At 71.5% G+C, this 41820-nt stretch carries 33 protein-coding genes; 23 read left to right on the top strand and 10 right to left on the bottom strand.

Annotated features, from left to right (window positions below):
• Nucleotides 1–50 precede the first annotated feature (50 nt).
• The 3 genes from BEK98_RS28150 to BEK98_RS28140 form a co-directional block, all read right to left on the bottom strand.
• Complete coding sequence (locus BEK98_RS28150; protein ID WP_167444276.1) at nt 51–278, bottom strand: DUF3107 domain-containing protein; 228 nt, start codon at nt 276–278, stop codon at nt 51–53.
• A 135-nt stretch (nt 279–413) separates the two neighbouring features.
• Nucleotides 414–1055 carry a TetR/AcrR family transcriptional regulator gene (locus BEK98_RS28145; RefSeq protein WP_094219492.1) on the bottom strand — a complete coding sequence of 214 codons (642 nt, stop codon included), beginning with the start codon at nt 1053–1055 and terminating at the stop codon, nt 414–416.
• Nucleotides 1056–1221: 166 nt separating this feature from the next.
• Nucleotides 1222–1446 (bottom strand): hypothetical protein, encoded by a 225-nt coding sequence (locus tag BEK98_RS28140; RefSeq protein ID WP_094219491.1) that lies wholly within the window; start codon nt 1444–1446, stop codon nt 1222–1224.
• Between the two features lie 188 nt (nt 1447–1634).
• Between BEK98_RS28140 and BEK98_RS28135 the strand changes: the two genes are divergently transcribed.
• The 13 genes from BEK98_RS28135 to BEK98_RS50190 all read left to right on the top strand — a co-directional run bounded on the left by BEK98_RS28135 (nt 1635) and on the right by BEK98_RS50190 (nt 17193).
• Nucleotides 1635–2771, top strand: coding sequence for an alpha/beta fold hydrolase (locus BEK98_RS28135; RefSeq protein WP_094219490.1), 1137 nt, complete (start codon nt 1635–1637; stop codon nt 2769–2771).
• Between the two features lie 8 nt (nt 2772–2779).
• Nucleotides 2780–4447 (top strand): DUF3152 domain-containing protein, encoded by a 1668-nt coding sequence (locus BEK98_RS28130; protein WP_094219489.1) that lies wholly within the window; start codon nt 2780–2782, stop codon nt 4445–4447.
• A gap of 56 nt (nt 4448–4503) precedes the next feature.
• Nucleotides 4504–4599 carry an Ms4533A family Cys-rich leader peptide gene (locus BEK98_RS51150; RefSeq protein ID WP_341868990.1) on the top strand — a complete coding sequence of 32 codons (96 nt, stop codon included), beginning with the start codon at nt 4504–4506 and terminating at the stop codon, nt 4597–4599.
• Between the two features lie 184 nt (nt 4600–4783).
• Nucleotides 4784–6502 carry an ABC transporter substrate-binding protein gene (locus tag BEK98_RS28125; protein ID WP_094219488.1) on the top strand — a complete coding sequence of 573 codons (1719 nt, stop codon included), beginning with the start codon at nt 4784–4786 and terminating at the stop codon, nt 6500–6502.
• 4 nt (nt 6503–6506) lie between these two features.
• Complete coding sequence (locus tag BEK98_RS28120; RefSeq protein WP_094219487.1) at nt 6507–7535, top strand: ABC transporter permease; 1029 nt, start codon at nt 6507–6509, stop codon at nt 7533–7535.
• On the top strand, nt 7532–8530 hold the full coding sequence (locus BEK98_RS28115; RefSeq protein WP_094219486.1) for an ABC transporter permease: 999 nt from the start codon (nt 7532–7534) through the stop codon (nt 8528–8530). Before BEK98_RS28120 ends, BEK98_RS28115 begins: the two co-directional genes overlap by 4 nt.
• Nucleotides 8527–10119 (top strand): dipeptide ABC transporter ATP-binding protein, encoded by a 1593-nt coding sequence (locus tag BEK98_RS28110; RefSeq protein ID WP_094219485.1) that lies wholly within the window; start codon nt 8527–8529, stop codon nt 10117–10119. The genes BEK98_RS28115 and BEK98_RS28110 overlap by 4 nt, the downstream gene beginning before the upstream one ends.
• Nucleotides 10120–10360: 241 nt before the next feature.
• Nucleotides 10361–12025 carry a glycosyltransferase gene (locus BEK98_RS28105; RefSeq protein ID WP_244202025.1) on the top strand — a complete coding sequence of 555 codons (1665 nt, stop codon included), beginning with the start codon at nt 10361–10363 and terminating at the stop codon, nt 12023–12025.
• The gene (locus tag BEK98_RS28100) at nt 12022–13410 is read left to right on the top strand and encodes a hypothetical protein (protein ID WP_244202024.1); all 1389 of its coding nucleotides are present in this window, start codon (nt 12022–12024) and stop codon (nt 13408–13410) included. The genes BEK98_RS28105 and BEK98_RS28100 overlap by 4 nt, the downstream gene beginning before the upstream one ends.
• A gap of 217 nt (nt 13411–13627) precedes the next feature.
• Nucleotides 13628–14587, top strand: coding sequence for an NAD-dependent epimerase/dehydratase family protein (locus BEK98_RS28095; protein ID WP_094219483.1), 960 nt, complete (start codon nt 13628–13630; stop codon nt 14585–14587).
• Nucleotides 14575–15324, top strand: coding sequence for a spherulation-specific family 4 protein (locus tag BEK98_RS28090; RefSeq protein ID WP_094219482.1), 750 nt, complete (start codon nt 14575–14577; stop codon nt 15322–15324). Before BEK98_RS28095 ends, BEK98_RS28090 begins: the two co-directional genes overlap by 13 nt.
• A gap of 63 nt (nt 15325–15387) precedes the next feature.
• Entirely contained in the window at nt 15388–16566 is a 1179-nt protein-coding gene (gene moeZ, locus BEK98_RS28085) for an adenylyltransferase/sulfurtransferase MoeZ (RefSeq protein ID WP_094219481.1), read from the top strand.
• 285 nt (nt 16567–16851) lie between these two features.
• Entirely contained in the window at nt 16852–17193 is a 342-nt protein-coding gene (locus BEK98_RS50190; protein WP_244202023.1) for a hypothetical protein, read from the top strand.
• Nucleotides 17194–17466: 273 nt separating this feature from the next.
• Here the strand turns inward: BEK98_RS50190 and BEK98_RS28075 are convergent, their stop codons facing one another.
• From BEK98_RS28075 to BEK98_RS28040, 6 genes are all read right to left on the bottom strand, one after another.
• Entirely contained in the window at nt 17467–17931 is a 465-nt protein-coding gene (locus tag BEK98_RS28075; protein ID WP_094219480.1) for a hypothetical protein, read from the bottom strand.
• 670 nt (nt 17932–18601) lie between these two features.
• A complete protein-coding gene (locus BEK98_RS28065; protein ID WP_094219478.1) occupies nt 18602–18808 on the bottom strand; it encodes a hypothetical protein in 207 nt (68 codons plus the stop codon).
• Nucleotides 18809–19224: 416 nt separating this feature from the next.
• A complete protein-coding gene (locus BEK98_RS28060; protein ID WP_244202022.1) occupies nt 19225–19440 on the bottom strand; it encodes a hypothetical protein in 216 nt (71 codons plus the stop codon).
• A 794-nt stretch (nt 19441–20234) separates the two neighbouring features.
• The gene (locus BEK98_RS28050) at nt 20235–21791 is read right to left on the bottom strand and encodes an alpha/beta hydrolase (protein ID WP_094219477.1); all 1557 of its coding nucleotides are present in this window, start codon (nt 21789–21791) and stop codon (nt 20235–20237) included.
• A gap of 153 nt (nt 21792–21944) precedes the next feature.
• Nucleotides 21945–23489, bottom strand: a complete 1545-nt coding sequence (locus BEK98_RS28045) for an alpha/beta hydrolase (RefSeq protein WP_094219476.1) — start codon at nt 23487–23489, stop codon at nt 21945–21947.
• Nucleotides 23490–23589: 100 nt separating this feature from the next.
• Nucleotides 23590–26493 (bottom strand): lysylphosphatidylglycerol synthase transmembrane domain-containing protein, encoded by a 2904-nt coding sequence (locus BEK98_RS28040; protein ID WP_094219475.1) that lies wholly within the window; start codon nt 26491–26493, stop codon nt 23590–23592.
• Nucleotides 26494–26679: 186 nt separating this feature from the next.
• Here BEK98_RS28040 and BEK98_RS28035 point away from each other — a divergent pair, with 186 nt between their 5' ends.
• From BEK98_RS28035 to nudC, 5 genes are all read left to right on the top strand, one after another.
• On the top strand, nt 26680–27066 hold the full coding sequence (locus tag BEK98_RS28035) for an MGMT family protein (RefSeq protein ID WP_094219474.1): 387 nt from the start codon (nt 26680–26682) through the stop codon (nt 27064–27066).
• 266 nt (nt 27067–27332) lie between these two features.
• Nucleotides 27333–31097 carry an ATP-dependent helicase gene (locus tag BEK98_RS28025; protein ID WP_244202021.1) on the top strand — a complete coding sequence of 1255 codons (3765 nt, stop codon included), beginning with the start codon at nt 27333–27335 and terminating at the stop codon, nt 31095–31097.
• 115 nt (nt 31098–31212) lie between these two features.
• Nucleotides 31213–34773 carry an ATP-dependent helicase gene (locus BEK98_RS28020; RefSeq protein ID WP_094219473.1) on the top strand — a complete coding sequence of 1187 codons (3561 nt, stop codon included), beginning with the start codon at nt 31213–31215 and terminating at the stop codon, nt 34771–34773.
• Nucleotides 34774–34820: 47 nt separating this feature from the next.
• Nucleotides 34821–36224, top strand: a complete 1404-nt coding sequence (locus tag BEK98_RS28015) for a dipeptidase (RefSeq protein WP_094219472.1) — start codon at nt 34821–34823, stop codon at nt 36222–36224.
• A 155-nt stretch (nt 36225–36379) separates the two neighbouring features.
• Entirely contained in the window at nt 36380–37324 is a 945-nt protein-coding gene (gene nudC / locus BEK98_RS28010) for an NAD(+) diphosphatase (protein WP_094219471.1), read from the top strand.
• Nucleotides 37325–37423: 99 nt separating this feature from the next.
• Here the strand turns inward: nudC and BEK98_RS28005 are convergent, their stop codons facing one another.
• Nucleotides 37424–37666: a mycoredoxin gene (locus BEK98_RS28005; RefSeq protein ID WP_094219470.1), complete on the bottom strand. Its 243-nt coding sequence runs from the start codon at nt 37664–37666 to the stop codon at nt 37424–37426.
• 185 nt (nt 37667–37851) lie between these two features.
• Between BEK98_RS28005 and BEK98_RS28000 the strand changes: the two genes are divergently transcribed.
• The 5 genes from BEK98_RS28000 to BEK98_RS48655 all read left to right on the top strand — a co-directional run bounded on the left by BEK98_RS28000 (nt 37852) and on the right by BEK98_RS48655 (nt 41772).
• Nucleotides 37852–40074 carry an ATP-dependent DNA helicase UvrD2 gene (locus BEK98_RS28000; protein WP_425276629.1) on the top strand — a complete coding sequence of 741 codons (2223 nt, stop codon included), beginning with the start codon at nt 37852–37854 and terminating at the stop codon, nt 40072–40074.
• Between the two features lie 164 nt (nt 40075–40238).
• On the top strand, nt 40239–40559 hold the full coding sequence (locus tag BEK98_RS27995) for a hypothetical protein (RefSeq protein ID WP_094219468.1): 321 nt from the start codon (nt 40239–40241) through the stop codon (nt 40557–40559).
• A gap of 174 nt (nt 40560–40733) precedes the next feature.
• Nucleotides 40734–41102, top strand: a complete 369-nt coding sequence (locus tag BEK98_RS27990) for a WhiB family transcriptional regulator (RefSeq protein ID WP_053664703.1) — start codon at nt 40734–40736, stop codon at nt 41100–41102.
• Nucleotides 41099–41422, top strand: a complete 324-nt coding sequence (locus BEK98_RS27985) for a hypothetical protein (protein WP_094219467.1) — start codon at nt 41099–41101, stop codon at nt 41420–41422. The genes BEK98_RS27990 and BEK98_RS27985 overlap by 4 nt, the downstream gene beginning before the upstream one ends.
• A 137-nt stretch (nt 41423–41559) precedes the next feature.
• Complete coding sequence (locus BEK98_RS48655; RefSeq protein WP_143684165.1) at nt 41560–41772, top strand: hypothetical protein; 213 nt, start codon at nt 41560–41562, stop codon at nt 41770–41772.
• Nucleotides 41773–41820 lie beyond the last annotated feature (48 nt).

Genomic DNA, 41820 nt, shown 5'->3' with positions numbered 1-41820 from the left:
GCGGAAGGGCCCGGCGGCACAGTGCCGCCGGGCCCTTCCGCAACTCGGGCCTAGAGGGTGCCGAAGCCCACCTTGCGGACGGTCGGCTCGCCGATCTCCACGTACGCCAGGCGGTCCGCGGGGACCAGGATCTTGCGGCCCTTCTCGTCCTGAAGGCTCAGCAGCTGCGACTTTCCGGCCAGCGCCTCCGACACCAGGCGCTCGACGTCCTCGACGCTCTGACCGCTCTCCAGAACGATCTCGCGGGGCGCGTGCTGCACGCCGATCTTGACCTCCACGGCTATGTCCCTCCGACGGTCAGTGATGTGCGCGATCTTCCGCGCCGTACGCAGCACACATTAGCCCGGTGAAGGCCGCGTACACGCTGCGGGCCGGAACGCCAACAGCGAACACCGGGCGGGAACAAATGTGCGTCAGTGGTGCTCGGTGCCGTGCAGCGGGAAGCCGGCGATGCCTCGCCAGGCCAGCGAGGTCAGCAGCTGCACCGCTTGGTCGCGCGGCACGCTGCGGTCGCTGTGCAGCCAGGAACGCGCGACCACCTGGGCGAGACCGCCGAGGCCGGAGGCGAGCAGCATCGACTCCGCGCGAGAGAGGCCCGTGTCCTCGGCGATGACTTCGCAGATCGCCTCGGCACAGTCCTTGGTGACCTTGTCGACCCGCTCGCGTACCGCCGGCTCGTTCGTCAGGTCCGACTCGAAGACCAGGCGGAAGGCGCCGCCGTCGTCCTCGACGTACGCGAAGTAGGCGTCCATGGTCGCCCGCACGCGCTGCTTGTTGTCGGTCGTCGAGGCGAGCGCGCCGCGCACGGCCTGGATCAGCGACTCGCAGTGCTGGTCCAGCAGGGCGAGGTAGAGGTCGAGCTTGCCGGGGAAGTGCTGGTAGAGCACCGGCTTGCTGACGCCTGCCCGCTCGGCGATGTCGTCCATCGCGGCCGCGTGATAGCCCTGCGCGACGAAGACCTCCTGGGCGGCGCCCAGCAGCTGGTTCCGTCGGGCTCGGCGTGGCAGACGGGTGCCACGTGGGCGTGCTGCCTCAGTTTGCTCGATGGCTGTCACGCCGCCTCCCAGAGTCGTCCACATGCGGTGTCAGCCGCGCGGCCATCGTACTTTTCGGTAACCGTGGTGTGCGCGGTGCGAGCGCAGAATTTCACGTACCGGACGGCGACGAAAGCCACGAAGCATGGCTTACGGGGCCGGAAGGGTGCCGAGTGGTCCCGCGCGGTCAGCGGTAGTCCTCTTCGTCGAGCGTCACCACGCGCGCCTGTTCGATGAGATCGGCCTCGTTCCCGCGGTCCGGATCCACTCCCGTGAGCGGGTCGTCGCGGTCCGGCGCGATGTCGGCCTGCTGTTCGACGGCGTCGCCCTCAGTGGCCTCGACGTCGATCAACGGGGTGTCGTCGGCCTCCAGGTCCTCGATCACGTCGGGCTCGATGGGGTCATAGGCCATGGTGGGCTCCCTTCCTACGAACGTCCCTGAAGCAGCAGGGGCCACATACGGGTGCCCTCGATACGAGCCTAGGAGACACCTGATCCGGACGCCATGCCATGGACGCCCGTTCGCCGTGCGGCTCGACAGGGCCAACCTGTGACGGCGAACACATGAGCCACAGCGTGATCGTCTCGTAACATTGCCGCATGTCTTCGACCGAATCGCCGTCCGCGCCGGCCGCCAGTGTCCTTCCGAGGGTGGCGCCCGTCCGGGTCGGTGAGGGCGAGCGGCTGAGGTCGGTGGGGCTGCCGGGGGTCACCCTCTCGGTCCGTTCGCGGCCCCCCGCGCGCGAGGGACTGCCGCCCGCGCTGTACGTCCACGGGCTCGGCGGTTCCTCGCAGAACTGGTCCGCGCTGATGAGGGAGCTGGACGGCGTCGTCGACAGTGAGGCGGTCGACCTGCCCGGCTTCGGAGACTCCCCGCCACCGGACGACGGCAACTACTCCGTCACGGGGCACGCGCGCGCGATCATCCGTTATCTGGACGCCGCCGAGCGCGGCCCGGTCCACCTCTTCGGCAACTCCCTCGGCGGAGCGGTCGCCACGCGCGTGTCCGCCGTACGCCCCGACCTCGTCCGCACCCTGACGCTGGTCTCGCCCGCCCTGCCGGAGCTGCGTGTGCAGCGCACCGCTGTGCCCACGGCACTGCTCGGCGTGCCCGGGGTGGCCGCGTTCTTCACCCGGCTCACCAAGGAGTGGACGGCGGAGCAGCGCGTGCGCGGCGTGCTGGGCCTGTGCTACGGCGACCCCGGGCGCGTGTCGCCGGAGGCGTTCCAGCAGGCCGTGGAGGAGCTGGAGCGGCGGCTGCAACTGCCGTACTTCTGGGACGCGATGGCACGCTCCGCGCGCGGGGTGGTCAATGCCTACACGCTCGGCGGCCAGCACGGACTGTGGCGCCAGGCCGAGCGCGTGCTCGCCCCGACCCTCCTGATCTACGGCGGCCGCGACCAGCTGGTCGGCTTCCGCATGGCCGGCAAGGCCGCCCGCTCCTTCCCCGACTCCCGCCTCCTGTCCCTCCCGGAGGCGGGTCACGTGGCGATGATGGAGTACCCGGAGGCGGTGAGCGGAGCGTTCCGGGAACTCCTCGCGGAGATGGGGGAGTTCGGGAGCGCGGGCTCGTCCGGAGGTGTGGGTGAGTCCGGGAGCGCCGGCCCGTCCAGCGGCGTGGGTGATTCCGGGAGTGCGAGTGCCGGGCCGTCCGGGGGCGCCGATGTCGCGGCGCCCGGCGCCGGATCCGCTACGGCCGCCGGGGGCGACGTCGCCGCCACGAGCGCGGGGAGCTGAGGGCCGACGTGGGACGCCACAGCCGCCGCGGACCGGCCCCCAAGGACGACCCCTCCGACATAGCCGCACGGCGCGGGGGACGGGGCTCGGCCTCCGGTACCCCGCGCGAGGCCCGACAGCCCACCCTGCCCGGCCAGCGGCAGGCACCCGAGGGCGCTCCCGCTTCCCAGGGGTACGGCGCACCGCGCACCGCCCAGGGCACGCCCGGCTTCCCGCCGGGGACGCCGCCGGGAGGCGTACCGCGCTTCCCTGACGGCACTCCGGCTCATGGGGTACCGCGCTTTCCGGATGGCACGCCTGCGCAGGGTGTGCCTCGGCTTCCCGACGGCACTCCGGCCCATGGGGTGCCGCGCCTGCCTGATGGCACGCCCGCCCACGGTGTGCCTCGGCTCCCGGACGGTACGCCCGCTCAGGGTTTTCCTCGCTTCCCGGGTGGGCCAGGAGTGCAGGGTGGTCGGCGTGCACCTGAGGGCACTCCGGCGCACGGGACTCCGCGGCTCCCCGATGGCACCCCTGCGCATGGGGTGCCGCGATTCGGTGGTGGTGGTGCGCAGGCCCGGGCCGGGCATCCCGAGCAGCGTGAAGGCGGCGGTGGCTGGGGGGAGTTCGCGGGGGCGGCCGGTGCCGGCGCCGGGGGTGCTCCCGGGGTGCAGCAGGGCACGGGCGGGCCCGGTGTCGCCTTTCCGCGGCAGCGACAGCGGCAGCGGCAGGACGGTGGGCCCCGGCAGGACTACCTGGAGGCCTTCGAGGAGGGCGCCGACGTCTTCGCGCCCCGGTCCGGCCGTACGGAGCCCGCTGAGGCCCAGGAGTCGTACGAGACTGGTGACGAGCCGGCGGCCGCCGGGGGCGGCGCGGCACCGACCGGTGTGCCCGCGCAGCGCGGCGGCGGCAAGGGGCGGGCCTTCACGGGCATCGCTGCCGCGGCCGTGACCACCGTGCTCGCGGTCGTCGTCGCCGGGCAGGTCACCGACCACCGCGACGACGCCGACGTACGGTCGCAGTCCGCCACCGACCAGGCGCGCGGCACCCAAGTCCCCGGGCAGAGCGCCCCGTCCGCCGCGCCGAGTGTGGCGACGCTGACGTACGAGCAGAAGATGGACCGGAAGTACCCGCTCAGCGCCACGCTGAAGGGCTCCGGGAAGTTCGACGCCGTCCCGGGCTTCGACAAGGCGCCCGGCAAGGGGCAGAAGTACACCTACCGCGTCGACATCGAGCAGGGACTCGGTCTGGACGGCGAGCTGTTCGCCGCGGCCGTGCAGAAGACGCTCAACGACAAGCGCAGCTGGGCCCACGGCGGCGCCCGTACCTTCGAGCGCGTCTACTCCGGCAAGCCAGACTTCGTGATCACGCTCGCCAGCCCCGGCACCACCGCCAAGTGGTGCGCCAAGTCCGGCCTGGACACCACGGAGGACAACGTCTCCTGCGACTCGGCGTCCACCGAGCGCGTGATGATCAACGCCTACCGGTGGGCCCAGGGCAGCACGACGTACGGGGACAAGATCCACGCGTACCGGCAGATGCTCATCAATCACGAGGTCGGCCACCGGCTCGGCCACGGCCATGTGACGTGTCAGAAGGACGGCGAGCTGGCCCCGGTCATGCAGCAGCAGACGAAGTTCCTCGACCACGACGGAATCCACTGTCTGCCCAACCCCTGGCCCTATCCCGGGAGTTGACAGGCGCCGCTTATGTCACATTGACATGAGCAGCAAGGTCGTTCATATTTTTGCCCATGTGGTCTAGTCATGCCGTCTCCAACAGCGCCGCCATCGAGCTGGCGCTGATCGGCGTGACCGCGCTCTGCGTGGCCGACATCGACTGTCGCTGACGCCGCCTCCCTGGCGTTCGCGTCGCGACTTTCCTCCTTTTCCGTCCGTGACCGTGTCCGTGTCACGGACTTTTCGACGACCCGACGCCGGGGCCGACGTCTGTCCGCAGCCGTCTCACTCCTCGTCCACATGTCTCACTCTTCGAGAAATCCTCGATCAGCTCCCCGAGAGGTCGTCATTCCGATGCGTCAACCGTCCGTCGTAGCGCGCCGCGTGGCAGCGGCATCCGTCAGCCTGGTCGTGGCAGCGGGCGCCGCCGCCTGCGGCCCGAAGGACAACGATGCCAAGGGCTCCGGTGGCGACTCCGCGCCGCACAAGGGCGGCACGCTGAGCGTTCTGAACTCCGAACCGCAGCAGGACTTCGACCCGGCCCGCCTCTACACCTCCGGCGGCGGCAACGTCCCCTCGCTCGTGTTCCGCACGCTCACCACGCGCAACCGGGAGAACGGCGCGGCCGGTGCCAAGGTCGTCCCGGACCTGGCCACCGACACCGGGCGCCCCAGCAAGGACGCGACCGTGTGGACGTACACCTTGAAGAAGGGCCTCAAGTACGAGGACGGCACCCCGATCACCTCGGCCGACATCAAGTACGGCATCGAGCGCTCCTTCGCCCCCGAACTCTCCGGCGGCGCCCCCTACCTGCGCGACTGGCTGGTCGGCGCGGCCGACTACCAGGGCCCGTACAAGGACAAGACGGGCCTCTCGGCGATCGAGACGCCGGACGCGCGGACCATCGTCTTCCACCTGAACAAGCCCGAGGGCGAGTTCCCGTACCTCGCCACGCAGACGCAGTTCACCCCGGTCCCGAAGAGCAAGGACACGGGCACCAAGTACGAGGAGCACCCGATCTCGTCGGGCCCCTACAAGGTCGTCAAGAACGAGAACGACGGCGAGCACCTCGTCCTGGAGCGCAACACGTACTGGTCCACGGCCGTCGACGCCGAGCGCAAGGCCTACCCGGACACGATCGACGTCCGCTCCGGCCTCGACTCCTCCGTGATCAACCAGCGGCTGTCCGCGTCTCAGGGGGCGGACGCCGCCGCGGTCACCACGGACACCAACCTCGGCCCGGCCGAACTCGCCAAGGTGACCGGCGACAAGGAGCTGGCCGCGCGTGTGGGCACCGGCCACTTCGGCTACACGAACTACATCGCGTTCAACCCGACGGTGAAGCCGTTCGACAACGTCAAGGTGCGGCAGGCGATCTCGTACGCCATCGACCGGTCGTCCGTGATCAACGCGGCCGGTGGTTCCGCGCTCGCCGAGCCCGCGACCACCTACCTGCCCAACCAGAAGTCCTTCGGCTACGAGCCGTACGACCTCTTCCCGGCGGGCAGGACCGGCAACCCGGAGAAGGCCAAGGAGCTGCTGAAGGAGGCCGGTTACAAGAGCGGGCTCACCCTCACGCTCACGCACTCCAACGACAAGAACTTCGAGACCAGTCCGGAGATCGCCACCGCCATCCAGGACGCTCTCAAGAAGGCCGGTATCACGGTCAAGCTCCAGGGCCTGGAGGACAACGACTACCGGGACAAGATCCACAGCGTGAAGACCGAGCCCGGCTTCTTCCTCGCCCACTGGGGTGCCGACTGGCCCTCCGGCGGTCCCTTCCTCGCCCCGATCTTCGACGGCCGGCAGATCGTCAAGGATGGAGCGAACTTCAACACGGGCCTGCTCAACGACAAGTCGGTCAATGACGAGATTGACGCGATCAACAAGTTGACCGACCTTGACGCGGCCGCCAAGCGGTGGGGTGCACTGGACAAGAAGATCGGCGAGCAGGCCCTGACCGTGCCGCTGTTCCACCCCGTCTACAAGCGTCTGTACGGCAAGGACGTCAAGAACATCGTGATCAGTGACTGGACCGGTGTTCTGGACATCTCCCAGGTCGCGGTCAAGTAGCACCGTGAGCGAGGCACTTGTCGCCTCTCAGGCCCCCGGGACGGACACGCCCGTCCCGGGGGCCTCGGGGGCTCGTCAGTTCTGGCGGCGGCTGCGGGTGCAGCGCGCCGCCCTCGTCGCGGCGGTCGTCGTCGCGCTGCTCGTCCTGGTCGCGCTCGCCGCGCCGCTGCTCACCGCCCTGGAGGGCCAGGACCCGACCACGTACCACCCCTCCCTGATCGACTCCGCGCGCGGAGGCGTGCCCATCGGCTCTTTCGGCGGCATCGGCGCCGACCACTGGCTGGGCGTCGAACCGCAGACCGGGCGCGACCTGTTCGCGCGGCTGGTCTACGGGGCGCGGGTGTCGCTGGGGGTCGCGCTGGCGGCGACCGTGGTGCAGGTCGCGATCGGGGTCGCGGTCGGCGTGGCCTCCGCGCTCGGCAGTCGATGGGTTGATCAACTGTTGAGCCGTACCACGGACATCATCGTCGCCATGCCGCTGATGATCATGTCGCTGGCGCTGCTGGCGATCGTGCCGTCGAGCTTTCCGCGGCCCGTCCTCGTCACCCTTGTCATCGGCCTCATCGCCTGGGGCAACATCGCGAAGATCGTGCGCGCCCAGACCCTCACCCTCAAGGGCCTCGACTACGTCTCCGCCGCCCGGCTGAGCGGCTGGAACACCTGGCGGATCGCCCGCCGCGAGCTGCTCCCGGGACTCGCCGCGCCCGTCATCACGTACGCCGCGCTGCTCGTCCCCATGAACATCTCGGTCGAGGCCGCCCTCTCCTTCCTCGGTGTGGGCGTGAAGCCGCCCACGCCGTCCTGGGGGCAGATGCTCACCAGCGCCGACGTCTGGTACCAGGCCGCGCCGCAGTACCTGCTGCTGCCGGCCGGCGCCCTGTTCGTCACCGTCCTGGCCCTGACCGTCCTCGGCGACGGCGTGCGCACCGCACTCGATCCGCGCGCGGCCTCCCGCCTGCGCGTCGGCACCGGCCGCAAGAGCGAGAGCGAGAGCGAGAACGGGACCGGGACCGGGAAGGAGGAGACCGCATGAGCGGCTTCGGTGGATTCGTCCTGCGCCGCGCCCTCGGCATGGTGGTCACCCTGCTCGCCATCTCGGTGATCGTCTACGTCGTCTTCTACGCCACCCCCGGCAACGTCGCCCAGATCACCTGCGGCCCGCGCTGCTCGCCGGAACAGGTGCACCAGGTGGCCGAGCAGCTCAAGCTCGGTGACCCGCTCTACCTGCGCTACTGGCACTTCCTGGAGGGCCTCTTCGTCGGCCAGGACTACTCCACGGGCACCTCCGTGGCGCACTGCTCCGCACCCTGCCTGGGGCTGTCGTACCAGAGCGACCAGCAGGTCATGGACATCATCCTGACCAAGCTGCCGGTCAGCCTGTCGCTCGTCCTCGGCGCGATGGTGCTGTGGCTCCTCCTCGGCATCGGCACCGGCGTGCTCTCCGCCTGGCGGCGCGGCCGGATCTCCGAGCGCCTGCTGACCGCCCTCACCCTCGCGGGCACCGCCACGCCCGTCTTCGTCATCGGCCTCGTGCTGATGATCGTCGTCTGCGGCGAACTCCAGCTGCTGCCCTTCCCGCAGTACGTGAACTTCGGCGACGACCCCGAGCAGTGGGCGTGGAACCTGCTGCTGCCCTGGCTCTCGCTCGCCCTGATCGAGGCGGCCGCGTTCGCCCGGCTCACCCGCGCCTCGATGCTGGAGACCCTCGCCGAGGACCACATCCGCACGTTCCGGGCGTACGGAGTGGGCGAGCGCTCGATCGTTGGCCGGCACGCCCTGCGCGGCGCGCTCGCGCCCGTCATCGCGCTGAACGCCAACAACGTCGGCTCGGCCGTCGGCGGCGCCGTGCTCACCGAGACCCTGTTCGGCCTGCCCGGCATCGGCCAGGAGCTGGTCCACGCGGTGAAGGTCGTCGACCTGCCGGTGGTCGTCGGCATGGTTCTGGTCGTCGGCTTCTTCGTCGTCATCGCCAACGCCGTCGCGGACGTCCTGTACGCGGTGGCCGACCGACGGGTGGTACTCGCATGAGCCTGGTGGAAGTCACCGACCTGACGGTCGGGTTCGGCTCGCTGCGGGCCGTGGACGGGCTCTCCTTCCGACTGGAGGAGGGCACCGCTCTCGCGCTCGTCGGCGAGTCCGGCTCCGGCAAGTCCACGGTCGCCGGGGCCCTGCTGGGCCTGCACCGGGACACCGGGGCGCGGGTCGGCGGCTCGGTGCGGGTCGCCGGCACCGACGTCCAGCAGGCCTCGGACGAGGAACTGCGGCGGCTGCGCGGAGCCCGGGCCGCCATGGTCTTCCAGGACCCGCTGTCCTCGCTCGACCCGTACTACGCGATCGGCGACCAGATCGCCGAGGTGTACCGCGTACACACGCGCGGGTCGCGCCGCGCCGCACGCGCGCGTGCCGTCGAGGTGCTGGAGAGGGTTGGAATTCCGGACGCGCAGCGCCGGTCCCGGTCCCGCCCGCACGAGTTCAGCGGCGGCATGCGCCAGCGCGCCCTCATCGCCATGGCGCTCGCCTGCGAGCCGGACCTGCTGATCGCCGACGAGCCCACGACGGCCCTCGACGTCACCGTCCAGGCCCAGATCCTCGACCTGCTGCACACGCTGCGCGAGGAGACCGGCATGGGCCTGCTGCTCGTCACCCACGACGTGGGCGTCGCCGCCGAGAGCGTCGACGAGGTGCTGGTCATGCGGCACGGGCGAGCCGTCGAACACGGCCCGGTCGGCACGGTCCTCGGGGCGCCCGCGCAGGCGTACACCCGCGAACTCCTCGACGCCGTCCCGCGCGTGGACGCACCGCGCGCCGCCTCCGAGCCGTCCGACGAGGTCGTGCTGGAGGCCACCGGCCTGCGGCGCGAGTTCGGGCGCGGCAAGCGGGCGTTCGCGGCCGTGGACGACGTGTCGCTGACCGTCCGCCGGGGCGAGACCCTGGGCGTCGTGGGGGAGAGCGGCAGCGGCAAGACGACGCTGGGCCGCATGCTGGTGGGGCTGCTCGAGCCGACCGCCGGTGAGATCCACTACGCGGGGCGCCGGCACACCGGTGTGAACCCGGCCGTCCAGATGGTCTTCCAGGACCCCGTCTCCTCCCTCAACCCGCGCCGCAGCGTGGGCGAGTCCATCGCCGACCCGCTCCGCGCGCGCGGGGAACGCGATGAACAGCGCATCCGGGGACGGGTGGTCGAACTGCTGGAGCGCGTGGGACTCGAAGCGGTGCACTACGACCGCTACCCGCACGAGTTCAGCGGTGGACAGCGCCAGCGCGTGGGCATCGCCCGGGCGCTCGCCGCCGACCCGCGCGTCATCGTCTGCGACGAGCCCGTCTCGGCGCTCGACGTCACGACGCAGGCCCAGGTGGTCGACCTGCTCGGCGAGCTGCAGCGGGAACTCGGCCTGGCGCTGGTGTTCATCGCGCACGACCTCGCCGTCGTCCGCCAGGTCAGCGACCGGGTCGCGGTGATGCGCCGCGGACAGGTCGTCGAGTCCGGACCCGTCGACGAGGTGTACGACGCCCCGCGCGAGCCGTACACCAAGCAGCTCCTGGCCGCCGTACCCGCGCTCGACCCGGAGGTGGCGGCCGAGCGGCGTGCGGCCCGGCGGGAGCTGGCCGTGGCGTAACGTTTCGTAGACGAGTGATCACCGTCTGATCTCTTAGCGCGGCGGAACGCGACCCGCACGCGAAAGTTACGACCGTTCACCCCTTTTGGTGGCGCGATGGACAACCGTCCGTCGCGCCACCGTCATGTCCGCATACGTTCGTCCCGCTGCGAGCCGCCAGGACCAAGGCGGCTCCCACTCACGGGAGATCGGGGGTGCACACGTGCGCATCGGACTGCTTACGGAGGGTGGCTATCCGTATGTGAGCGGTGACGCCGGGCTCTGGTGCGACCGGCTCGTGCGCGGGCTCGCACAGCACGAGTTCGACCTCTACGCGCTCAGCCGCAGCCGACAGCAGGAGGACGCGGGCTGGGTCCCGCTCCCCGAGCAGGTCAGCCGGGTGCGTACGGCCCCGCTGTGGACGGCCGAGGACGACGGGATCACCTACGGGCGGCGCGCACGCCGGCGCTTCACCGAGTACTACGGGGAACTGGTCGGGGCGTTGTGCGCCGGATCCGACACCGCTTCCGGTGATACGTCCGCTCATCTGGCGGACCGTTTCGGCAATGCGCTGTACGGCCTCGCCGAACTCGCCCGCGACGAGGGCGGACTGGTCGGCGCGCTCCGCTCCGACACCGCCGTACGCACCCTGGAGCGCGCCTGCCGCGCCCCCGGCGCGCTGCGCACCGCGCGCGAGGCGCGCGTACCCGACCTGCTCACCGTCACCGCGTACCTCGAACGCGCCCTGCGCCCGCTCTCCCTCGACTGGTACGGCGACGACGGCCTCGGCGCGGCCGACCTCTGCCACGCCACCGCCGGCGGCCCGGCCGCCCTGCCCGGACTGCTCGCCCGGCACTTCGCCGACGTACCGCTGCTGGTCACCGAGTACGGCGTGCAACTGCGCTCGCACTACCTGGCCCTCGGCCCCGACGCCGCCGCCCCCGCCGTACGCGCCCTGCTCGCCGCCTTCCACGGCCGACTGGCCACCGAGGTCTACCGGCGGGCCGCCATCCTCACACCCGGCAACGCGCACGCCCGCCGCTGGCAGGAACGGTGCGGCGCCGACCGCACCAGGATCCGCACCGTCCACCCGGGCATGGAGGCCTCCCACTTCGCGGAGGTCGGCGAGTCCCCCGACCGCGCCGACCCGGACACGCTCGTCTGGGTCGGGCGCGTGGAACCCGCCAAGGACCTGGTCTCCCTGCTGCACGCCTTCGCCGAGGTCCGCAGGGAGGAACCGAAGGCCCGCCTGCGGATCATCGGCGCTCCCACAGGCCCCGAAGGCCCGACCTACCTGCGCCACTGCCGGGCCCTCGCCGCGCAGCTCTTCCCGGACGAGGCGGAGGGCGTGCACGCGGTCGGCGACAACCCGGTCTCCTTCGAGGAGATCGGCGGCCCCGAGGCCCCGACGCTGCCCGACGCGTACGCCGCCGGCGCCGTCGTCGTCCTCTCCAGCGTCGTCGAGGGCTTCCCGATCACCCTGGCCGAGGCCATGTTCTGTGGACGCGCCACCGTGTCCACCGACGTCGGCGCGGTGGTGGAGGTCATCGGCGGAACCGGTCTCGTCGTGCCCCCGCGCAATCCGCGCGCGCTCGCCGAGGCGTGCGTGGCGCTGCTGCACGACCCCGAGCGCCGTGAGCGACTCGGCGCCGCCGCACGCGCCCGCGCGCTCGAACTGTTCACCGTCGAGCAGAACATCGCGGCATTTCACGGCATCTACCTGGAGATCGTCTCGCGCTGCCCGGTGCGCCGCGTCGTCCTCGACGAGGCGGGCGCCCCCCTGCCCTTCGCCGCCCCGGCCGAGGCCCACGTCCCCGTCCGCTGGACCGGCCCCACGGCCCGCGTACTGGCCCGGGGTGTTCCGGGCTGGGCGGAGGGCGGCCCGGTCCGCGCGACCCCGCTGGCGGCTCCGGAGGGGGCACGGTGAACGGCTCCGGAGGGGTGGACGACACCTGGGACGACAGGGACGTCCTGCGCCGGACGGGCCACGAGGACCGTCCCGCGACGCCGAGCAGCGCCGATGCCTGGGACGAGCGGTCGGGGGAGTGGCTGGCCGGTACGGGGACGCACGGCGGGGACACTCGTCCGGCGAAGCCCTCGGCGGCGGAGACCTCGCCCGGTGCGGGCCGCCCGTCGATGACCTCGGCGCCCTGGGCCTCGGCGCGGGCCGGAGCGGATCCCGCGCCCGACAGGAGCCGGCGCCCCACCGCCCGGCGCGGTCCCGCCGACCCCGTCAAAGCCCTGCTGCACCGTCACCGGGAGCTGTGCGAGCGGGCCGTGGACCCACTGGAGATCGCCGCCGGGCTGGAGGCGCACGGGGTCACCGACCGCACCGCCGCCCGCTTCCGCCACCGCGACGTCTTCTCGCTCGCCGAGGAGCTGTACGCGCGCGTTCCCCGCGACGGCACACCACACCCCCAGCCCGAGCCCCTGTGCGTACCCCGGGTTCGTGCCGACTGGGTCCTGCTCACCCTCCTGCCCGGAGCGCTCGGCGCGGCCGTCGTGACCGGGCTGCGCCTCACCGAGGGTCGGCCCCGCCTGCTGGTGGCCCTCGGCGGCCTGCTCGCCATCGGCCTCGCCGTCCGCGCGGCCCTGCGCCGCGGCCCCCTCGCCGCCGAGCCCGGCGCACCCCCGTGGCGGACGGCATCCGGCACGCGCGCGTGCACCCTCTGGCTGCTCGGGTACGCCCTGCTCGGCGACGGACTCCTGCAAGCGGTCGTGGCAGGCGGCCCCGACGCCCTGCCCACCGGTACCGCGGACGGCCCCTGGCCGGTCGCCACCGCCCCCGCCCTGGCGCTCACCCTGGCCGCCGCCCCGGCCGCCTGGTGCGCCCACCTCCTCACCGCCGGTGCCCGCCGCAGGCTCGCCGGCAGCCGGGGCCTGGAGGACTTCACGGCCGCCGCCCGGCCCCTGCTGCTCGGCGCGTTCGCCCTGTTCCTGGGCGCTCTCACCGCCCTGCTCGCGCTGTGCGGAGCCGTCCTGCACGAAAGCGCGGCCTACCCGCAGGCCCTCACCCTGGGCGCCCTCCTCCTGCTCGCCCGCCTCCTCACCGTGCACCACCACCGGCACGCCCCCGCCCTGACCCTGGGTGCGGCGGTGGCCGTCGAGGCGGCGGCTCCCGCCCTGCTCCTGGCCGGCCGACTGCCCGGCTGCGCCTTCCTGGCGACGCCCGTCCAGAACCTGGTGGACGCCTGGGGCCCGGCCGCCGTCCCGGCGCTCGCCTGCGGCACCGCGGCCCTCACCCTGCTGGTCCACGCCCTGCGCACCCTCACCCAGGCCTCGGCCCACGCGCCCACGGGAGCACCCGAGTGAACCTTCCGCCACCGGCCCGAACCGAGCCCGCCGCCACCCGCCCCGAGCGCGTGGCAGCACCTGGCCCCGGTCGAGGCCGCGGGCGCCCGGCCCACCGCCGGAGGCAACCGCACCACCCCTTCGAAGGAGAAGACCAGATGACCACCTCCCGACACGGAGCGCCCGGAGCGTCCGGAGCCTTGGGAGCCGCCGGAGCGCACACCCCGGGAGGCGCGCGATGAGGGTCCTGCTGATCGGAGCCAACGGATACATCGGCCGCTTCGTCGCCGACCGCCTGCTCGCCGACCCCGCCGTCCAGCTCACCGCGCTCGGCCGCGGCGACGACGCCGACGTCCGCTTCGACCTCGCCACCGGCAGCCCCGGAGCGCTCACCCGCTTCCTGGACGCGGTCCACCCCGGAGTCGTCGTCAACTGCGCCGGCGCCACCCGCGGCGGCGCCCGCGAACTCACCCGGCACAACACCGTCGCCGTCGCCACCGTCTGCGAAGCCCTGCGCCGCAGTGGCTGCGGCGCCCGACTGGTGCAGGTCGGGTGCGGCTCCGAGTACGGCCCCAGCCAGCCCGGCTCCTCCACGGCCGAGGACGCCGTGCCCCGCCCCGGCGGCCCGTACGGCGTGAGCAAGCTCGCCGCCACCGAACTGGTCCTCGGCTCCGGTCTCGACGCCGTCGTCCTCCGCGTCTTCTCACCCGCCGGACCCGGCACCCCGGCCGGCTCCCCGCTCGGCCGGCTCGCCGAGGCCATGCGCCGCGCGATGCAGTCCGGCGACGGCGAACTCAAACTCGGCGGCCTGGGCGTGCAGCGCGACTTCGTCGACGTCCGTGACGTCGCCCGCGCCGTGCACGCCGCCTCGCTCTCCGCCGCGCAGGGCGTGATCAACATCGGCTCCGGCCGCGCCGTCCGGCTCCGCGACGCCGCCGCCGTCCTCGCCCGGGTCGCCGGATACGGCGGTGCCCTGCACGAACTCGACGCTCCTCCCGGGCCGTTGCGCAGCGCCATCGGCCACCCCCGCGCCGACGCCGACCACGCGTCCCCGGTCGCATACCCGTACCCGGACGGCTGCGGCAGCTGGCAGCAGGCCGATGTGCGCACCGCCCGCGACCGGCTCGGCTGGCGCCCCCGGATCAATCTCGAAGAATCCCTGGCCGACATCTGGATGGAGGCGGCATGCCGCATCTGACCAGCACCACAGCAGGCACCACCAGCACCGGCGTCCGTACCGCCCTCGGCATCCCCGGCTACGCGCATCCGCTCGTCGCCCCGGCCCAGTGGACCGAACTCGCCCGCCCCGGCACCCCCCTGGACTGGGTCGTGCTCAACGTCGCCGCGGGTCCCGGCACCCGCCCCGACCCGCACTGCCTGGAAGCGGCGGGGCGGCTGCGCAACGCGGGCGTCCGCGTCCTCGGCCACCTGGACCTCACCCACGGCACGCGCTCCCTCGCCGACCTGCTCGCGGACGCGCACCGCCACCTCGACTGGTACCGCGTCGACGGCTTCCTGCTGGACCGATGTCCCACGGAGCGCGCCGCGCTCCCCGAGGTCCGCCGCGCGGTCACCACGCTCCGGACGATCAGTGACACCGCCCACATCGTCCTCGGCCACGGCAGCCACCCGTACCCGGGGTACGCGGAGAACGCCGACCAGCTGGTGACCTTCTCCGGCCCCTGGTCCGACTACCGCTTCTCGCAGGTCGCCGAGTGGACCGCCGACTACCCGCCCGACCGCTTCTGCCACTTCGTGCACGGTGTGCCCCTCGGACATCTGGAGGAGGCGCTGCGCATCGCGCGGTGGCAGGGCGCGGCGACGATCTACTTCACGGACCGCACCGACCGCGGTGGCCGCACCGACCCGTGGGAGGCCATGCCCGGCTACTGGGACGAAATCGTCTCGCGGGTCGGAACGGGTGTCTCGGAATGAAGAAGGCCGTGGCAGTGTTACGGGGAGAACAACCGTAGTGATTGACCGACCAACGGAGTCCCCGTGTCGTTGCCACCCCTGGTCGAGCCAGCTGCTGAGCTCACCGTAGACGAGGTCCGCCGGTACTCCCGCCACCTGATCATCCCCGACGTCGGGATGGACGGGCAGAAGCGGCTGAAGAACGCCAAGGTGCTCTGTGTGGGCGCCGGCGGCCTGGGCTCGCCGGCGCTGATGTACCTGGCCGCCGCCGGCGTGGGCACCCTCGGCATCGTGGAGTTCGACGAGGTCGACGAGTCGAACCTGCAGCGCCAGATCATCCACAGCCAGGCCGACATCGGCCGCTCCAAGGCCGAGTCCGCGCGGGACAGCGTCAAGGGCATCAACCCGTACGTGAACGTGATCCTTCACGAAGAGCGGCTCGAGGCCGAGAACGTGATGGACATCTTCAGCCAGTACGACCTGATCGTCGACGGCACGGACAACTTCGCGACCCGCTACCTGGTCAACGACGCCTGCGTGCTGCTGAACAAGCCGTACGTGTGGGGCTCGATCTACCGCTTCGACGGCCAGGCCTCGGTCTTCTGGTCCGAGTACGGCCCCTGCTACCGCTGCCTCTACCCGGAGCCCCCGCCGCCGGGCATGGTCCCCTCCTGCGCCGAGGGCGGCGTGCTGGGCGTGCTGTGCGCGTCCATCGGCTCCATCCAGGTCACCGAGGCGATCAAGGTCCTCACCGGCACCGGTGAGCCGCTGGTCGGCCGCCTGATGATCTACGACGCCCTGGAGATGCAGTACCGCCAGGTCAAGGTCCGCAAGGACCCCGACTGCGCGGTCTGCGGCGAGAACCCGACCGTCACCGAGCTCATCGACTACGAGGCCTTCTGCGGCGTCGTCTCCGAGGAGGCCCAGCAGGCGGCCGCCGGTTCGACGATCACTCCCAAGCAGCTCAAGGAGTGGATCGACGACGGCGAGAACATCGAGATCATCGACGTCCGCGAGCCGAACGAGTACGAGATCGTCTCCATCCCGGGCGCCAAGCTGATCCCGAAGAACGAGTTCCTCCTGGGCACCGCCCTCGAGGGCCTCCCGCAGGACAAGAAGATCGTCCTGCACTGCAAGACGGGTGTCCGCAGTGCGGAAGTCCTCGCCGTCCTGAAGTCCGCGGGCTTCGCCGACGCTGTGCACGTCGGCGGCGGCGTGATCGGCTGGGTCAACCAGATCGAGCCGCAGAAGCCGGTCTACTGATCACCAGTCTCGCTGACCAGCGAGCCTGACGAAGCCCACGGCTCTGACCAGTTCAGACGCCGTGGGCTTCTGTCGTTGTCGGTCGGCGTCGGCTGACGTCGGACGGCCCAGAGACGGCCCGGGTTCGGTCCAGTCCCTGGGCTAGCGTGAGCTGCCCCAGGCACTCACCTGCTCACTTCGGAACCACGAATGGTGTTTTCGGAGTCGTGTCGTGTCGTGGATACAGCCAAGCCGAGATCCAACTCCTGTCTCCCCTGGGCGGGCTCCGCGTTGTTCGGAGCTGCTGTGGGCGGCGTCGCCTGGTCGCTGACCGTCTGGGCGCGCGCGTACTGCGACGCGGGTTACGACGCAGGCGGACGCCTCGAACTCAACTTCTTGCTCCCTCTGGTCGCGGGAGCCGAAGCGCTGGTTGGGCTTGGGGCGCGCGCCATCGGCCGACGCCTGGTGCTTCGCGCGCCAACGGCGGTCCGCGTGACACTGCCGACGCTGCTGGTGATTGTTGGGACGGTGTGGCTGGCATGGTGGCTCTTCGCGACCCGAGGAACACTCGACGGCTATCCAGGCGACTCCGGCCTCTGCCCCGTGAGCAACGTTCCGCCACAGTGGCCTGACTGGATTCCCGTCTGATCAGCCACAACTGATCACCGGCGGCCGGGACCTGCGGCCGCCTAACCGATCAACCCTCTGACCTGCTGCTGAGCTGTCGGCAGCTGTCGACATTGATCGCCATTGAGCGCCCTTCCACGACCCGAAGACGGCCCGGGAGGGCGCTCATGCGTGAGCATCGCCCTGGTTGCAGCGGTGCGGCATCGTTTACCGCCGTTGATGTCAGCTGGTGATGTCAGCCCGACGGTCCGTGTGTTGCGGTCGGGGGCGGGGTTCTGCTTCAGCCCGAGCGCTTCATAGGTGTTGCTTGGTCGAGCCGACGAGTCGGCTGATGTTGTCACGGGTCCGCACCCTTAGCTCGTCCAGCTCGGCCCTGCTGACCGCCTTGGGCAGTTTCGTGATGTCCGCAAGCACGTCTTCCGCGGTCTGACTCAGCCTCCCGTCATCCGTCAGCATCTGCACCCGGAAGAGGGCTTCCTGGGCGTTGGAGCGCAAGTCGTAGGCGCGGATGCGCACCGTGTCGGGATCCTCCGGTGGCGGCTGTTCGTGCTCACAGAACCAGAGGTGGACCAGGCAGCGGCGGTAGTTGACCAACGCGCCGGCATAGGCCGAATAGGCATCAAGTCGCTCCTGCCGAAGCTTCTCGCGGCGGTTGAACTGATGGCTCCTGTCGGTGGTGCGCTGCTGAAATGCCAAAGTGATCCCCGATCCAAGCAGGGTTCCAAGAACGGCTATGGCGCTGGCGATGATGGACTCCACGCTTCAAGCTGATCACGCTTCGCCGCCATCGGTGGGCTACAGGCCCGACTTCTCTGCCACGACGGCGCGCTGGGCAAATCGCTGAGACCGAGGGCATGGCCTTCTGATCCGTAGCTCTATGTGGATCGGTCGGCGAAGGGCATACCGGTCGCGCCACGGCTCTATGAGGACACTGCCGGACGGTGCCGGTTGCTGTCGTTGCTGTACTTGGCTGCTGTACAGCAGCCAGATGCGCGATGTACAACATCGCCATGACGACTCGACCGACGCGGGCGATGTGGTGGGCTGAGATAGCAGTCTGCCTTGCCGTGGCCGCAGTGACCCTCACGGCGATCGCTTTGCTGGGGTCATCGGTAGCCGCGGGCCGCCACGTGACCCTCGACGTCATGCCGTCGACTTTGTTGATCGCGCTGTCCGTCGGCGTCGGTATCTTCGTGAGCGGCCGGTTCAGGGCGTGGGGCTTGCGTCGCAGAGCCGTGTCCCACACGCAGTCTTGAAAACCGTCGTGGCGCGAGTCACCGTGGGTTCAAATCCCACACCCACCGCCAGGCGCAACGGCCCTTGACCACGTACGACGGTCAGGGGCCGTTGGGTTTGAGCACTGTCGACTCGGCACCGTCATTCACCGTGGTATCCCGTGCGATCGGTCACGCCAGGGGCACGTCACTCTCTAGGCGCGGTCGCGCTGCGAACGTATCTGCCGGTAGATCCCGTGGCATGCGAGCAGCATCATGAGTCCGGCACCGAGTGGCCAGAACAGAGATGCGCCCTCCTGGTGCATCTTCACGCCCACCGCCAAGAGGTTCGCAGAGACGATCAGGCTCAGATAGGGCATCGCCTTGTCCGCCGGTCCGCCGTCCCTGAATGGGTTCTCCATGATCGCCCTCTCCGCCTATGGGGAGCGGAACTGTACCGCGCGGGCGGTGGAACGGCTTTGGGCTGGAGTTTCAACGACCCAGTCAAGCGCCACCGCGCTCGGATCCTGGAGCACTAGTTTGGAAGATCGCGTATGTGAGTGTGTGCTGACCTGACGAGACGTTGACCTGCGCGATCTCGGGGTGGTTGCCGACGTTCCCCGCTGTTCCCCGCGGCTTGCCCTCTCATCGGGCAACGCCGGGGGCACGTGGTCACTCGTAGTGCCGTGCGGCGGTGAGGGCGCGGGCGAAGAACGTCCAGTCGCCCTCAGCCGGAAGTACCTGCCCCGCCTAATCGGTGATCTGGTAGAAGTTCGCCGTCATGCCGGTCGCCTCGCCGAGTTGCCGAGCTCTCTCCGCGACGATCGCATCCGCTGCGTCAAAGGGATGGTGCGCCGTCGAGATGCACGTACCAGGTGCCGGCAAGCTCCCATGATGCCGAGACCGTGGTGTTGCCTGCGCGGAAGGTGTGATCGCCATCACCCACGACGGGGTCACATGCGATCGATTGGGGTTGAAGGACGGCTTGGAAGGCATCGCGCGGAATGACAGGCCAGTCGTCACCACTGGCGGTGCTGATCGTGTATTCGGCCACAGCGAGATCATTTCAGGTGGCCGAGGTTGGTGTCGTCTGTCGTGGTTGGCTGCCCTCGGACGGCCCACAGACGGCCCCGGACCGGGTCCCAAGAGCCTCTAACGCTAGCGGTAGGGAGTTCGGGAAGCGCGCTATCTGTCGCAGAGCGGCGAACTCCGACACACTTCCGGAGCATGGGGGATGCCACGCTGTGGGTCGCAATCCTGACGGCTGTCACGGCGGTAGCCGCAAGCTGGGTGACCAGCAGAGGCAACGCACAAGCTGCACGGGTGCAGGCCCTGGCCGCAGCAGAGGCTCAGCGTGCTGCGACCCGGCGTGACGCCATGCGCGCAGCTCACCTTGCGTTCATCGAGGAGATCAATTGCATGGGCGATCTCTATCGAAAATTTACGGACAGCCTACGGCGAGTTTCACCGACAGATAAACGTCATCATGGTCGACGGTAGCTATTCCTCGCGGTCTACCGCCGATGCTGTACACGCTGCATCCACCCATGTCTACAAAACGTTGCTAGCCATAGCGGCAGGTTCGCAAGGGCCCGAGGGCTTCACATCAGCCGTAACTGCGTACTGGCACACGGCATCGGCTTTCCTTCACGCTGCGCGGCAGGGCGACGAACAGTGATAAGCGTTTCACGGCGGCGGGCGCTCGGTAGCCTTCCTAGAATATTTGTTTATTCGTAGCAGTGGGTAGCGCCGAGCTTTTGTAGCATCCTGCGCGCTTCGCGGTAGTACGGTCTGACGGCCCGGGAGGGCTCGGCACCACGCGTGCCGTGCCCCTTTCCGCTGCCCGCTCTACGAGCAGACCTTGCCGTCCCTCGGTACGGTCCCCTGCAGCAGGTAGGCGTTCACGGTCGAGTCGACGCAGTCGCTCCCGTTGCCGTACGCCCCGTGTCCCTCGCCCTTCCAGGTCAGCTCCACGCCGACGCCCTTGCCCAGCTCGTCGGCCATCCTGCGGGCACCCTCGTACGGCGTCGCCGGGTCCCCGGTGTTGCCCACCAGCAGGATCGGTGCCGCACCCGGCGCGCTGACCTCGGGGGTGTCGTACTGGCCCGGCACCGGCCAGTCGTGGCACCAGCCGGCCGTGTCCCAGCCCAGGAAGTCCCCGAAGACCGGCGAGATCCGCTCGAACTCGGGCAGCAGCTTCTTCGTCTGCGCGAGCGTGGGCCGCTGCCTGTCGTCCAGGCACGATATGACCCGTTGGGCGTGGCCCCGCGTGCCGTAGTGCCCCGAGGCGTCCCGCTCGTTGTAGTCGTCGGCGAGCGCCAGCAGCTTCGAACCGTCGCCCTGCTCCGCCGACTTGAGCGCGCTGGTCAGCCGGGGCCACCCGGCCTCGCTGTACAGCGGCACGATGATGCCGGTGACCGCGAGCGTCTGGGTCAGCTTCCGCCCGGACGACGTGGGCAGCGGCTTCGCGTCGATCCGCCGGAGCAGGTCCACGATCTTCCGGGAACCCTGCTTCGGGTCCTGGCCGGTGGACTTCAGGTAGTCGTCGAGGGCCCGTTGGAAGCCGCGTGCCTGGTTCTCGGCGTGGCCCACCGCGTCCGCCGCCGGGTCGACCACCGCGTCGAGGATCAGCCGGCCGACCTGCTTCGGGAACAAGTGGGCGTAGACGCCGCCCAGTTCGGTGCCGTAGGAGATGCCGAAGTAGTGCATCGTCCGGTCGCCGAGCACGTGCCGCATCAGGTCCATGTCGCGCGCGGTGTCGGTCGTCGAGACGTGCGCCATCAGCGGGCCGGCGGCTTTCTGGCAGCCCTTGCCGAAGTCGGTCGCGTCCAGCAGGTACGCCTTCTCCTCGGCCGGGGTGTCCGGGGTGACGTCCACTCCCTCGGCGGCCTCGATGTCCCGGTCGCCGCGGCAGCGGATGCCCTCGCTGGCGCCGACCCCGCGAGGGTCCCAGCTCACCAGGTCGTAGCGCTCGCGCAGCTTGGGGACGGTGGCCCCGTAGTACGGCATGGTCGAGACGCCCGAGCCGCCGGGGCCGCCGAAGTTGAACAGCAGCGAGCCGATCCGGTCGCTTCCGGTCGCCTGTGCGCGGATGAGGGCGAGGTCGATCGTCCTGCCGCTCGGCTTCGACCAGTCCAGCGGCACCTTGAGCGTGGCGCACCGCCAGTCGTCGCTCGGCGCGCCGGAGTCCCCGGTGGCCTTGCAGCGCTGCCAGTCGAGGCGCTGCGAGGTGAGCGAGGCAGGGAGGTCCGCCGTGGACGATGACGCCGGTGCGGGAGCCCGGCCGGTCTCCTCGGCCGAACTGGTCCCCTTGCCCTCGTCATGGCCCCCGTCCGACGAGCCACCGCATCCGGCCACCAGCAGCGCGGCGGCCGCGGCGGCCGTCCACCGCAGGAATCGCGACATGTGTACCCCCCTCGCAAGCCCTCCGCGTCGTGCCGCGGTGGGCGTTCAGGCCATGGTAGGCGGATCGGGATCAGCCTGCGGAAGCCTGTGGATAACCCTCTGACCTGCGACTTTCCAGCGATTCTCGGATGTTTGTCCAGGGATTCCCGGATGCTAGGAGCAGACCGTGCCGGCCTTCGGCACCTTCCCGTCCAGCAGGTAGTCGTTCACCGCGCTCTGCACACACTTGTTCTTGCTGTCGTACGCCCCGTGCCCCTGGCCCTTGTACGTCAGCTCCACGGCGACGCCCTTGCCGAGCGCGTCCACCATCCTCTTCGCGCCCGCGTAGGGGGTGGCGGGGTCGCCGGTGTTGCCGACGACGAGGATGGGCGCCGATCCGGGCGCGCTGACGTCGGGGTGGTCGGCGGCACCGGGCACGGCCCAGTCGGTGCAGCTGACCATGCCCCAGGCCAGGTAGTCGCCGAACACCGGGGAGGCGGCACGGAACTCGGGCAGCTTCTGCTGCACGTAGTCCGCGGTGTACCGCGGCTTCTCGTCGGAGCAGTTGATGGCGATGTTGGCCGCGGTGATGTTGCTGTACTCGCCGTTCTCGCTGCGCCCGTTCATCGAGTCGGACAGCAGCATCAGGATCTTGCCGTCGCCCTCGTACGCCTGCTGGAGCCCCTCGGTGAGGTACTCCCAGAAGTCCTTGGAGTACAGGGACTGCGCGATGCCGTTGGTCGCGGCGGTCTGGGTCAGCTGTCGCGGGAAGATGCCGGGGATCGGCTTCTTCTCCAGGTCCGCCAGCAGTTTGGCGATGCGGTCCTTGACGTCCTGCGGGGTGTCCCCGATCGGGCACTCCTCTTTCTTGGAGGTGCAGTCCTCGGCGAAGTTGTCGAGCGCGAGCTGGAAGCCCTTGGCCTGTCCGAGCGCGCTCTGTTCGGGGTCCTGGGTGGGGTCGACGACCGCGTCGAAGACCGCCCGGCCGACGTTCTTCGGGAACAGGTGGGCGTAGACGCCGCCGAGTTCGGTGCCGTAGGAGATGCCGAAGTAGTGCAGCTTGTCGTCGCCGAGGACCTGGCGCATCAGGTCCATGTCGCGGGCCGCGTCGGTGGTGCGCACCTGCGGCAGGATCTTCTTGGAGTGCTTCTCGCAGGCCGAGTTGAACTGTTTGGTGCGGTCCAGCAGCTGGGTGCGTTCGGCGCTGTCGTCGGGGGTCGCGTCCTGCTGGAAGTACGCGTCGAGCTGGGAGTCGCTCTCGCACTTCACGGGCGCGCTGCGGCCGACCCCGCGCGGGTCGAAGCTCACCAGGTCGTAGCGGGTGTTCAGGGTGGTGTAGTCCGCGCCGAAGGCGGGCAGCGTGGCGACGCCGCTGCCGCCGGGGCCGCCGAAGTTGAAGATGAGCGAGCCGATCCGCCGGCTCGGGTCGCCGGTGGCCTTGGCGCGGATCAGGGCGATGTCGATGGTGTCGCCCTTGGGCTTGCTCCAGTCCAGGGGCGCCTTCATGGTGGCGCACTGCCACTTGGCGCCGTTGGGCAGCGGGGACGGGGAGGTGCCGCCGCCCTCCGCCTCCGACGGGACCGGGCAGTCCTGCCAGTCCAGCTTCTGTGCCGTGAGGTCCCCGTCCTTGGCGCCTTCGCTGCATCCGGCCAGCAGGGCGGCCAGCAGCACGGCGCTGGTGGTCAGAGCGACGGCACGCAGCCGGGAGGGGTTCGCCATGTACCCATCCTGCGCGCGCGCACGCCGCCGCGCGCGGGGCACGGGCCGTACGAGGTACGCCCCTGGCCTGCTGTGGAGGCCCGTTTCGTGCAGGCGCGCCCTACAGGGCGCCCTTGCGCGTGAGCTGGTTGAAGGCGAGCCAGCCGGGCAGCACCGGCAGCCACAGCGTCAGCAGCCGGAACAGCAGGACGGCCGGTGCGGCGACCTCCTTGGGAAGGCCGACGGCGATCAGGCCGAGCGTCAGGCTCGCCTCGACCGCGCCGACGCCGCCCGGGGTGGGCGCCGCGGAGCCGAGCGCGTTTCCGGCGAGGAAGACCACGGCGACACTGGCGATGCTCAGCGAGGTCGAGGTGTCGCCGAACGCCCGGATGGAGGCGTCCAGGCACATCACGAAGCAGAAGGTCAGCAGCAGCATGCCGCCGATGCCGGTGACCAGCTTCTGCGGCCGCTGGAGCACGTCGAGCATGCGCGGCACGACACCGGCGAACAGCGACCTCACGCGCGTGACGACGAATTTCCGCAGGAACGGCACCGAGGTCACCACGAGCACCAGCACCGCCACGGTCAGCAGACCCGCGATGACCGTCCGGGACGGCGACAGCGACGGCGTCTTCTCGGTGCCGGTCAGGTAACCGAAGGACAGCAGCATCAGGATGTGGCAGCCGAGCCCGAACAGCTGCGACGCGCCGACGCTCGCCACCGCGAGCCCCGGGCGCACACCCTGGCGCTGCAGGAAGCGCGTGTTCAGGGCGACACCGCCGACCGCGGCCGGCGCGACGATCTTCACGAAGGACCCGGCGACCTGGGCCGCCGCCGTCCGCAGGAACGGCACCCGCTCCGGCACGAACCCCAGCAGCGCCATCGCGGCGGCCACGTAACTGAGCGCGGAGAACAGCACCGCGGCGATCACCCAGCCCCACTGGGCGTTGGCGATCAGCGGTCCGAACTCGATGTGGGTGAGCTGGGTCAGCAGGAAGTACGCACCGATGGCACCGGCGATGAAGCTGATCAGCGTGCGCGGCCGCACCCGCTCCAGACGGGCCGGCTCCACGGGGGCCTGCGGCCGGATCAGCAGCACCTCGTGGCGGATCTGCGTGAGCAGATCCTCCTCGCGGGCCTCGTCGAGGGCTTCGTCCAGGGCCCGCTTCTCGGCCCGCTGCTCGGCCCGGACCGTCTTCTTGTCGGGTTTTTCGAGCACCGGCCCGGCCGTCTCGGAGGCCTCCGCCAGACGGGCCTGCTTGGCCTGCCGGGACGCCTCCAGCACCGCCTCGCGTTCACGCTGGGCCCGCTCCCGGGCCAGTTTTCGCAGGGTCGCGCGCGTGGAGCGCGTCAGCGCGATGGGCTGCAGCATCGGCAGGCAGTCGGCGACCGCGTCCGGGCCGAGCACCCCGACGGCGGAGGCCACGGCCCGCTCGGCGCCCACCCGCAGACCCAGTGTGGTGACCAGCTGGGCGACGTCCATGCGCAGCAGCAGCTCGCCGGCCGCGATCTCGCCGCCGCGCAGCTCGGAGAGGATCACCCTGCCGGAACGATCCACCAGAATCGCGTCACCGGCCAGCCTGCGGTGCGCGATGCGCCGGGACTGCAGCGCCTGCACCTGGTGCCAGGTGTGGCGCAGCAGTTCGTCGGTGATCTCCTCGTCCGGCAGCGAGTCCAGCGTGCGCCCGCCGGTGTGCTCGTAGACGAGCATCACCGCGTCCGGACCGAGTTCGGAGGTGGCGATCAGCTTGGGCGCGTTGGCGCCCGCCGCGATCGCCGCGTACGCGAGCAGCGCCTCCTGCTCCAGCGCCTGGCGCAGCGACTGGAGGCTGGAGCGGGTGGCGAAGCCGCGCAGGGTCAGGTTGCGCCAGGCGCGGTAGAAGAAGCCCTGGGCCTGCTGCTCCCGGTCGACGACCGTGACGTCCAGCGGCGGGCCGTCCTCCAGGGTGACGAAGTAGCGCCGCCCGCGGTCGCCGTTCTCCGACTCCACGGACTCCTCGCGGGCCGCGCTGACGGGGTGGAAGCCGACGTGCCTGAGGCCCGCCATCAGGGTCCGGCCGGTGGGGCGGACATTGGGCGAGCCGACCGCGTACAGCGTGCCGTAGGCGACGGTCCAGCCGATCAGCACCGTCAGGATGATCGAGAACGGGGTCGTGTAGCCGGTGACCAGCATCGAGAACGCGTCGAGCAGCAGCACGATCCACAGCACCGCGCGCCATCGGGGTCTGCGGGACATGCCGACGGCCGTCATATAGGCGATGACGGGCGCGAGATAGCCGTGCACCGGGTCGGTCAGGGCGTGGATGTCGCCCGGTGAGGGCTGGGTGAGCGCCTCCTGGATGGAGTCCGGGGCGGCTCGAGCGACCCACAGGTCGGTGGCGAGGGTCACACCGTGCGCGAGGACGGCCGCGAGGACGCCGTCGGCGATCCGCAGCCCGTCCCGTTTGATCAGCCGTTCGATCGCGAAGGCGACCGGCACCAGGAGGATCGCGATGCTGGACGCGAGTCCCGCGATCTTGATCAGCAGGTCCGGGGCCTGCCCGGTGCCCTTGTTGATGTCCTGTTCGAGACCCGAGGTGGTGCCGTGCGCGAACGCGGCGATCGCGAGCAGCACGACGATGGCGAGCACGCCCACCAGGAACCGCATGAGGTCGGAGGGACGGTGCACGCGCGCGGGGAGGAGTGGTTCGTCGCCTTCGACCTCCTCCGGGTGAGGATCGTCGGCACAGGCGTCCGGGCGCTCGTCGGCGGGCGGGTTCCCAGGGGCGTCCGCCCCATCGGTGCCGCCGCCGCTGCCGCCGGTGTCGCTGGTGTCGTCCGCGCGCGTACGCGTGCCGTCCTCGTGCGTAACGTCGTCCGCGCGCGCGTCCTTGCGCGTGGCACCGGTGTCGTCCCGGCCCGTAGCACCGCGGTCGGTCTCGTCCGCCGCACCGGTGTCGGTCTGACCGGAGCGGGCGGTGTCGGGACGCGCGGAAGCGTCAGGGATGCCCTCCGCGCCTTCGGGGTGCACGCCCTGCTGCTTCATGGTCTCTTCTTGGTCTCGTATCACCAGTCACCGCCCGCACGATGGTGGCATGCCCCACCGGCACACGCGGGCATCAGGGTGCGGATGGGCGGGCGGACAGTCTGCCGGAAGCGCCGGCCAAGGGCGAGGGGCCCTGGCCCGGACTTCCGCGCCGCGTTGTCGGTGGGGTGCGGCAGGATGGGGCGAATGAGCGAGCAGAGCCCTGCCGAGGACACCCGAGAGGGGTACGCGGACGCGTTGCCGGAGTACGCCGAGCGGGTCCTGGAGGTCGCCGAGCGGATTCCGCCGGGCCGGGTCATGACGTACGGCGATGTCGCCGAGTGGCTCGAAGAGGGCGGACCCCGCCAGGTGGGCCGGGTGATGGCCCTCTACGGCGGCGCCGTCCCCTGGTGGCGCGTGGTGCGCGCGGACGGGGTGCTGCTGCCCGGCCACGAACTGCGTGCCCTCGATCACTACCGCGCGGAGGGCACGCCTCTGAAGCAGGCGGGCAGGACCACCGAGGGCCATCTGCCGCGGCTCGACATGAGACGGGCCCGATGGGACGGCGGCACGGTCGCGGAGGGTCACACCTGACAGCTTCCGCCATCGGATGCCGTCGAGGGGAACCCGTGGCCCGTACGAGGGACAGGGGGGACGTCCGTGGCATGACGTACGTTCGTGTGGTGAGGGACCCACGTGACGCGAGGGCCACGAGGGCCGCGAGGGAAGAAGCGGAAGCCCTGCTTCCGTCCGGGGCGGCGGCGTAGCGTCGGCTGCACGTGTCCCCCTCACCCCGCGGCCACCGCCTCGCACGCGTGACCGCCCGCCCACCAGCACAACCACCAGGACCGGCGAACCACGTGAGCTCCTCTTCCTCCACCAGGCGCCTGCCGCACCCCTCGGTGCGGCAGGGGAACCGTGGCGCTTACCGACTGGTCCGTACCCCGCCCACCGCAGTCGATCCCCCTCTTCTGGACGCCGCACAGCGCGCCGTGGTTGACCACCGGACCGGACCGCTGCTCGTTCTCGCAGGTCCGGGCACCGGCAAGACCACCACCCTGGTGGAGTCCGTGGCCGCGCGAATCGCCCGTGGCGGGGACCCGGAGCGGATCCTGGTGCTGACGTTCAGCCGCAAGGCCGCCGTCGACCTGCGCGACCGCATGGCCCTGCGCATCGGTGCGGCCCGCGCTCCCCGGGCGACCACCTTCCACTCGTACTGCTACGCCCTGGTCCGCGCCCACCAGGACAGCGGCCTGTTCGCGGAGCCGCTGCGCCTGCTCTCCGGCCCCGAGCAGGACGTCACCGTCCGCGAGCTGCTCGCCGGGCAGCCCGAGCTGGAGCGGCTCGGCCTCGACCACGTGCGCTGGCCGGACGAGCTGCGCGCCTGCCTGACCACGCGCGGCTTCGCCGACGAGGTCCGCGCCGTCCTCGCCCGCAGCCGCGAGCTGGGCCTCGGCCCCGGTGCGCTGGACGCCTTCGCCCGCCGCATCGGCCGCCCCGACTGGCGCGCGGCCGCCGCCTTCCTCGCCGAGTACCTGGACGTCCTCGACCTGCAGGGCGTCATCGACTACGCCGAACTGGTCCACCGCGCGGTGCTGCTCGCCCACCGCCCCGAGGTCGCGGCACAGCTCGCCGCCCGGTACGACGCCGTGTACGTCGACGAGTACCAGGACACCGACCCCGCCCAGGTACGGCTCCTGCAGGCCCTGGCCGGCGGCGGACGGACCCTGGTCGCCCTCGGCGACCCCGACCAGTCGATCTACACGTTCCGGGGCGCCGACGTGAACGGCATCCTCGACTTCCCGGCGGCCTTCCCGCGCGCGGGCGGCCGCCCGGCCCCCGTCGAGGTGCTGCGCACCTCCCGCCGCTCCGGCGCCGCCCTGCTGGCCGCGACCCGGCTGATCACCCAGCGCATGCCGCTGCCCCGGCTGCCCGCCGAGAAGGTGCGCGCCCACCGCGAGCCGGCAGCCGTGCGGGACGGCGGCCGCGTCGAGGTCTACACGTACCCGACGGCAGGTACGGAACTGGACAACATCGCCGACATCCTGCGCCGCGCGCACCTGGAGGACGGCGTCCCCTGGAGCGACATGGCCGTCCTCGTACGCGCCGGCTCCCGCACCATCCCGACCCTCCGCCGCACCCTCACCGCCGCCGGCGTCCCCCTGGACATCGACGGCGACGACCTGCCCCTGCGCCACGAGCCGGCGGTCGCCCCCCTGCTCACGGCACTCAGGGCGGTGGCCACGGCGGAGGCGGCCCGGAGTCCCCAGGAGGGTGCGTCCGGCGAAGCGGAGGGGGCATCGACTGCCGGGGCCGGGGCCCAGGTGCATGCCGAGGCCGACACGGACGGCACTGCCGGAGCCGCGGCTCAGGCGTCTGCCAAGGCCGATACGGAGGGGGCTGCGCAAGCCGACGGGCTGGCGTCTGCCAAGGCCGACACGGAGGGGTCAGTCGAACTCGACGGGCTGGCGTCTGCGGGGGCGGACACGGAGGGCTCCACCCCCGCCGGTACCCGTGCGTCTGCCGAGCCCGGCAGGGACGGCACTGCCGAAGCCGTGGCCCAGGCGTCTGCCGAGGCCGACGAGGGGTCTGCTGAGGTCGACGGGCCGGCGTCTGCGGGGGCGGACACGGAGGGCTCTGCCCACGCCGACCCCAGTGAGCCCACCGAGGCCGCCACGCACGGCACCGCCGAAACCGGCACCCATGCGCCCGCCGCCGAGCCAGCCGCCGCCGAGCCGCCCGCCAACACCTTCTGGCTCGACGCCGAAACCGCCCTCACCCTCCTCGCCTCCCCGCTCGCCGGCATGGACACCGCCGACCTGCGCCGCCTCGGGCGTGCCCTGCGCGAGGAGGAGCGGGCCGCCGGGAATCCGTTGCCGCCGCCCTCGGACGAGCTGCTCGCGCGGGCGCTCGCCGAACCCGAGCGCCTGGTCGCGCACGACCCGGCGTACGCGCGGGGGGCGCAGCGCCTGGGCGCGCTGCTTCGTAAGGCCCGCGAGCGCCTCGCGGGTGGCGGCACGGCCGAGGAGGCGCTGTGGGACCTGTGGGAGGGCACGCCCTGGCCCGCGCGCCTGGAGCGGGCCGCCCGGCGCAGTGGTGCGGCCGGCCGTAACGCGGACCGCGACCTGGACGCCGTGTGCGCGTTGTTCGCCACGGCCGCGCGCGCGGAGGAGCGCACCGGAGGCCGCGGCGCCCTGAACTTCCTGGAGGAGATCGATGCCGAGGACATCGCCGCCGACACCCTCACCCGCCGCGCCGTGCGCCCCGACGCCGTCCGCCTGATGACCGCGCACCGCGCCAAGGGCCTGGAATGGCGGCTGGTCGTCGTCGCCGGCGTCCAGGAGGGTCTGTGGCCCGATCTGCGCCGCCGTGGCTCCCTCCTGGAGGCCGACCGCATCGGCCGCGACGGACTCGCCGAACCGCTCACCCCGGGCGCGCTGCTCGCCGAGGAGCGCCGCCTGTTCTACGTGGCCGCCACGCGCGCGCGTGACCGTCTCGTCGTCACCGCCGTGAAGGCACCGGCCGACGACGGCGACCAGCCCTCCCGTTTCCTGACCGAGCTGGGTGTCGAACCCCGGGACGTCACCGGCCGCCCGCGCCGTCCGCTGTCCGTGGCCGCGCTCGTCGCCGAGCTGCGTGCCACCACCGTCGACCCGCGCGCCTCGGCCGCCCTGCGGGAGGCCGCCGCCCGCCGTCTGGCGAGGCTCGCCGCGCTCGCCGACGAGGACGGCCGCCCCTTGGTGCCGTCCGCGCATCCCTACCGCTGGTGGGGCATGTTCGAGCCGACCGAGAGCAAGGTGCCGCTGCGCCACCGCGACCAGCCCGTCGTACTCTCCGGCAGCGCCCTCGACCAGCTCGCCAACACGTGCGCCCTTCAGTGGTTCCTGGGCCGCGAGGTGAAGGCCGACGCGCCCGCCACCGCCGCCCAGGGCTTCGGCAACGTCGTCCACGTCCTCGCCGACGAGGTCGCCTCCGGCCGCACCCCCGCCGACCTCGACGTGCTCATGGAACGCCTGGATTCCGTGTGGAACGCTCTCGCCTTCGACGCGCCCTGGAAGTCCGCGCAGGAGAAGGGCAACGCGCGCGCGGCGCTCGAACGCTTCCTGAACTGGCACGTACTGGACCGCACCGGCCGCACCCCGGTGACGAGCGAGCAGGACTTCGACGTCACCCTCGAAGCGGGCGACTACCAGGTCCGCATCCGCGGCCAGATGGACCGCGTCGAGGCGGACGGCGAGGGCCGCGCCTACGTCGTGGACTTCAAGACCGGCAAGCAGGCCCCCAGCGGCGCCGAGGTGGCCCGCCATCCCCAGCTCGCCGTCTACCAGCTCGCCGTCCGTGAAGGCGCCGTCGACACCGCCTTCGACGGCGTACGACCCGAGCCCGGCGGCGCCGAACTGGTGCACCTCAGGCAGGGCGCGGCCAAGCGGGACGGCGGCGAGACCCTGCCCAAGGTGCAGGCCCAGGAGCCGCTGGCGGGGGAGTGGGTCGGCGACCTGCTGGCCACCGCCGCCGGAAAGGTCCTGGACGAGCGGTTCGCGCCGACGGCCGGACAGCACTGCACGCACTGTGCGTTCCGCGCCTCCTGCAGCGCGCGGCCCGAGGGACGGCACGTGGTCGAGTGACCCGCGCCAGGAGCGAGGGTGACGTACGGCACCCAAGGCGCTGACCTGCGTCTCTTCCTCCCCGGGCAGCTGATCCGTCCGCGGTTGTCAGTGCCCGCCGCTAGCCTCTGACGACATGCCCGCCCGTATCACCGACCCCGAGCAGCTCAAGGAGCTCCTCGGCATCCCGTTCACCCCGGAGCAGACGGCCTGCATCACCGCGCCGCCCGCACCGCAGGTGATCGTGGCCGGAGCCGGTTCGGGCAAGACCACCGTGATGGCGGCCCGAGTGGTCTGGCTGGTCGGCACCGGCCAGGTCGCCCCCGAACAGGTCCTCGGCCTGACCTTCACCAACAAGGCCGCGGGCGAACTCGCCGAACGCGTCCGCAAGGCACTGATCAAGGCCGGTGTCACCGACCCCGACGTCATCGACCCGGACAATCCGCCCGGCGAGCCGGTGATCTCGACGTACCACGCCTTCGCCGGCCGCCTGCTGACCGACCACGGCCTGCGCATCGGCCTCGAGCCGACCTCCCGGCTGCTGGCCGACGCCACCCGCTACCAGCTCGCCGCGCGCGTGCTGCGTGAGGCCCCCGGGCCCTACCCGGCGCTGACCCGCTCCTTCGCCGACCTCGTCAGCGACCTGCTCACCCTCGACTCCGAACTCGCCGAACACCTCGTGGACCCCGGGCGACTGCGCGCCTGGGACGCCGGCCTGCTGCACACCCTGGAGAGCGCCAAGCTCACCAACGCCGACCTGCGCAGGATCCCCGAGACCGCCGCCGCCCGCCGCGAACTCGCCGGCCTCGTCGTGCGCTACCGGGCCGCCAAGCGCGAACGCGATCTGCTCGACTTCGGCGACCAGATCGCCCTGTCCGCCCGCCTCGCCGGCATCCCCGAGGTGGGCCGGCTGCTGCGCGAGGAGTTCCGCGTGGTGCTCCTGGACGAGTACCAGGACACCTCCGTGGCCCAGCGTGTCCTGCTGTCGGGCCTGTTCGGCGGCGGCACGGGCCACCCGGTGACCGCCGTCGGCGACCCCTGCCAGGCCATCTACGGCTGGCGCGGCGCCTCCGTCGCCAACCTGGACGACTTCCCCGAGCACTTCGCCCACGCCGACGGCAGCTCCGCCACCCGGCAGGCGCTCAGCGAGAACCGCCGCAGCGGCGGCCGCCTCCTCGACCTCGCCAACGGCCTCGCCGAACCGCTGCGCGCCATGCACGCGGGCGTGGAAGCCCTCCGCCCGGCCCCCGGCGCCGAACACGACGGCACGGTCCGCTGCGCCCTGCTGCCCACCCACGCGGAGGAGATCGACTGGATCGCCGACTCCATCGCCCACCTCGTGCGCACCGACAAGGCCCCCGGCGAGATCGCCGTACTGTGCCGCACGGCCACCGACTTCGCCGAGATCCAGGGCGCCCTCGTCGCCCGCGACATCCCCGTGGAGGTCGTCGGCCTCTCCGGGCTGCTGCACCTGCCCGAGATCGCCGACCTCGTCGCCGTCTGCGAAGTCCTCCAGGACCCCGGAGCCAACGCCTCCCTGGTCCGCCTGCTGACCGGCCCGCGCTGGCGCATCGGCCCCCGCGACCTCGCCCTCCTCGGCCGCCGCGCCCGGCTGCTGGTCGCCCACACGCGCGCGGGCGACACCGACGACCCCGACCGCAGGCTCGCCGAGGCCGTCGAAGGCGTCGACCCGTCCGAGGTGATATCGCTCGCGGACGCCCTGGACACCTTCCTGGAGGCACCCCTCGACGAGGGCGACGGGGACGACGACGGGCTGCCGTTCTCCCCGGACGCGCGCGTGCGCTTCGCCCGCCTGGCCGCCGAACTGCGCGACCTGCGCCGCTCCCTGTCCGACCCGCTGATGGACGTCCTGCACCGCGTCCTCGCGGTCACCGGCCTGGAGGTGGAGCTGTCGGCGTCCCCGCACGCGCTCGCCGCCCGCCGCCGCGAGACCCTGTCCAACTTCCTCGACGTCGCGGCCTCGTTCGCGGCCGGCGACGGCGAGGCCACACTGCTGGCCTTCCTCGGCTTCCTGCGCACCGCCGCCCAGTACGAGAAGGGCCTCGACAACGCCCTGCCCGGCGGCGAGAACACCGTCAAGGTGCTCACCGCGCACAAGTCGAAGGGCCTGGAGTGGGACGTCGTCGCCGTCCCCGGACTGGTCAACGGCACCTTCCCCAGCGCCCAGGGCCGCGAGAAGTGGACCGCGCAGGCCAAGGTGCTGCCGCACGCCCTGCGCGGCGACACCGACACCCTGCCCGACATCGACTCCTGGGACTCCCGGGGCATGAAGGCCTTCCACGAGGCCATGAAGGAGCACCAGCACACTGAGGAACTCCGCCTCGGCTACGTCACCTTCACCCGCCCCCGCTCCCTCCTCCTCGGCTCCGGCCACTGGTGGGGGCCCAGCCAGAAGAAGCCACGGGGACCCTCCGACTTCCTCCAGGCCCTCCACGACCACTGCGCCGCCGGGTACGGCGAGATCGAGGCATGGGCCGACGAACCCGCCGAGGACGAGGAGAACCCGGCCCTGCACACGGCCACCGCCGACCAGGCGTGGCCCCTGCCCCTGGACGACGCGGCCCTGGCCCGCCGCCGCGCCGCCGCCGAGACCGTCCTCACCCACCTGGACACCCTCGCCGCCCGCCAGGACGGCCACCCGCCCGCCACCCACGACCCCGCCGCCTTCGACGACCCGGACTGGCCCGCCCCGCCGGACGAGGAAGACCCCGACTGGCCCGCCCCGACGGACGACGAGGACCCCTACGGCGAAGAGTTCCCGTACGACCAGGACCCCATCGCCGACGAGGCACCGTACGACGACGGCGCCACCTCCCCGGAGGAGCCCGTCGACTGGGACTCCTGGACCGCCGAGCGGCCGACCGTCCCCCACCAGGCGCCCGCCCCGGCCGAGCCCGCTCGCGCCGGCGCACACACCCACCCCACCGAGCCCGAACACCCCGCGCCCCTCACACCCGAGGAAGCCCGCACCCTCGACTCCTGGGACCGCGACCTCGACGCGCTCACCGGCGAGCTGCTGCGCGCCCGGCAGAGCGTCACGGACGTTCCCCTTCCGGCCACACTGACGGCATCCCAGCTGCTGCGTCTCGCCGAGGACCCGGACGGGCTCGCACAGGAACTCGCACGCCCCCTGCCGCGCCCCCCGCAACCCGCCGCGCGCCGGGGCACCCGCTTCCACGCCTGGGTCGAAGCACGCTTCGAGGAACTGACACTGCCCATGCTGGAGCCGGACGAGCTGCCCGGCAGCGAGGCCGAGATCGCCGACGAACGCGACCTCGAAGCCCTCAAGGACGCCTTCGAACGCACCGAGTACGCCCACCGCACCCCGTACCGGATCGAGGCCCCCTTCCAGCTCACCCTCGCCGGCCGCGTCGTACGCGGCCGCATTGACGCCGTCTACCGCAACGGCGACGGCGACGCCGCGACCTACGAGATCGTCGACTGGAAGACCAGCCGCACCCGCACCGCCGACCCGCTCCAGCTCGCCGTGTACCGGCTGGCCTGGGCCGAGCAGCAGGGCGTGCCGCCCGAGTCGGTCACAGCCGTCTTCCTGTACGTGCGCAGCGGCGAGGTCGTACGCCCCGAGGACCTGCCCGACCGGGCCGCCCTGGAACGGCTGCTCACCGGTGATCCCCCGGGGGACACACAAGGGGCACGTAAAGGATCCCCAGTGTGACGAACCGCCCGCCGAGGATGTCCGTGCGGGCCGATAGGCTCGTGAGCATGAGCCAGACCCCGGACAGCGCCGTCCGTACGTACATCGAGCAGCACCGCGCCGCCTTCCTCGACGACCTCGCCGCATGGCTGCGCATCCCCTCCGTGTCGGCCCAGCCCGACCACGCGCCCGACGTACGCGACAGCGCCGACTGGCTCGCCGCCCAGCTCAAGGAGACCGGCTTCCCGACCGCCGAGGTCTGGCCGACCCCGGGCGCCCCCGCCGTCTTCGCCGAGTGGCCCTCGGGCGACCCCCAGGCGCCCACCGTCCTCGTCTACGGCCACCACGACGTACAGCCCGCCGCCCGCGAGGACGGCTGGGACAGCGAACCCTTCGAGCCCGTCATCCGGGACAACCGCCTCTACGCGCGCGGGGCGGCCGACGACAAGGGCCAGGTGTTCTTCCACACACTCGGCGTCCGCGCCCACCTCGCCGCCACCGGCCGCACCGCCCCCGCGGTCAACCTGAAGCTGCTGATCGAGGGCGAGGAGGAGTCCGGCTCCGAGCACTTCCGGGCCCTCGTCGAGGAACGCGCCGACCGGCTCGCCGCCGACGCCGTGATCGTCTCCGACACCGGCATGTGGTCCGAGGACACCCCGACCGTCTGCACCGGCATGCGCGGCCTCGCCGAGTGCGAGATCCGGCTGTACGGCCCCGACCAGGACATCCACTCCGGCTCCTTCGGCGGCGCCGTCCCCAACCCGGCCACCGCCGCCGCCCGCCTGGTGGCCGCCCTGCACGACGAGCACGCGCGCGTGGCCGTCCCCGGCTTCTACGACGGCATAGCGGAGCTGACCGACCGCGAACGCGAGCTGTTCGCCGAGCTGCCGTTCGACGAGGAGCAGTGGCTGCGCACCGCCAAGTCGTACGCCACCCACGGCGAGGCCGGGCACACCACCCTGGAGCGCATCTGGGCCCGCCCGACCGTCGAGGTCAACGGCATCGGCGGTGGCTACCAGGGCCCCGGCAGCAAGACGATCATCCCCTCCTCGGCCATGGTGAAGCTGTCCTTCCGCCTGGTCGCCGGCCAGGACCCCGACCACATCGAGAAGGCCGTCCGAGACTGGGCGGCACAGCAGATACCCGCCGGGATCCGGCTCGAGATCAGCTTCGGCCCCGCCACGCGCCCCTGCCTGACCCCGCTCGACCACCCCGCGCTGCAGTCCGTGGTCCGCGCCATGGGCCGCGCCTTCCAGAGCCCGGTCCGCTACACCCGCGAGGGCGGCTCCGGACCCGCCGCCGACCTCCAGGAGGTCCTCGGCGCCCCCGTCCTCTTCCTGGGCATCTCCGTCCCCTCCGACGGCTGGCACGCCCCGAACGAGAAGGTCGAACTCGACCTCCTCCTCAAAGGCGTCGAAACCAGCGCCTACCTGTGGGGTGACCTCGCCGAGAACTGGCGTCACGCCCCCTGACCGGCAGACGCCGAACGGGACCGCATCGCGCGCGGGGCACACTGGAAGGACCGCCCGCACGCCCGCCCGAGCCCGGCCCGGTGCCGTCCCGCCCTACGACCCGCCCGAACCGCCCGCCGAAACGAACCGTTCCATTGGGGGAGTTGGAAGCACCTGTGACCACCTGGACCGACCACACCGCCGAACGACCCATCTCGCTCACCGCCCCGAGCGGCATCGACCGAGCCGCCCACCACCGGCTCGACGAGGCCTGGCTCGCAGCGGCATGGAGCCACCCCGCCACCCGCTGCTTCGTGGTCTCCGGCGGCCAGGTACTCATCGACGAGACGCCCGACGGCCGGACCGAACTCGTCATGACCCCCTCCTTCGAGGCACCCCTCACCGAGGCCCACCGCTACTTCCTCGGCATCGACGAGGACGGCGTCAGCTACTTCGCCCTCCAGAAGGACGCACTGCCCGGCCGCATCGACCAGTCCGCCCGCCCGGCAGGCCTGCGCGAAGCCGGACTGCTGCTGTCACCGCGGGACGCGGGCCTCATGGTGCACGCGGTCGGCCTGGAGAACTGGCAGCGCACCCACCGCTTCTGCTCCCGCTGCGGCGAGCGCACGGTCATCGCCGCCGCCGGCCACATCCGCCGCTGCCAGGCCTGCGGCGCCGAGCACTACCCGCGCACCGACCCCGCCGTGATCATGGCCGTCACCGACGAGGACGACCGGATCCTGCTCGGCCGCCAGGTCCACTGGCCCGAGGGCCGCTTCTCCACACTCGCCGGCTTCGTCGAACCCGGCGAGTCCATCGAGCAGTCGGTACGCCGCGAGGTCTTCGAGGAGGCCGGCATCACCGTCGGCCCCGTCGAGTACGTGGCCAGCCAGCCCTGGCCCTTCCCGTCCAGCCTCATGCTGGGCTTCATGGCCCGCGCCACCACCACCGACATCGACGTCGACGGCGACGAGATCCACGAGGCCCGCTGGTTCTCCCGCGAGGAACTGCACGCGGCCTTCGAGGCCGGCGAGGTACTGCCCCCGTACGGCATCTCCATCGCCGCCCGCCTGATCGAGATGTGGTACGGCAAGCCGCTGCCGACGAGGAGCTTCATCTGAGGCCACGGGCACGCCCGTGTGGGACAAGACACAAAAAGGCGGCTCCTGAGGCACCAACAGCCTCAGGAGCCGCCTTTCCCACAAGCCGGAACCGGCCTGTTACGCGGCGAGCTTCTGCTTCACCTGCGCCAGCGACGGGTTCGTCAGCGTGGAGCCGTCACCGAAGAGCACGGTCGGGACCGTCTGGTTTCCGCCATTCGCCTTCTCCACGAAAGCGGCGGACTCCGGGTCCTGCTCGATGTTGATCTCGGTGTAGGCGATGCCCTCGCGGTCCAGCTGCTTCTTCAGCCGCTGGCAGTAGCCACACCAAGTCGTGCTGTACATCGTCACAGTGCCCTGCATGTCTCTCGCGCTCCTCAGGCAGCTCGGGGAAGGTTGTGCAAGCACACAACGTAAGGGACCGGCAGGGCATTCCCGCCTGGGGTATCCGGCCCCCGGCTGTGACACCTGCCGCATTAGTACGACTGCGACGGCCCGCCTGTGGACAACCGGCACAGCAGTCCCGGACGACCTGGCAGCATGGCCATGTGACACCAGCAACGCACTCCACCCTCTTCCCGCAGGGTCCCGGCGGTTCCCCGTACTCGGCTCCGCCGAGTGGGCCCGACGCGGTGCTCGAAGGGCTCGACCCCGAGCAGCGCGAGGTGGCCACCGCCCTGCACGGCCCGGTGTGCGTCCTGGCCGGAGCAGGCACGGGCAAGACCCGGGCGATCACCCACCGCATCGCCTACGGGGTGCGTGCCGGGATCCTCCAGCCGTCCAGCGTGCTCGCCGTCACCTTCACCAACCGAGCCGCAGGCGAGATGCGCGGCCGCCTGCGCCAGCTCGGCGCCCACGGCGTCCAGGCCCGCACCTTCCACTCCGCCGCCCTGCGCCAGCTCCAGTACTTCTGGCCGAAAGCGATCGGTGGCTCCATGCCCCGACTCGTCGACCGCAAGATCCAACTCGTCGCCGACGCGGCCGCCGCCTGCAAGCTCCGCCTCGACCGCGGCGAGCTGCGGGACGCCACCGCCGAGATCGAATGGTCCAAGGTCACCCAGACCGTCCCCGCCGACTACCCGTACGCGGCAGCAAAGGCAGGCCGCGACACCCCACGCGACCCCGCCGAGATCGCCCACCTCTACGCCGCCTACGAAGACCTCAAACGCGACCGCGCCGTCATCGACTTCGAAGACGTCCTGCTGCTCACCGTCGCCGTCCTCCAAGACCGACACGACATCGCCGAACAGGTCCGCACCCAGTACCAGCACTTCGTCGTCGACGAATACCAGGACGTCAGCCCCCTCCAGCAGCGACTCCTGGACCTCTGGCTCGGCAACCGCGACAGCCTGTGCGTCGTCGGCGACGCCAGCCAGACGATCTACTCGTTCACCGGAGCAACACCCGACCACCTCCTCGACTTCCGCGCCCGCCACCCCGGCGCCACCGTCGTCAAACTGGTCCGCGACTACCGCTCCACCCCCCAGGTCGTCCACCTCGCCAACGGACTGCTCGCCCAGGCAAGCGGTCGCGCCGCAGACCACCGGCTGGAACTCGTCTCCCAGCGCCCCGCGGGCCCCGACCCCGTCTACACCGAGTACACCGACGAACCCGCCGAGGCCGAAGGCGCCGCCCGCCGCATCCGCGAACTGATCGACGCCGGCGTCCCAGCCGCCGAGATCGCCATCCTCTTCCGCACCAACTCCCAGTCCGAGACCTACGAACAAGCCCTCGCCGACGCCGGAGTCCCCTACCAGCTCCGCGGCGCCGAACGCTTCTTCGACCGCCCCGAAGTACGCAAAGCAGGCATCGCCCTGCGCGGCGCAGCCCGCTTCGGCGGCAACGACTCCCTGCTCGACGACGCCGTTGACCTGCCCAGCCAGGTGCGCGCCGTGCTCTCCGGAGACGGCTGGACCAGCGAACCCCCCGCCGGCTCCGGCGCCGCCAGAGAACGCTGGGAATCACTCGCCGCCCTCGTCAACCTCGCCCACGACTTCGCCGCCGCCCACCCGAAGGCCACCCTCGGCGACTTCGTGACAGAACTCGACGAGCGGGCCAACGCCCAGCACGCCCCCACCGTCCAAGGCGTCACCCTGGCCTCCCTGCACGCGGCCAAGGGCCTGGAGTGGGACGTCGTCTTCCTGGTCGGCATCGCCGAGGGAATGGTGCCGATCACCTACGCGAAGACGGACGAACAGATCGAAGAAGAGCGCCGCCTCCTCTACGTCGGCGTGACCCGCGCCAGAGAACGGCTCCACCTCTCCTGGTCCCTGTCCCGCTCACCCGGCGGCCGCCCCAACCGCAGGCCCAGCCACTTCCTCGACGGCCTGCGCCCCGGCTCGACCGCCACCGTCGGCCGCACCGGCGCGGGAGCCACCGGAGGCATCGAGCGCGGCACCCTCACAGAGATCCCGGCCATACCCCGGCGCGCCCAGCGCACCCCGGCCCGCTGCCGCGTCTGCGGCCGCACCCTCACCGACGCCGGCGAGATGAAACTGATGCGCTGCGAGGACTGCCCCTCCGACATGGACGAAGGCATCTACGAGCGGCTGCGCACATGGCGAGCGGTCCAGGCCCGGAGCAGCGGCCAACCGGACTTCTGCGTCTTCACGGACCGGACCCTGATGGCCATCGCCGAGGCACGGCCCGACAGCCCGGCCGAACTCTCCCGCATCCCTGGCGTCCTCAGCCGCAAGCTACAGCGCTACGGAACCGAAGTTCTGGCCATCTGCGCAGGTCAAGAGGGCGGGGAAGGTGACGAGGACGACTGATGCGAACTCGTCGAAAAAATAGTTTGCGCATGCCCCAGCAATCCCCATAGGTTCTAGGCACGGAAACAGCGGCCTTCTCGGAGGCGCTGATTCCGTGTTGTACTTGCATATCCGAACGGACTGGCTCACCCCAGTCCCCAAGACGCCGAGAGGAGGCGAGTCCAGTGATCAGCATCAACACCAGCTCCATCAGCACGGCCAAACTGACCGATCGCTCGACCGTCTCCACGTGCATGCTCGGCGCCTCGAACCAGGGCACCGGTCTGTCCGGCATTCGTGCCGCCCGTCCGGCGTCCTCCCTGTCTCTCGCGGGTCTTCCCATCCGTGAGCGCAATGAGCGACCGACCAAGGCACTGGAAGCGGTAGTGGCACGGGCACATGCCTATGCCTTCGCGGCAGCCGGTGCCGGATTCCGGAAGCAGACGACGCAGCACCACCTGATGTGGGCCTTCCGTGGGCCAGAACCCTGGAGTGATCCAGCCTGATCGCCGATCAGGCCGGCGCCTTCAGGGCCGCGGAACCCCATCCGGGATCCGCGGCCCTTCTGTTTGCCCCGAACGGGGACAACAGGGCGAAGGGGCCTCGGGACAAGGAAAGAACCCGGTACCAAGCCGACACCCGGTCAACCGGCCGGAACGACCAGACGAGGAAGACCAACCGTGCAACTCGAAGCGCACGCCCCGTCCGTACCGCCTTCACAAACGATCCCCCCGCCCGGCCTCACGGAGGACTCCACCTTGATCCCCCTCACCGCGCTCACCGCGCTCGACGACGCCATCGAGAACCTCGGCGTACCCGTCCCCTGCCGCTCCTACGACCCCGAGGTCTTCTTCGCGGAGTCGCCGGCGGACGTCGAGTACGCCAAGTCCCTCTGCCGCACTTGCCCGCTGATCGAGGCCTGCCTCGCCGGCGCCAAGGAGCGGCGTGAGCCCTGGGGCGTCTGGGGTGGCGAGCTGTTCGTCCAGGGCGTCGTCGTCGCCCGCAAGCGGCCCCGTGGCCGCCCGCGCAAGAACCCGGTCACGGCATGAACACCGCAGGAACGATCGACCGCCCCCTCACGCACGACCCCAAGAAGCAGGCCCCGATGAAGCCGTCCACCAGCGAGCCCACCGGCTTCGCCACCCCAGACTTCACCATGAACGGCGCGACCGGCTCGCGTCAGAACAGGACCCGAGAGATGCAACTCATCCCAGAAGCCCTGGCCCGTGCGCATATGCACGAGCGCCTGCATGAGGCCGAGCAGGAACGCCGGGCCATGCGCCTGGTGACCGCCCGGCGGATGCAGCGCCGGGCGGAACGCGCCTCGATGCGCGCCCGCCGTGCGCTCGCCATGGCCGTCATGCAGTAACCCAGCACACTCGAAGCGGTGGCCTCCCGGCACAGGGAGGCGAAGCCTTCCCCGCGGGGGCCGGTCCGACCGAACGGACCGGCCTCCGCGGTGCGTTGTGCACGGCGATCCGCCGGTCGGGGAGTTATCGTCGGCGAGTGACGAGTCCTCCCGGAGGAAGTGATCAGGGCGGCTCCACCACGGAGCCCCGCCCCCTCGTGTGCGCCCGCTGCGGCGCCCCTGCCGGCGGCTCCCAGCCGGCCACCTGGACCTGCTCCGTGGAGAACGGCGTCCGCCAGTACTTCTGCGACGTCTGCGCCCGGGAGAACCTACGGGCGATCGAGGGGCGGCTGGACTCGGCCTGGTGGTGAGAACGCTTCTCCGGGGCCCTCCCCCTCCCCCCTCCCTCCCCCCCCCCC

Origin of the sequence: Streptomyces diastatochromogenes, assembly GCF_002242805.1 — a bacterium.
Classification (GTDB): Bacteria; Actinomycetota; Actinomycetes; order Streptomycetales; family Streptomycetaceae; genus Streptomyces; species Streptomyces diastatochromogenes.
The sequence above is the reverse complement of the archived record's forward strand: the minus strand, read 5'-3'. Positions and strand labels throughout refer to the sequence as shown.

Bases quoted from the DNA above. Each gene is read 5' to 3' on its own strand.
- BEK98_RS28095 (WP_094219483.1), top strand. From the start codon at position 13,628: ATGAGGGTCCTGCTGATCGGAGCCAACGGATACATCGGCCGCTTCGTC.
- BEK98_RS27985 (WP_094219467.1), top strand. From the start codon at position 41,099: ATGAACACCGCAGGAACGATCGACCGCCCCCTCACGCACGACCCCAAG.
- BEK98_RS28090 (WP_094219482.1), top strand. From the start codon at position 14,575: ATGCCGCATCTGACCAGCACCACAGCAGGCACCACCAGCACCGGCGTC.
- BEK98_RS28015 (WP_094219472.1), top strand. From the start codon at position 34,821: ATGAGCCAGACCCCGGACAGCGCCGTCCGTACGTACATCGAGCAGCAC.
- BEK98_RS28110 (WP_094219485.1), top strand. From the start codon at position 8,527: ATGAGCCTGGTGGAAGTCACCGACCTGACGGTCGGGTTCGGCTCGCTG.
- BEK98_RS28050 (WP_094219477.1), bottom strand. From the start codon at position 21,791: ATGTCGCGATTCCTGCGGTGGACGGCCGCCGCGGCCGCCGCGCTGCTG.
- BEK98_RS28140 (WP_094219491.1), bottom strand. From the start codon at position 1,446: ATGGCCTATGACCCCATCGAGCCCGACGTGATCGAGGACCTGGAGGCC.
- BEK98_RS28040 (WP_094219475.1), bottom strand. From the start codon at position 26,493: ATGAAGCAGCAGGGCGTGCACCCCGAAGGCGCGGAGGGCATCCCTGAC.
- BEK98_RS28115 (WP_094219486.1), top strand. From the start codon at position 7,532: ATGAGCGGCTTCGGTGGATTCGTCCTGCGCCGCGCCCTCGGCATGGTG.
- BEK98_RS28035 (WP_094219474.1), top strand. From the start codon at position 26,680: ATGAGCGAGCAGAGCCCTGCCGAGGACACCCGAGAGGGGTACGCGGAC.
- BEK98_RS28005 (WP_094219470.1), bottom strand. From the start codon at position 37,666: ATGCAGGGCACTGTGACGATGTACAGCACGACTTGGTGTGGCTACTGC.
- BEK98_RS28125 (WP_094219488.1), top strand. From the start codon at position 4,784: ATGCGTCAACCGTCCGTCGTAGCGCGCCGCGTGGCAGCGGCATCCGTC.
- BEK98_RS28135 (WP_094219490.1), top strand. From the start codon at position 1,635: ATGTCTTCGACCGAATCGCCGTCCGCGCCGGCCGCCAGTGTCCTTCCG.
- BEK98_RS28020 (WP_094219473.1), top strand. From the start codon at position 31,213: ATGCCCGCCCGTATCACCGACCCCGAGCAGCTCAAGGAGCTCCTCGGC.
- BEK98_RS51150 (WP_341868990.1), top strand. From the start codon at position 4,504: ATGTGGTCTAGTCATGCCGTCTCCAACAGCGCCGCCATCGAGCTGGCG.
- BEK98_RS28045 (WP_094219476.1), bottom strand. From the start codon at position 23,489: ATGGCGAACCCCTCCCGGCTGCGTGCCGTCGCTCTGACCACCAGCGCC.
- BEK98_RS28065 (WP_094219478.1), bottom strand. From the start codon at position 18,808: ATGGAGAACCCATTCAGGGACGGCGGACCGGCGGACAAGGCGATGCCC.